The organism is Clostridium sp. AM46-21 (genome assembly GCF_003480025.1).
Taxonomy (GTDB): Bacteria; Bacillota; Clostridia; order Lachnospirales; family Lachnospiraceae; genus Coprococcus; species Coprococcus ammoniilyticus.
In genome coordinates, this window is record NZ_QUIB01000016.1 from 1 (window position 1) to 57,671 (window position 57,671).

Below are 57,671 nucleotides of genomic sequence, written 5' to 3' on the forward strand. Positions count from 1 at the left end.
CGTGGATGGAAGCCATCTGCATGGATATGTCAGAATATCTGTATCACCCGGAGGAGGTTGTTACCATGTTTTCTGAAGCATTACGAAAATTGGATGAAAATACCGTCAACTACATGATCGATGAACTGAAAAAAGAACGGGACGAAGCAGTCACTGCTCTAGCCGAAAGAGATGCTACAGTATCTGAAATGAATGCTACCTTATCTGAAAAAAATGCTGAGATTGCAAAATTAAAGGCGCAACTTGCCGAGCGAAACAAATAAAATCTTATTTTCTAATATAACAACAAGCAGAAAACTCCTGATATTATACTTGTTATGTAGCAAACCTATCCGAGTGCCGGTTCTTAGGCAGCGTCCCTTGCTACCTTACGTACCGTTGCACCGAGGATAGAGTGCAAGCGTTTTGCGTAATAACAATGTATAATATCAGGAGTTTTCGTTCGTCTGCATCACTCAAATTGATGCTCTTTATAGTGATGGGCTTCCTCCAGCATCATATCCTTGACCTTCATGAGCCGCACCTGCGTGCTTCGCTCATTCTCATCAAGCTTCATACTGATATATCGGATGCCCTCCTTTGTCTCAGGAATGATAACATGCTCCAGCGCATTTACACGTCGTCTGGTCTTTTCGATCTCCGATGCCAAAAGCTGACAGGATTTCTCAATCTCCGCCAGTTTCAGCATATCCGGAAGGATGTCAGCAAGTGACTTTACTGCATCATCCAGATCACCGGAGGTAAATGCAAAACCGTAAGAATAGATATCATTCTCATCCGCACTTTTTGTTGTATATTCAAATACCGGAATATCTACACTCATAACATTTCGATCCTTGCAGGTAAGCTGGACTTCCTGTTTCGGTGCCATCAGTGCTGTATGAAGGATCTGTTCAGACATGCCGGCTTTTGCTATGACAAAATTCGTATTGGCGGCTTTGATACCGGCCTCAACCTTCTCACGAAGTGCCATATTCTCTCTTGCCATATCAAGGAACTGCCGCATCAGCTCATCTCGTTTATCTTTTAACAGCTTATGGCCTCTGGTTGCCGTAACAAGCTTCTTCTTTAAACGGGTCAGTTCCATTCTGGTAGGATTTACCTGTGTAGCTGCCATTTTTGCCTCCTTATAATGTCAACTCGAAGCGCTCGCCTCGTTACTTTCCGTAGTATTGATCTAACCACTTGTCATCGATACGTTTCAGTTCTGCACGAGGCAGGATCGATAACAGCTTCCAGCCGATGTTTAATGTTTCTTCGATACTTCTGTCTGTCTCATACCCCTGAGATACATATTCCTTTTCAAATGCTTCTGCAAACTTTGCATATAAAATATCGATATCCGACAATGCAGATTCACCAAGGATCGTCATAAGTTCCTTTGCATCCTTACCACGGGAATATGCCGCAAATAACTGGTTCATGGTGCTGGAATGATCTCCTCTTGTCTTTCCTTCACCGGTACCCTTATCCTTCAGACGTGACAGAGATGGAAGTACATCGATTGGTGGTGTTACACCCTTTCTGTAAAGCTCACGGCTTAAGATGATCTGTCCCTCTGTGATATATCCTGTTAAGTCAGGGATTGGATGTGTCTTATCATCCTCAGGCATGGTAAGGATTGGGATCATTGTGATACTACCATTCTTGCCACGCTGTCTTCCAGCTCTTTCATATAAAGTTGCAAGGTCTGTATACATGTATCCGGGATATCCACGACGACCCGGAACCTCTTTTCGGGCTGCGGATACTTCTCGTAATGCATCTGCATAGTTTGTGATATCCGTCAGAATAACCAGTACGTGCATGTTCTTTTCAAATGCAAGATATTCCGCAGCGGTCAGTGCCATACGAGGTGTAGCGATACGCTCAACCGCAGGGTCATTTGCAAGGTTGATAAACAGTACGGTTCTGTCGATCGCGCCTGTCTCCTTGAAGCTCTCCGTGAAGAAGTTTGCTTCTTCGAAGGTGATACCCATAGCAGCAAATACTACGGCGAATGGTTCATCTGTTCCACGCACCTTAGCCTGTCTTGCGATCTGGGCTGCTAACTTCGAATGTGGAAGTCCCGATGCTGAGAAGATCGGCAGCTTCTGTCCTCTTACCAGTGTATTTAATCCATCAATAGCAGAGATACCTGTCTGGATAAATTCCGATGGGTAATTTCTTGCTGCCGGATTCATTGGCAGACCGTTGATATCTCTTCTCTCCTCCGGAAGGATATCCGGTCCTTTATCGATCGGTCTTCCCAGTCCGTCAAATACACGACCGAGCATATCTTCTGATACGCCAAGTTCCATACTTCGTCCAAGGAATCTTACTTTGCTGTTTGAAAGGTTGATACCTGTTGAATTCTCAAATAACTGTACCAGTGCATCTTCACCATTGATCTCAAGAACCTTGCATCTTCTGACTTCGCCACTTGCAAGCTCGATTTCACCAAGTTCATCATAGGTAACATTTTCTACACCATGTACCAGCATCAGAGGTCCTGCAACTTCCTGTATGGTTCTATATTCTTTTGGCATATGCTTAGTCCTCCTTTGCTATGGCTGCTTCCAGTTCCTGATGAAGTGCCTTTATGATCTTGTCATATTCTGCTTCCACATCTTCCGGATGTGTATATTTGAAACGTCCGATTTTCTCACGAACCTCCATATTCAGAATATTCTTTATAGTTGCACCACTCTTCAAGGCCTCTGATGATTCCTCATAGAATGCCAGCACAAGTTCCATCATGCGGAACTGCTTATCCAGTGGTGTGTAGGTGTCGATCTCATGGAATGAGTTCTGATGCAGGAAGTCCTCACGGATAGATCTGGCTGCTTCCATCTTCAGACGGTCGCCTGCAGATAAGGCATCCATACCAACCATCTTAACGATCTCATCCAGCTCTGCTTCTTCCTGTAATAATGTCATAAGCTTCTGACGATCTTCCATCCAATGCTCATTGACATTTTCCTCAAACCATTTTCCCATGTTATCTACATACAGCGAATAACTGGTCAGCCAGTTGATCGCCGGGAAATGTCTCTTATAAGCCAGTGCCGAATCCAGTCCCCAGAATACCTTAACGATACGAAGGGTTGCCTGTGATACCGGCTCTGAAATATCACCACCGGGAGGTGATACGGCTCCGATTACGGATAAAGCTCCTGTTCTTCCTTCCGAACCAAGTGTCTTAACCATACCGGCACGCTCATAGAACTGTGCCAGACGGCTTCCAAGATATGCAGGATAACCTTCCTCACCGGGCATCTCCTGTAAACGTCCTGACATTTCTCGAAGTGCTTCTGCCCATCTGGAAGTAGAGTCAGCCATCAGCGCAACAGAATATCCCATATCACGGAAATATTCTGCGATCGTAATACCGGTGTAAATAGAAGCCTCTCTGGCTGCAACCGGCATATCCGATGTATTTGCGATCAGAACGGTTCTCTCCATCAGGGAGTATCCTGTCTTCGGATCCTTCAGTTCAGGGAACTCGTTTAATACATCTGTCATCTCGTTTCCACGTTCACCACATCCGATGTATACAACGATATCGGCTTCTGCCCATTTTGCAAGCTGATGCTGGATAACGGTCTTTCCACTACCGAATGGTCCGGGAACTGCTGCTACACCACCCTTTGCGATCGGGAAGAATGCATCGACAACTCGCTGTCCTGTGATGAGCGGCATAACCGGCGGAATCTTCTCTGCATAAGGACGACCCTTACGAACCGGCCATTTCTGCATCAGTGTCAGTTCCTTATCACCCTTTGCTGTCTCAATTACACATACAGTTTCTTCTACTGTGAAATCTCCGCTCTTGATCTCTTTTACAGTTCCTTCTATACCATATGGAACCATGATCTTCTGAGTTACGACAACTGTCTCCTGTACGGTTCCGATCACATCTCCGGTCTCTACCTTGTCCCCTGCCTTAACGCATGGAACAAATGGCCATTTGATGTCTCTCTTTAATGATGGAACTTCAACGCCTCGCTGCAAATTATTTCCACAGATTTTCATGATATCATCCAGAGGTCTCTGGATACCGTCATAGATACTGCTGATCAGTCCGGGTCCAAGTTCTACGGACAGCGGCATTCCGGTTGACTCTACCGGTGCACCCGGTCCAAGTCCTGATGTCTCTTCGTAAACCTGAACAGATGCCTGATCTCCATGCATCTCTATGATCTCGCCGATCAGTCGGCTCTCACTTACTCTGACAACGTCATACATATTCGCGTCACGCATTCCCTCTGCGATAACGAGAGGTCCTGCAACTTTTTTTATCTTACCTGTTGCCACGTTTTCTGGTCACGCTCCTTCCTAGTTTCCACTGAACAGAATGTCCGAACCGACTGCCTGTTCTACGGATTTCTTTACTCCATTTATACCTGCAGATGTATTACCGGAAACTCCTGGGATCAGGATGATCGCCGGAAGCATCTGCATCTTATATCTCTCTATCTCTTTCTTGATCTGCTCTGCCATGCTCTCTGTTACATAGATAACGGCATATCCACTTTCTGCCAGTCTTCTGAGCTGTGTACTGCCCTGTTCTGCATCGGATACCGGGAAGGTCTCAAGTCCCAGAGTCGCAAAGCCATAGATGCTGTCATATTCACCTAATACTGCAATTCTATACATACATTTCCCTTACCCTTTCCCTGATTGCATCATCCGGCAGATGATTTAACTTTCCAGTCAGGATGATCCTGACTGTCTTGATCTCATTCTGCCTTGCAAGTACATAAGCAACAAGTGGTCCGATCGTAAATGAATTATATTTCTGCGGCCGGATCGCCTCTATGATCCGGTTATCGCACCAGCGTTCAAATGCAGATGAACTGTCTGATAATGCCGCAGCTCCACCGGAATACGGTGTTTCTTCCAGATATTTGATCACATCCGGCATACCGGAAAGTGCTGCCCGCATCAGCCGTTCCACATTGAGCGTCTGACATTCCTCCATCGCACGTCTCATAAAATCCAGTCCTTTTTCTGTCTTTACAGAACGGACTGCGATCTTGATATTTGCAACTGCCACAACTGTCTCTGCATATTCTTTTAATAATGCATCTCCATTCTTCTCCGCTGCCGCAAGCATTGCCCGCATGGCTGCCCGGTCAATGATAACATCACACATCTGACCATCTCCGGTATGCACCAGACACTCATATGCCTCTAATGCGCATTCCCGCATAGATTCCGGCAATGACCGGAAATCTTTATTTTTAATGATCTCGACTAATGCTTCACCCGAAACAGATGCATTGTCATAAAATATATTTGCCTGAACTTCTCCGTCTACAACGGTCTTGACCGCTGCCTTCAGATTATGGAAACTATCCTGGATCAGCAATACGTCAAATACTGTCTGATCGGATACCATCTCCTTGACCAGTATCCATGTTTTTTCCAGTTCCCTGTTCAAAATGGTCTCTGCATCCTGTGCTCCGGCTTCTGTATCACCCCAGCCTTTTTCACCTAAGAACTGAAGGCAGTCCGCATATGTTTCTGGGCAATCAACTGCTCGATCACAGCCTGCGAAAACAGGGACATCTCAAGTGCCCGGATCCTGCAACTGCATATATATATTTGTCTGCCATTTTTCTACCTCCCTTATGTGAATAACAGGGAATTTAATTTGTCTGCCATTTCTTCTTTCTGCGCATGGAACATGGCAGTTAACGAACAATTCTCCTCGATACCTCCATAGATCAGGATAAATCCTCCATCTATATCACTGGCTTTATCTGCGAGCGTCAAATCTCCTCCATGTGCTTTTGCTATCTCTGATACCCGTTTTGCAAATCCTGCCGGAAGCCGCTCCATATCTTTGGCTGAGAAGCTGATCTGTCCGCTCTTTGGCTGTACTGCATTTCCGATCATACGCTCCATCATATGGAAATATCTGTCAACTTCCATATCGATCATTCCGTTATAGGCTTTACCTATCACTTCATTGATGATCTCCTGCTTTGCCTTTAAGACTGTCTGGCGTTTCTTCAGGTCGGCAGAGGATTTTGCTCTTGCCATTCCGTCAGATTTCACATGGCTGACCTTTTCAGCCGAACCCGCCTTGATCTTATCTGCTTCCACCTTTGCATCTTCTATAATCTGATCTGCCTTTTTCTGTGCATCTTCAAGGATCATATCGGATTGAGTGTTTGCTTCTGCCAGAATCTGTTCAACGATCTTCTCTAATCCTGTCATACAAATCCTCCTGTACTACTTGTTCAATCATGATTCAAATCTGTGCCTGTTTTATACCGGTACACCGTTAATTGCAAGAATTGATACGAGCAGAGCAAGGATCGCATATGTCTCTACCATTGCAGGGAAAAGCATTGCTTTACCGAACTGATCCGGCTTCTTTGCTACGATACCAACTGCTGATACAGCGGTTTTGCCCTGATGCATAGCGGATACAAGACCAACTAATGCGATTGGAAGACATGCTGCAAGGATCAGTAATCCGGTCGCTGTTGAAAGTTCTGCAGGAGCACCATTTAAAATACCGATCTTTGATAAAGCGATGAATCCTACCAGCAGTCCATAGATACCCTGTGTACCGGGAAGAAGCTGGATGATAAGAACCTTTGCGAATTTGCTTGGATCTTCACTTACTACACCTGATGCAGCCTGACCTGCGATACCTACACCGTAAGCAGATCCCATACCTGCCAAAATAACTGCTAATGCAGCTCCTGTTAAAGCTAAAACTGTACCCATTGTCATATTGATTATTCCTCCTTAATTTCCGGTTTACAGGTTTTCATGCCTGCATTCCCTATATCTACATATTTTGTATTTTCTTTAAATGGATGGAACGCTTCTCCGCCACCCTCATAAAACTTACCAAAGAATTCTACATACTGAAGTCGGCATGTATGGACATAAGCACCTAACATATTGATCGCAAGGTTAAATGTATGTCCGATGATGAATACCAGAATGAATACGATCGCGCCCAATATTCCATCTCCTACCATACTTCCCATCTGATTGATAACCTGTGCGATAACACCAGTTGCAAGTCCCAGTGCAAGCAGTCTGGAATAAGATAACAGATCAGACAGCCAGCCTGTGATATTGTAAATATCATACAAACCAAGTGCCAGTCGGAGCACCGGATTCTTATGACTTCTGCCGGACATCACAACGATGATCGCTGCACCTAAGATCGTAATGACATAGCTGAAGGTCTTAAGTCCATCTGAAAAATGGAAGCTTACCTGTGCGATTGATGCAAATAAACTGGTTGGCATCAGCATCAGTACCAGACCGATGATGAGCAGATACCAGGATATAACATCTGAGAAGAAGCCTACAAAATCTTTCTTCTTTAAACACATATAACCTTTTAACGCCAGACCGCCGAACAGATGGATCAATCCAAATAATAGGGAGAAGATCAGCATCTTCATCGGGTTGTCAAGCGGTGCAAACCATACCGGTGCGATCGTGATCTCATGATGGAAGAAGGTTCGTGATACGACTGCTACCACATCTCCAAAATATCCTCCAAACAAGATACCCCATATCAATGTCGATATACCGCAATATTCAAATAATGTCAGTGACTTCTTCATGCCATCTCCCATCTTCGGGAACTTCCGAAGCAGGATGAAACATGCAAGGAATATAATAAGTCCATATGCCGCATCCGATAACATCAATCCGAAAAAGAATACATAGAATAAACTCATCGGTGTCGTTGGATCCATCTCGCCTCTGGCAGGAAGTCCATAGGATTCCAGGATTCCTTCTGCCGATGCAAATGGCATCTTATTACTTAACTGTACCGGTGCCGGTTCATCCTCAGGTATCTCGCCGGTCTCCACCATCAGCACGAAATTCTGATTCAGTTCTTCTTTTACCTTTTCCTCATCCCGTTCCAGCACATAACCGGTTATGATAAATGTACTGTTCGACTGAAGCAAGGTTCCAAGCACCTGATATTTCTCAGTTCTGATCTTGTAATAATCGGATAAGGTCTTAAGTGCCTGCCTGTTTTCTGCAAATCCGGCAATCTGTTTTTTCAGATCCTCGATCTCATCCTCATACCCCTCTATCGTGAGTCGGTATTTCTTGATCTTATTCTCCGGTGTCCGTTTTGAAAAATACGACATCCGGGTAAATCCTTCTGCCCTTAAGGCTTCTTCCAGTCTTTCCGTCTCTGTTTTCAAACATACCACAAATATACATGTCTGATCTTTATCAGAAGATATCACCGTAATCTCATGAGCTGATAACTCCGGCTGCCTTTTTGCAACCAGTTCTTCTATCATATTCTCTGTAAGACCGGGTCCTAAGCTTCCCATGATCACATCTGTATGTTCGGTTCCGGTCGTATTGATCGGAACATCCATATTGATCCATGGTTTCAGTCCATCGATCGCAAGCTGACATTTTGCAATCTCTGCTTTGCAGTTTCCAATCTTCTTATCCTTTTCCCGGATCTTCTGCACGATCATATTATAATCATGCCGATTCTCAACAATATCTTTATATACAGAATCGTCTACATCAGCTTTGCCTGCAAGTGCCTGCAGCATCGATGTCTTTTCCGGTGCATATCTGCCAAGGATCTCTAAAGCTTCGTCGGTATTCTGGACTCGTTTTTCATATTTGGAACGCTGACTGGTTGTGTTGATCTTCTTAAATACATCCGTCTCATCCCCACCGGCCCGGATCTCCAAAGCTCCCATGGACTGAAGTTTCTCCAATATGGCTTTTCTGTCTTTCTTCATGGCGCATATGTCAATCTTTTTTATAGCCAATACCGCCATAATGATTACCTCCCTTCTGCATCCTGATATTCAAGCATTTACAATAGCTGCTTGATCACAAGCTCTACGGCTTCACCCTCTCGCTCGGATGCACGTTTTTTTAAGGAAGCAATCTCGTCGGATGCTTCTTTCAAAGCTTTTTCTGCAAGATCAGTTTCCAGTTTCTTCTGGTCGACCGCGATAGCCGCCAGATCTGTTTTAGAACCTGCATTTGCATCTACGATCATCGCATTTGCCTTTTCCTTTGCTTCCGCCTGAATTGCTTCTGCTTTTTTACCGGCTTCTTTTACGATTTCGGCTGCCTTTGCTTCTGCATCTTCTAATGTCTTCATGGCTTCCTGTAGCATAATTTCTCCCTCCGTAATTATTAATCTCGGCATGTAATGCCGCTCTGCTAATATTTTATTATGTTAGTGTGCTCTTTTCAAGCAATATTTATCTTCTTTTATAGATTTTTCATCAAAAGGTCATGAAATTTTACCAGTTTTTGGGGCATTTTTGACAAACATTCTAAACTGTCAAATTTAGTTTAACCATTTTTCACGTCATTTTGCACAATTTTTGTTGTGATTAACAACAGCCATATAATAAGACCGCAGTCAAAGACTATCTGCTGTTTCTATGAACAGCATATCCCTTATCCGCAAATGTTCCAGTGCTAACTCGCCTGTCGGCTCAAACAAGCACTCACATTTGCTGGTATATGCAGTTCATATCGAAATCCTCGATAATCTCTTCTGACTGCGGTCTTATTATATGGTTGTTGTTATTTTACATACATTAAATACCAATGCAAAAAACTGTTACAAAACTATAACTATACATCCCACCCTGATAGATGATGTTTTTCTTACTACTTATAATCTTCTATAAATTACATATCCCCTATTCGCAAATATTCCTGTGCCAACTCGCCTGTCGGCTCAAACAAGCACCCACATTTGCCGGTATATGCAGTTTATAGTATTTTTCTTTACTCTTCAATCATCTTGATTCTTCTGATATGACGTTCGTCATTTGAGAATGGTGTGTCAAGGAAGGTGTCAACGATCTTGAGTGCCAGTCCCGGTCCGGTTACACGGGCACCCATTGCAAGGATATTGGCATCGTTATGCTCTCTTGTCGCCTGTGCACTGAAGCAATCGCCACAAAGTGCTGCACGGATTCCCGGTACTTTATTTGCTGTAATAGAGATTCCGATTCCTGTTCCGCAGATCAGGATTCCTCGCTCACATTCTCCATCTGCTACTGCGTGTGCAACTTTCTTTGCATATACCGGATAATCAACGGATTCCTCGCTGTAGCATCCGTAATTCTTGTATTCCAGTCCTCTTTCTTCCAGATGCTTGATCACATCCTGCATTAATCCGTATCCACCGTGGTCACATCCAAGTGCTATCATATTCTTTGTCCTGCCTTTCTTGTTTTCAAATTTTTTTCGGGCGGTTGTCACCCAACCCGTTTTTTCTTCACTGTCAACTTTTTCCATTATATCGTGAGCATAGCTCACTCAATGCATTCCGCAAAATCAGCATCCCTGCGAGCAAATAATTTTGCGCTCATTACATCACACCGATATGATTCTATGTCCTGCCGCCTTGATCAGCCGGTTCATGATCGCATATCCCATATCACCTTCCCGGAAGGATTCACTGTAAATATAGTCTGCGCCGATATCATCACACAGACGAAGCAGCCGGTACAATGATGAAGATACCGTAATTTCATTCTTTTTGCTTCCTGCATCAAGGACATTTTCACAGGAATATAAATTCATATTTTCTGTATCACACAGAACTGCCGTCTTATATCCCTCTGCCTGCTTACAAGCAACTAGCTCTGCGATCTTTGCGGCAACCTTTTCCCGCTCCCCCTCTACGATCGTGAGTTTTCCCTTCGGTGCATAATGTGTGTATTTCATGCCCGGAGCTTTTGGTCTGACTTTCATATCCACACTTTCCAGTGCCGGATCGATCATGACATCTCCTAAGATATTCTTGATCATATCCGCTGAGATATAACCCGGACGTAAAATTGTCGGACGATCGCCTGTCACATCTACGATCGTGGACTCAATTCCGATTCCAACCGGTCCGCCATCTAAGATCATATCGATCCTGCCGGACAGATCTTCCTCTACATGTGCTGCTGTTGTCGGTGATGGTCTTCCGGACAGATTTGCACTCGGTGCTGCAATATACACGCCTGAATCTTTGATCAGCTTCATAGCTGCCGGATGTGATGGCATACGGATCGCTACCGTTTCCAAACCGCCGGTTGTCTCATGCGGTACAATGTCTTTCTTTTTGAAAATGATCGTCAGCGGCCCCGGCCAGAACGCTTCCATCAGCATCTGTGCCTGTGTGGATACCTCTGCCGCCAACTCCCATACACTTGCCGTATCAGCAATATGTACGATCAACGGATTATCCGATGGTCTTCCCTTGGCACTGTAAATTTTTTCGGATGCCTTTGGATTTAACGCATCTCCACCTAGTCCATATACGGTTTCTGTTGGAAATGCAACCAGTCCACCACTTTTTAATATATCCGAAGCCTTCCGGAATAATTCTTCGTTTTCCAGATCAGCTTTCGCTACTATGGTTTTCATTTTAATTACCAGCCTTACCTGTATAGTCAGGCACATCGCCTGCCAGTCTCATTTTAGCCTTATCCCCTCACAGTGTCAACCTGTGAAAAAGAGCTTCCCGAATCATGGTATAATCTCTATATTCTCACACTTATACCCTCTACTATATGCCACTCTTGGGTATCGCACCTGTTTTTTCGTCTTCATACCAAATTTATTTAGCTTCGTCGGGTATTTTCCCCCAACATTCTTCCTAATACCCGCATCAGACTTGTCCTTGTGGGTATCGTACACTTATTTCCCATTCCATACCCTCATCTAACCAGACACCTCGGGTATCATACTTACTCATCCACTACCATACCCAGAAATCAAGCATCATCAAGCAATAAATCACATATACAAACGCAAATATAGCCTGTCTGGCTGTTGACTAGATCGCTGCACTATGACATTCACGAGGATTTCGTTATGAAATGCATATGCAGCTCATCGAAACCACAGTGAGTCATAGTGCAGTGGTCTAGTCTACAGCCAGACAGGCTATATATATCTTAACTTTATTCAGCAACTGAAGCTTCCGCCGGATACTCCTTGCCAAACCATGTGGCGATCACGCGGTATGGGCACTTCGGTGTTGCAAGGCTGACAACCACCATAATGATCGTGGAGATCAGACAGGCAACGATACAGGAATTGAAACCAAGTGAGATTGGCAGAACGCCCATATCGATCAGGAGATATAAGCCAATACCACTGATGATACCTGCGATCGCGCCATACTCATTTGCCCGCTTCCAGAACAGTCCGAGAAGCAAAGTATGAAGAAATGCTACTGTCATACCACCGGTAGCATAAGTGATCAATGAAGCCAGAAGTTCCGGTGGATCACATGCAAATAAGAATACGACAAGAGCAACAACGATAACACTGATAACATTTAACTTCTTTAATGTCTCCTGCTTTGCATCTTTATTGAACAGGTTCTTGTACAAATCACTGACGATCGTTCCTGCAAGAGATACGATCATTCCACCAACAGATGACTGAACCGCACCACATACACCGGCGAGAACCAGACCTGCTGCCCATGCGGGCATTACACTTACTGCAAGTGTCGGAATACCAAGGTCAGGAGTTGCAAGGCTTCCTTCCGGGAACATATATTTGATCGTGAAGCACAGACCATTTAAGCCAATGAGCCAGATTGCAACTACAACCGCACCAACCTTGATCGCACGATGCAGAGTCTGTGTATCCTTATAAGTAAGCGTTGTCATTGTTACATGAGGCATTGTACAGGTTGTGATACCCCATAAGAATGCAAACGAAAGAACCGTCTTTACACTTGCAGGTACGAACCAGTCCGGATTACTCTTAACTAATGACTGGATCGTTTCTGTATAGCTGAGATCTGTTCCGTTGATGCCCATAATAAATAAGATAATAACGGAAACTGTCATGATAATTCCCTGAAAAACGATCGCAGATGCGATACCTTTAATACCACCTGTGATAGCTGCGATGATAACAAGTACAGTGAAAATAGCAAGTCCAATACGATAATCCTGACCGGTTAAGATCTGGAAAATTCTTCCGCCGCCGGTAATTGTGGATACGGCAAATGCTCCAAGGAAGAACAGGATAACCAGTCCGCAGAGCGCACCAACGATCTTGCTGTTGTTATATCTGTGCATCAGAAGTTCAACAAATGTCTTGGAATCCGTTCTTCTGGCTACGATACCGACCCGCTTACCGATCAGTCCAAGTACCATGAAGTTCGTGCACATGGACCAGAAACAGCAGACCATCCAGGTCGCACCAAATGTATATGTATAACCCGGTACACCCATGAATACTCCGGCACCGGCAACACCGGCTGATACCATCATGGCAGTTACAAGCACACCACCGCTTCTACCGCCGGTATAGAATTTGCTCAGGTAATCACCTTTTCCATTTGCCATTGCTTTTCTGGTAACAAGACTGTATACCAACTGGAAAATCGTATATGCGGCAAATACAGTAATGATTATAATTCTCTGATTTGTAGATAAGTTCATCTCTATTTGCCCTCCTTATGTTTTCTTTCTTTTAATTTTCCGTTTGGAGTAACATCCATGTCACGATATACAAATGTTACAACCAGAATAACCGCTACTACCATTGCGATCAAAATAATGATCTCATTAAAAATCCACTGTGGAAATCCAAGAATGTATTTGTACTTTGATACATCCTTACCGCCCACCAGATACAGGTTGGCGGTCATCAGCACCATAAATACCAGATAGGTTCCAAGCGTGATCCAGAATTCCTTTGTTGTCTGGGTGAAACGCTCATCCGGCTCTATTGATTTCAAATCATAATCCCTGCTGTCAGGATCAATGTTGTTATTTATCTGACTCATCTTATGTGTCTCCTCTCAACGTAAGTTTTTGATTAATTATGAAACGAAAAAATCATTCACCGAGTAAAATAATCACTGTTATTTACGCTTATAAAATCTTCAATCGTTTTATCATAGTTTGTTCTTCTCCGGAAATGGATCGTCCAGCATTCTTGTCGCATGGAACTGACCCTTTTCTGCAGAAGCAAGCTGCAGCAATACAGCTCCGATACCTGCTGCACCATCGAATAAACCGATCGGTGTACTTAATACATCCGGTGCGACACGGTCAAGTGCAAATCTCCATGTGCACTCTCTTCCTTCCGTACCGTCTGTGACCGTTGCTCCGTCTGTGATGACCTTACCGCATCTCTTTGCCTGTTCCAGATAAGTCTCATCACCAAATGCTGCCCACAGACCCAGATACATATTTAACAGACCTGCAGTTCCGCAGCAGATATTGTAGGTATTCCAGTAGCCTTCTGTCCGAACCTCAGGTGCTCCTGTGTCAATTACACCCTGTGTCAGCATATCGATATACCGCTTATACCGGTCTTCTCCTGTCATCTCATATAATTTATAGAAGAAACGATTTGTTCCCGCCGGACCATGACAATAGCCAAGATAGAACAGATCCTTACGATCCGGCAAACCATGTGGGATCAGGCTTCCTGCCTTCATCTTAACCGCCTGTGCGATCATGAAATCCGCGATTCCCTTTGTCGCATCTAAGAACCTCTGATCACCGGATGCTTCGTACAGATTCAGCAGTACAAATCCGATTCCTCCGGTTCCCATCGGGAAGTTCGGATCGATATAATCTTCTTTTGCTCCAAAGTAAACAGGATCTACACCCGGATACCAACAGGTTCCGTTTCCAGCATCATGACGCTGCCCGAGGAAATTCTCTCCTGCTTTTGCAGCAAATGCTGTCCAGTCCTCTCTGCCAAATGTTTTTGCTGCATATAAGAAGAACAGAACCGTTCCGGCATCTCCTACGATACCCGGAAATGAAGTCCAGCTATAACCTCTGCCATTTTTTCCGGGCTTTGCATCTGCCTTTGCAGACTCAATAATATCTGCCACAAATGTTTTATATTTCTCATTTCCGGTTATCTTATAGAGCTGTATCATGGCAAAGCCTGCTCCGCTCCAGCCACTGGAAAATGCGTATTTTGAAAAGTTTCTTTTCAGATCCCGGTCATGATCAAAACGATAACGGATATATGCGGCTGCTTCTTCTGCCTCCTGCAGATAGCTCACATCATTCGTCGCCTGATATAATCCCAGAAGAAATACAATGATTCCGGACGCCCCGGCATACATACAGATTTCATCATAATAAATGGATCTTCCTTCTGCCGCATCCTGCAAAGACCAGTAGATACCTTCCGGTCCCTGTTTCTTCCGGCTGTTTATGAAATTCATGGTTTCTTTCGCATATGTAAGATAGTCTGCCATGTTGTCTCCTTCCTGTTCTATGTTTTATATGACATACGATATTCCTTTATTCCTCCACATACATCTTGGTTGACAGATATTTGAATGCGTTGTCAGCCATGATGATTGCAATATTCTTTCCTGATGCTTCCGGACGCTCAGCTATGATTGTTGCTGCCTTTAATGCTGCTGCCGCTGACTGTCCGAGGAATACGCCATCACTCTTTACCAGTCTTCTTCCTGTCTCATATGCATCTTCTGCTACAATATCCAGACATTCATCATATGGGACCTGCTCCGGATTGAAGAATACCGGAACACTCTGTGCCGGAACATCGTTAAATGCAAGTACGCCGTCGATCGTATTTGCTTCCGGATGATTGACATTCTTTCTGGACTGTACTGCCGGCTGTGCGCCGATGATCTTGATACCAGGATTTTTCTCTTTGAAATATCTGGACAGACCAGCCAGTGTTCCACCGGTTCCGACCAGTGCTACCACATAATCAACATTTCCGTCTGTATCCTCCCAGATCTCAGGACCCGTTGTACGGTAATGCGCTTCCGGGTTATCAGGATTTGTTCCTTGATCAATATAGAAGTAACCATGCTCATCTGCATATTTGTTCATGATAACTGTAAGCTTTGCCATGCTTAAACCACCGTTCTGCAGCATCTCCATGAAGCCCGGTACATCGGCTGCCTGAAGCAGTTCTACGCCATATGCCTTTAAGATCAATGTACGTTCTACTGATACTCCCGGCTGAATGACTACTACATATTTATACCCTCTGGAATTTGCAAATGCTGCTGTTGCAATTCCTGTATTTCCACTTGTAAAATCAAGGATCGTTCCGCCCGGCTTCAGTTTACCTGATTTCTCTGCCTCTAAGATCATGTTAAGAGCTGCACGGTCCTTTACGCTTCCTGATGGATTGAAATACTCCAGCTTACCAAGGAGGTGGGCGTTCAGCCCTAACTCTTTTTCATAATTTACGAATTCTACCAATGGGGTATGTCCTACAAGTTCTGTAATTGATGAATGAATATTTGCCATTTTTCTATTTCTCCATTTTCCTATCTGGTTAGTATGTTTTATTGCCGTTATAAACCCGGAAGCATCAACCTCCGGGTAAATGTCTGTTTGCAAGTCACCATCCAACTCTGGATAAATGATTTTCTCATCCGGCACATCTTATAGCGTTTCTTTATCATAGTATTAAAGTAGGTTTTATATGTTATGCGCCTATTATAGTGACAGTTCCATAATTTGTCAACCAGTCAAAATATTTTAACTGGCTATAACCACAGCTTATAACCAGATCAGTCGATCACTGCCTTTAACCGATCCAGAGCCTCCTTGATCGTTGCTCTCGGACATGCCACATTGATACGTTCAAAGCCTTCGCCTACCTGCCCAAAGATCGCACCGCTGTCAAGCCACAGCTTTGCCTGATTCACGATCAGGTTCTCCCGTTCCTTCTCTGTCATTCCGAGTGCCCTGAAATCCAGCCACAGCAGATAAGTTCCTTCCGGCTCGATCAGCTTGATCTGTGGAAGTTCCTTTTTCAGGTAATCACGCACAAATGCGATATTACTCTCTACATATCTCATCATTGCCTGATACCATGTCTCGCCATGAGTATACGCTGCTTCACAGGCGGTAAGTCCCATTGCATTTAACTGGCTGTAGCCCGCCGCATCCACCTGCTTACGAAATACTGCGCGCAGAGTTCCATTTGGAATAAAGATATTCGACACCTGAAGTCCTGCCAGATTGAAGGTCTTTGCAGGAGAAGTACAGGTAACGGAGTTCTGTTCGAATTTTTTCTTGATCGTCGCAAATACCGTGTGCTGGTGGTCTCCGAAAACAAAATCCTCATGTATCTCATCACTTACAACCGTAACGCCATGCTTGATACAGATATCACCCATCTTCGTAAGCTCCTCTGCCGTCCATACACGACTGACCGGATTATGCGGACTGCACAACAGGAACAGCACAACATGATTGTCAACGATCTGTTTCTCAAAATCATCAAAATCGATGTGATATTTTCCATCATCCCCAAGTACCAGATCATTGCTCACAAGCTTCCGGTTATTGTCACGGATCACTTCTGAAAACGGATAATAGACCGGCTGCTGGATCAGAACGGCATCCCCTGCCTTGGAATATGCTTTGACCGCCATCGCCAGTGCAAATACAACACCCGGTGTCTTTGTCAGCCAGCTTCGTTCCACCTTCCAGTCATGGTGAGCTTCCATCCATTTGCTGACCGCCTCGAAATAACTCTCTCTGCTCTCCGTGTAGCCAAAAATTCCATGCTGTACACGCTCTGTCAACGCATCCAGGACCAGACTCGAGGTCTTAAAATCCATATCTGCAACCCAGAGAGGAAGTACATCCGCAGGCTTTCCTCTCCGCTCTGCAAAGTCAAATTTCAAACAGTCTGTATTTCTTCTATCTATTACTTCATCAAAATTCAGGTTTTTTTCTTCCATAATTATCCTCCCGTTATGTCTCAGATCCTATGCTGTAAATATATTTCCATATCAAAATATTTTTCAGGCAAATTACTTTTTCATCATTATTCATATATTACACTGTTTTATTCCCGAAAAGAATCAATTGCCTGTTTCAGATCCGCGATCAGATCCTTCTTATCTTCGATTCCTGCCGACAGACGCAGAACACTGTCTGTAATACCATTCTTTATACGGATTTCCTCCGGTACATCCGCATGAGTCTGTGTCGTCGGATATGTGATCAAGGTCTCTACGCCGCCGAGACTTTCTGCAAATGGGATCAGCTTTAGGGATTCCAGTATATGGAGTGCCAGCTCCTTGCTCTCCACTTCAAATGTCAACATGCTTCCAAATCCACTCGCCTGGCTCTTACAGACCTCATAATTATTTGTTCCCGGTATTCCCGGATAATAGACATTCTTTACTTTCTTCTCCTGCAACAGGAATTCCACGATCGCCTGTGCATTTTCCTGTGCCTTCTCCATACGGATTGGCAGTGTCTTGATGCCACGAAGCACCAGCCAGCTGTCAAATGGCGCAAGTCCCGCACCTGTCGTCTTTATAATATATCGTAATTTCTCCGAAAGCTCCGGTGTATTTACCACGATGAATCCGGCCAGCGTATCGTTATGTCCGCTTAAGAACTTTGTTCCGCTGTGCAGGATGATATCGGCTCCCAGTTCAAATGGCCGCTGGAAATACGGTGACAGAAATGTATTATCCACGATCAGCAGCAGATTATGTTTCTTTGCAAGTTCCGCCGTCTTGCGGATATCAATAACATTCATCATTGGATTAGTCGGTGTCTCGATATAGATTGCTTTTGTATTTTCTTTGATGTAGTTTTCCGGATCTTCCTCTGCAAAATTGATCCGGCTGAACTCAATACCATTTTTCTGATTAATATGATCAAATAAACGGATACTTCCGCCATACAGATCTGCTTCCGAAATGATATGGTCGCCCGGTTTGAAGATCTCCATCAATGTTGTAATAGCTGCCATGCCGGAAGAAAAAGCGAGAGCATCCAGTCCTCCTTCTAATGATGCAACGATCTTCTCCAACTGTTCTCTGGTTGGATTCTGGAGTCTGCTGTAATCATACCCCGTACTCTGTCCAACTGCCGGATGTGCATACGTTGCTGTCTGATAGATAGGAAAGCTGATCGCTCCCGTTCTGTCGCCTTCAAATTTTTCGTGATTTCCATATATACATTTTGTAGCAATTCCTGTATCCATAATAACCGTCATCCTTTCCTGCTGCCTGCGTTTTTGACTTATGGTTTGTTCTGACAGGCTATTACTGACATTACCAATCAGGGAACGCTTCCGCTCGTTGAGCCCTGCAGCGGTACTAAGATGCTGCTTTCGCACCATCAAGTACCGGCGGTCTCAAATGCCCCTGTATTGGCAAGTCATAATAGCCTGTCAGAACAAACCATAAGTTCATGCATTATTTATACCATAGTATATCAGTAGGAATAAGATTTCGGTAGTATGTATTTCTGTGAGCTGGTTATAAGTATCATTTATAGCCAGCTTGTTACTTAATTGTCATTTGCCCCACTCCTTGCAGGCTCAGACCTCACAACAAAGAAAACGGCTGAGCATTTACTCAGCCGTCTTCTTTACATTTTCTTGTGTTCCGTATTGGGTCAGTATCTCGATATAGCGTCTGCCAAGGGTACTCAGCCGCATGCCTTTTCGTTTGATATAGCCAATCGTCATTTTCTCCTCCGTGTCAAGCGGAATTGCGCGGTAAGCACTGCCGTTTAATTCTTCACAGATAATACCGGAGCACAAGGTATATCCGTTCATACCAACCATCAGATTCAGCATTGTTGCACGGTCATCTGCTTTGATGATCTGCTTGTATTCCAGAGTGCTGAATACTTCTTCTGCATAATAAAACGAATTTCGTTCGCCCTGTTCAAAGGAAAGACAAGGATAATCTTTTAATTCTTCAAATGCGATCTTCTCTTTTCCTGCCAGTGGATGCTCGTTGCTCAGATACACGAATACATCACAGTCAAATAATTCCGTAAATTCCAGTCCGTTTTCTGAGAAGATCTTCTGCAAAGCCTTTCGGTTGAACTCATTTAAATATAAGATTCCAAGCTCACTCCGGTAGTCTCTTACAAACTCGATCACTTCATTTGTCCGTGTCTCATGCACAGCCAGTTCGAAATCATCCAGCCTGATCTCCTTTGCAAGCTCGATAAAGGCTTCTACCGCAAATGAATAGTGCTGCATGGATACACTGAATTTATTCTTTTTCTTTTCGTTATTTATATATCGATCTTCGATCATCTGATTCAGTTCTACCATCTGTCTTGCATAGCTTAAAAACTCGTCTCCCTCCGCCGTGATCACGATACCACGATTGGTTCGGATAAATAATTCGATATTCAATTCTTCTTCCAGATCCCGTATCGTACTGGAAAGTGCCGGCTGGGATACATACAATTCTGCTGCCGCCTTATTCATGGATTTGGTATCTGCTATCTTTACAGCATAGACAAGCTGTTGTAATGTCATATCTGTGCCTCCCGGTTGCTTCCTTATATGTTTTCTTTTTATACAGGTACTTTATGCTTTAATATACTGCAAGACCTGTGTCCAAACAATTACGCTCATTGTACCACACCTCTTTTTTATTTTCGATATTTTCTGATCGTTTTTATAAGATTCTGTCAAAGCATAGTTCTTCAAATCGAATTTTCCGGTAAAAAAATGGTTAAAACTTTCTAAAAACGGTTGACTAAGCTTTTCATACATGATAAAAATATATCATTCAAAAAGGGAGTAGTTTCATGCTGTGCATGTGCCGATTCTCGTCAGTACGCCTTAAAAGGCCGGGGATCGGATAACCGATATATACGTTAAAACGAGACTTTTTGTGCATATTTTTTGTGCACAAAAAGTCTCGTTTTTTTATTATCATTTGCAAAATACAGCATGTACCAACCAAAGTTTTTCCCAAATACAAGCAGTATGTTTGAAAAAAAACTACTGTTCATTATCTGCCTCAGGAAAAAAGCAAAAGAAAGGACATGGGCTTATGAAAGAAATCTATCAGCTGAACAAAGAAGAATTATTCCGAACCTGCGGTAATCCGGAAGGACTTACCACTACAGATGCTAAAGAGCGACTACAAACCTATGGGGAAAATGCTCTGGTCGAGCAAAAGAAACAAAGCGTCGCTTCTGTCTTTTTTCACCAGTTTGCCGATCTGCTCGTTATCATCCTGATCGCTGCCGCAATCGTCTCTATGGCATCCGGCAACATCGAAAGTACGATTGTTATATTTGCGGTTATTATCATGAATGCGATCCTTGGTACGATCCAATATGTAAAGGCAGAAAAATCTCTTGATTCCTTAAAAGAATTATCTGCCCCAAAAGCGAAAGTATTACGGGACGGAATCAAACAGGAGATCGCATCAAAAGGCATCGTACCGGGAGACATCCTGCTCTTGGAAGCCGGTGATATGATCGTCGCTGATGGCCGTATCATCGAAAATTTCTCTTTACAGGTAAATGAAAGTTCTCTGACCGGAGAGTCTACAAATGTGGATAAAGACGACTCTGATATCACCGAGGATGTTGCTCTCGGTGACCGCATCAATATGGTATTCTCCGGCAGTCTTGTTACCTATGGTCGTGCAAATGTTCTCGTTACAGCAACCGGAATGCATACAGAAATGGGTAAGATAGCCACCCTTATGAATAATACAAAATCCAAAGCGACCCCACTTCAGATCAGTCTTGATAATTTCAGTAAAAAACTGGCAACGATCATTATGGTGATCAGCCTGATCGTATTCGGTCTCCGCCTGATGCAGGGCGAGAAAATACTGGATTCTCTGATGTTCGCAGTTGCCCTTGCTGTCGCTGCCATTCCGGAAGCTCTCGGTTCGATCGTTACGATCGTTCAGGCAATGGGTACCAGAAAGATGGCTGCCGACCAGGCGATTATCAAAGATCTGAAGGCAGTCGAAAGTCTGGGCTGTGTCTCTGTTATCTGTTCTGACAAGACAGGCACACTGACACAGAACAAAATGACAGTTCAGCAGCTTTATACCTGTGATACTCTGTTAAATGCCGACCAACTGGATCTCCATATTCCGGCACATCGTTATTTCCTGTACAACTGTATCTTAAACAACGACAGCAGTATCCGGGATGGCAAGGATATCGGGGATCCGACTGAAACCTGTCTCCTTACGATGGCAAGGAAAACGAAACTATTTGATGTCGGTGTAACAGAAGAAGTTTTGCGTGATCTGATGCCACGTCTGGAAGAGATTCCATTTGACTCCGAACGGAAGCTGATGAGCAGCAAATACCTATTGCACGGCGTACCTACACTTCTGACAAAAGGTGCAGTCGATGTTCTTCTTACCCGCATGGATTCAATCATCACAGAGGATGGTATCCGTCCGATTACAGAGAACGACCGCGACAGAATTCTGGAACAAAACATGCAATTTTCCAGACAAGGTTTACGGGTTCTGGCACTTGCCTATAAAGAATGTTCCGATTCGGAAGTTCTGACCGCAGCCTCCGAATATGGTTATACTTTTATCGGACTTGTATCCATGATCGATCCGCCAAGAGAAGAATCCATGGCTGCAGTTTCGGATGCTATCTCCGCCGGAATCAAACCGATCATGATAACCGGAGATCATAAAGTAACGGCAACCGCTATTGCCAGACAGATTGGTATCTTCCACGATGGTGATATGGCCGTAACCGGTCAGGAAGTCGACCGTATGACCGATGACGAACTTACAGATGTTCTTCCAAAGATCTCCGTCTATGCCAGAGTTTCACCGGAAAACAAGATCCGTATCGTTGATGCATGGCAGAAGAAAGGTCACATTGTCGCCATGACCGGTGATGGTGTAAATGATGCTCCAGCATTGAAAAAAGCAGATATCGGTGTCGCTATGGGAATCACCGGAACCGAGGTATCAAAGGATGCCTCAGCTATGATCCTTGCAGATGATAATTTTGCAACGATCATAAAAGCTGTCCTGACAGGAAGAAATGTTTACCGTAATATCATGAATGCCATCCTGTTCCTTTTGTCCGGAAACCTCGCAGCCATTCTGGTAGTTCTCTACTGCTCCATCATGGCGCTTGATACCCCATTCCAGCCGGTTCATCTGCTCTTTATCAATCTGCTGACCGATTCACTTCCAGCACTTGCCATCGGTATGGAACCATCCGATAAGAAATTACTTCGTAACAAACCGCGAGATCCAAAAGCAGGAATCTTCAATAAATCCTTCTCGCTCCAGCTTATTTGCTACGGTGTTCTGATCGGTATTGTTACAACCGTCGCCTTTTATCTGGGTGATTCCGTAAATGCCCTGACTGCCAGCACAATGGCATTTGCCACACTGACGCTTGCAAGATTATTCCACGGATTTACATGCCGCAGCGAATCCTCTATTATAAAGATCGGTATCCGCTCCAACCTCTGGAGTGTCGCCGCTTTCTTCGCCGGTGTCCTGCTGCTTGGCTTTGTCCTGCTCGCACCATTTATGCATGGCTTATTCATGATTGCCGACCTGACAGTTAAAAATGTATTGAGCATTTTAGGGCTTGCATTTATCCCAACCTTTATTATCCAGATCACACGAATAATAAAAGAAGCTGTTCGTAAATAACTGCAGCGTCAAGACTTATGAAATGGTTGTGTTGTGCCTGTAAAAGTCATGACTTATACAGAGTCGAATGCCGGCTGGCGTTTTCTTTTAATAAAACTCCAGTCGGTGTTCCACCAGCTCATCTCCTTCATAGACCAGCCGCAGAGTGAAGAAACGTTGTTCATCTTCTAATAAAAGTTTTAAAAATATGGCATCTCCTGTCCAGGTCGGAAGAGATGGCACGATGCTTTTATCTACCCATTTCAGTTCTCCTTCATTGCAGGCGGTTAAGCTTCCGGTAAAGCCATCTGCTGTAAACAGACACATCAGCTCCGGCTCACAGACATCACTGATAAATGTGATCAGGCCACGGAACTGATAAGATGTCAGTGTCAGTCCTGTTTCTTCTTTTACTTCCCGAAGCAGGCAGTCTTCCGGTCCTTCTGTTCCTTCCGCATGTCCGCCGACTCCGATCCATTTATTCTTATTAATATCTTTCTCCTTCTTTGTACGATGAAGCATCAGATATTTTCCGTCTTTCTCTATATAACATAATGTTGTCATTTTCATAGTAAGTGACATAGTCTTTCATCTCCTGTTATTTGTCATATTTACCCATATGCGCTCATTATACCTTCCCCCCGGACAAATGCAACCGATAATTCAAATACAGTTGCCATATTGAAATTATCGCTTTTCCGGTGCTATAATAAGGAGCGACAGGTTGTAAACCTGTCCGATCACAATATGTGAAGCAATTACAAAACATCGACAGTTTTGCAATTACCTATATATAACTTTATACGGAGGTATGAATATAATGAGTAAAATTGATGAAGTCAGAAGCGAAATGATGGCCGCTATGAAGGCACATGATAAAGAGAGAAAGGACGCATTATCCGCACTCCTTACAGCCCTGAAAAATAAATTTATAGACAAACGTGCTGATCTGACAGAGGAAGAAGAAAACGAAGTTGTATTAAGAGAAATCAAGCTCGCAAAGGAAACAATCGATACAACACCTGCTGATCGTACCGATATCATAGATGAATGCAAGGCAAGAATCACCGTATTCGAAGAATTCGCACCAAAGATGATGGATGAAGCAGAGATCACTGCTACGATCAAAGAAGTTCTTGCAGGTCTTGGTATCGATGCTCCAACAGCCAAAGACAAGGGTAAGATCATGAAAGAGTTGATGCCTAAGGTTAAAGGCAAAGCTGACGGAAAACTGGTCAACCAGATCCTTACATCTATGATGGCATAAGCATACAAAGCCACCACACGATAACAGAAAAACTCCATGCCCGGTGTCTATATCTTTATTTCGCAGACACTTTCGTTCGATCCGGAACGTAACGGTACTAAACTCATCACCTGTTGGTAATTCGTTAAGAACCGACGTTCCGAACAGGTCTGCTTCATAAAATATATAGACGTCCGGCATGGAGTTTTTAGTTTATATCTCAGCTTTCATGTCCTGACCCTTTGATCCACGACATAAGTTCATCAAGTTTAATCGGCTTGCTGTAGAGATAGCCCTGGAATGCATCACAGCCAAGTTTTTTCAGTTCATCTCTCTGAGCTTCATTCTCTACATATTCAGCAATAATCTTGAATTTCAAAGATCTGCCCAGATAGACGATTGATGCAATGATATCACGATTCGTTTCATTATGAATAACGTCTCTCGTCAGAGATCCATCCAGCTTTACAATGTTAAAATACTTCGTCTGCAAATAAACCAGCGACGTATGTCCCATACCAAAATCATCGATCAGGAATCTGTGACCTTTCGCCTTCAATGCTTCAATCTTTTTCGTTATATCAATGGACGAAGAAAGTGCATCCTGCTCCGTGATCTCAAGTCCGAACTGTACATTTGGAAACTGGTATTTCTGTACAACATTTTCGATACATGCTTCAATGCCATCCCATTCCAGAGATTCATTTGTAAGATTGACCGACATCTTGAAATCATCCGGTACGATATCCCTTACCTGTGCCAGTGCCGCACCTGCCGTATCAAAGATAAATTTCTCTAACGTACTAAGTACCTTCTTTTCCTTGGCAAGCTGTATGATCAACGGAGGATAGATAAATCCAAATTCCGGATGCTCCCAACGGATCAACGCTTCTGCACCAATGCACATGCCATCACGGTTCACCTGTGGCTGATACACTAAGAACAATTCTTTCCGTCTGATTGCTTCAACAAGTTCATCTGCCAGGATACGGGCCATATGTCCGATCTCATCTTCACGCTTTGTATATGGTGAGATGGAATTGTTCTGCTCCTCGCGCTGCATCTCCTCCACCAGTCTTTTGACATCACGTTTCAGACGCAGTTCCCGCTGTTCTTCATACATACGAATAAATGGTTTATAAATACACACACCAATTGCCAGACACAGGATCTGCAAAACTGCTCCTGCCCAGGAACCGGTAGCCTGATACCCACTCAGAATAACAGGCGTCGTCCAATCAACTTCACGTATCACATGCGGAACAAGTCCAAAGAACATTGCCGCATAAGTGACCAGATAATTCACCATCGGTACAAGCATAAATGGGATCAGTAGAATAGGATTCAAAATCACAGGAACTCCAAATAAGACAATTTCACTGATATTGAAGACCAAACTCGGTGCTGCCATATATGCAAGATTCCGAACACCCTTCTTTTTCGCAAACAACAGGATCGCAATCACCAGACACAAAACGGCTCCCACTCCTCCCAGAAGTACAAATACATCCTGCATTGTCTTGCTGAAAATTCCGGCTGTTATATCAGAAAAATTCTGCTTGATCACTGTGTCTAACATATTGTGTCCATGAATTCCAAAGAACCATAACGCATGTGTCAGAAAAATAATGACCACTCCTGCTCCCAGTCCATTCTGTAATGGCTTTAACAGGTAATCAAAAAAGCGTTCAACCAATTCCTGAAAACCGCTTACTCCAAATAATACCTGTAACAAAATTCGAAAAAACGCAAAAAATCCAATAATGACAACCGCCGGAGCAATTCCCTCGATTGCTTCAATATAGATACCGTCCGTATTCGTACGCTGATTTTTCACCTTGAAGAAACGACTGCTCTTCATTGTGTAATAGATCTTACCGGAAATAAGCGCAACAAACAGTGCCGTAAATGCATGCATATTGCTTAACGAATGAATGGAAAAATCATCGTACTGGATTCCGAAATACCCTACCAGAGCAGCCAGTGTGATAATTACTAAAATGATAATATTTCCTGTACCTTCATAGATTTCCTGCTTTCTCCGTTTCATAATGGCATAACTGGCCGTTGTTGTTACTGCCAGAAAAACAGCAAAGAACTCATTAACACTGGCATATACAAAATTCAGAATTTCCAGTACATGTCCACCACACAATTTCGCTATAAACGTCTGATATGCAGGAATCGGTAGATTGATCAACATCGCCGCCAGGTACCCGACTACAAGAAGCGGGATCATCATGATCATACCCTGTCGGATCGCACCCAGCGCGCAGCTGCTGTCAAGCCGGTCTGCCATACGCATGATCATTTTTTTAAATTTGCTCATCTTTTGTTTTAGTGCAATAATCTGGGAGTTAATTATCACACGTTCCTTTCTCTACTCTCTCACCAGATGTAGTTTTTCTGCAAGCTTCAGGATCAGGGTTCCCTTTGGCATAGCAAGGATTTCTTCCTTCGTATATCCACCGACTGCCAGAATAGCTGCTGCATAGAAAATAACTGCAAGCAGGATTGCCAGAACAACACTGACTGAATTCATATGGATCAGGTGGTAGAAGATCTGATAACTACCCCATGCAACGATTCCCATAAATATCGATGCAACAGCAGGAGCAAGATAAATCTTCTTCACATTAAGCTTTGTAGACATATATTTGGATACAGATATATGGTTAAAGATACATGCCAGTAATGAATACAGGATCGTAGCCGCTACCAGACCGAACAGCTTCGCATCTGTAAATTTCAAAATAGCAGCAAGAAATACTAAATGGATCAACAATGCAAGTGTCGCATTCTTCACCGGCTCCATAACCTTTCCGATTCCCTGCAAGATACTGTTTGTAAGTGTTGATAATGAATAAAATACCACAGATATGCAGCCGGCAGTCAATGCCTTAAATACCAGCGGATCCGCGCCACGGAACAACAGTGTGATGATCGGTTCTGATAGCACACCGATTCCGACTGCACATGGTATCGTCACCATCATCGTGATACTCATGGACTGATTGTATACATGATTCGTTTCCGCTTTATCCCCCTTGGTAAATGCTCCCGAAATATTTGGTATCAGGGTTGTTCCAACCGCAGATGCGATCGATACCGGAAGATTGATCAGCACCATATACTGACCGGAAAAAATACCGTACAAATTTGCAGATTCAACACGATCTACATTTTTACTGTTTAAGACATTGTAGAAAATCTTCATATCTACGGTGGTCGTAATATTATACACAAATGCAGCAATAATGATCGGTGTTACGATCATTACGATCTGCCGGAATAACTTTCCATATGATTCTACATTCGACGAAACATCAGACTCTACTGTCTCCATGATTTCTTTTCTTCTTCCTGCATATGCGATCAGAATATAAATAATTCCACAGAGAACACCTGCCCCTGTTCCCATTGCACTGCCTGCTGCACCATATTTTGCATGTTCAGAGGTTCCCGGTACAAATGGTCTGGACATCAGATAAGCAGCCAGAACGCTGACAACTGCATTTGCAATCTGCTCTATAATCTGTGATATGGAGGTCGGAATCATCGTTTTATATGCCTGAAGATAGCCTCTGTAGATAGCAAGAAAGCCCGACAGAAATATTGTCGGTGCGAGGATCTGTAAGCTTAAAATCGCATTTGGCTGTTCCTTCACCAAAGCCGGTGCAAATGCAAATGTCAGGACAGCCGCCACCAATCCGACAGATACTACATAGATAAAAGCACATTTAAATACCCGTCTCGCATTTCTGTATTCTCCCAGGGCCAGCTTCCCTGAAATGATCTTAGAAACCGCTGTTGGAATGCTGTACGTAGCGATCATCAATATCATGGAATATATTGCATACGCTGTACCATAATATCCATTTCCCTCATCTCCGATAATCTGAAATAACGGTGACCGGTATAAGAGACCGATCACTCGGGATAATATACCTGCACCTGCCAGCACTGCCGCCTGAAAAGCAAAATTTGTTCTTATACCGGACGGCTTCTTTATTTTCTTCTTTTCATTATCATTCTGCATGATTGTTTCTCCTGATTATTTTGTAACTGACTACAAGACGATCAGCTACCATTCTATCTGGTTGCACATATTTCCGGCGTCTGCTATACTAACATCGGAAATGACACACGTTTCCAATACCCTATATATATACCAGTTTTTTATACTTATTACAAATAAAATATGTAAAAGATTTTCATAAAAGGAGGTTTTCCACCTATGGCTAATCCAAATATTCCAAAAGATCCTGTTATGCTCCTCAGCTTTATTAATATGAAGCTTCGTGATTTTTATCCAAGTCTGGATGAATTATGTACGGATCTGGATCTGAATGTAAATGATGTTTCCGAAAAACTGGCATCTGCCGGTTTTAACTACGATGGAAAATTAAATCGATTTATCTGATAAAATGCTTCTAATTCAAAGAAAACAACTATTTTATCCTATTGCAAAAGGAACGCCGGCAAATCTCTAACCGGGTATTTACCCCACAGAAATCTGCCGGCTTATTCTATCACATAAAGCTACACTATATGTGCCCTGTCATTTCTGAATATGCCACGTTTCCTACATTTGATCATCTTTGTCGTCATCACTGCTCTGTTTTTCCGCTTCATGCTTCGTTGCAGCCAACTGATCATCTGCTTTCTCTGCATGCATCACTTTCTCAATCTGCTGATAAAGCTTCTTCGCATGCCTCTTTGCTTCGCGCTCTGCCTTTGCGGCTGCTTTTTCCTCCGGAGTTTTTTTATGAAAACGGATATCCTCCTCTTCCTCTGTCAGATAGACTGGCTTTCCGGTTTCTTCATCGATCCGTTTGATCCGCTCAAATTCCGAGGACACCGATACCATATGCTTCTTTTCCAGCTTGTCGGTACATGTCTTATTGATATACATGTAGATACATGCAAATACCGGAACACCCAGTAACATTCCGTAGAATCCGAAGATACCACCGCCTACGATAACCGCGGTCAGAACCCAGAAGCTGGAAAGTCCCGTTACATCACCAAGGATCTTTGGTCCTAAAATATTTCCATCAAACTGCTGAATACACAGGATCATGATAAGCAATATGATACTCTTGATTGGATCTGCGATCAGAACAATAAACACACATGGGATCGCACCGATGATCGGACCAAAAAACGGAATTACATTTGTCACACCAATGATAACACTGATCAGCAATGCATATGGCATATCTACGATCGTTGTCAAAATAAATGTTATAATCCCGATTATGATCGAATCCACGATCTTACCATTGATAAACTGACTGAATATCTTATTTACACTTGCAAGTCCATCCAGAATGATATTCGCGTTTTTCAGTTTAAACAGTGCATAGACGATTTTCTTGCCTCTGGAAGCCAAATATTCCTTATTCGCCATCACATAGATAGATGCTACAATACCGATCAGGAAATTATAAATGAACTTCAATCCGCCCACAACACCGGAGCTGATATTCAATACAATCTTATCCAGATTCGGAACAACATCTGTATTTACCCATTTCTGTAAGCGGTCATATACAGTGTTTACGACATTCATTACCATTTCTTCGGATTCGCCAAGGTTCTTGAATTTATCATAAATGGTATTGATCGCCTTCATGATATTATTATAGTAATTATCCATATTGGATATAAGAAGATTGATACTGTCGATGACCTGTGGCACTACCATCCAGATCAAACCCGTGAGCAGACCAAGGAACAAAATGATCGTTATAATGATTGATATGGCTCTTGATACATGAAACAGTTTTTTCTTGTCTTTGATCACCCGATCCTGTAAGATCGTATGACACAAGCGATCAAAAAAGATAAGCACCGGATTCAACAAAAAAGCGATCACAAAACCAATTATAATCGGTGCTGCCGCCCCGGTTATCGTATCCAGTACCTTCCGAAAGCCTGTCCACTCCTCCAATATCTTATTAAATACAAGCGCTGCTGCAATTACCAGAAATATGATCGTTCCCGCCTTAAACAGCCGTCTTTTTTTTTCATTTCCCAATTTTGTCTGATAACCTTTCCCTTTCCGCATTCAAAACCCAACATCGGATATGTCGTTTCATTCCATTCCTGTAACAACACATCAATGGATTTATTCTTACATATAATTATAAACAACCTGAAAAAATTATATACTGTTTCAAAAAGTCAGGCAATAGCATTTCCTATTTTTAATAGATTTAAAATAGATTTAACCATGACTTTACCAAATCCGGAATCGTTCAAAAAATGAACCTTAAATAACCCTATATTTTTGAAAAAAGCATTGTCGATATTTTAGTTACATAGTAAAATGGTGACATGTTTAAGGGTTCTTAACAAACCACAAAACTTATTTTGCCTAAGACCGGGGAGGCATAAAGGAGGTGTTCTTATGGAAAATGAATTAATCTGTCAATTAATTATCTGGTCCATTATCTTTATGGTCTGTATAATTATCGAAATCATTACTCTCGGACTTACAACCATCTGGTTCGCGGGAGGAGCTTTGGTATCTGCGATCTCTGTATTCTTTGGTACATCACTGATCATCCAGATATTGATCTTTGCAGTTATTTCATTAGTTCTTCTGTTTACTACAAGGCCTGTGGCTTTAAAACATTTCAAATTATCCGATATGGAAAAAACAAATGTCGAAAGTCTGGTCGGCAAACAGGTGATCGTATCTGAAACCATTGATAATCTAAAAGCCACCGGACAGGTAAAAGTAAATGGTCTCGAATGGACCGCACGTGCTGCTGATGAAACTGATATTATTCCCCAGGGAACCGAAGTCACGATCAATGAGGTTTCCGGCGTAAAACTTATTGTCAGCAGAATATAATTTATTTAATTTGACAGATACTATATCTGTCGCCACTTAAAGGAGGTACTTATTATGGATTCACCACTCACATGGCTGGTAATTATCTTAGTATTCATTGCTATCATTATTATCTGCAGCACAATCAAGATCGTCCCACAGGCACATGCTTACGTTATCGAACGTCTGGGAACCTACTGCGGTACATGGTCCGTAGGTCTTCATATGAAGATGCCTGTTATCGACAAGATCGCACGTCGTGTTACCTTAAAGGAACAGGTTGTAGACTTCGCTCCACAGCCGGTTATCACAAAAGACAATGTTACAATGAGAATCGATACTGTCGTTTTCTTCCAGATCACAGATCCAAAGCTTTTCTGCTACGGTGTTGAAAATCCAATCATGGCAATCGAAAACCTGACAGCCACTACTCTCCGTAACATCATCGGTGATCTCGAACTTGACCAGACACTGACATCCAGAGAGACAATCAACACAAAGATGCGTGCTACCCTGGACGAAGCAACGGATCCTTGGGGCATCAAAGTAAACCGTGTTGAGTTAAAGAATATTATCCCACCTGCAGCAATTCAGGATGCCATGGAAAAACAGATGAAGGCAGAACGTGAAAGACGTGAACAAATCCTGAAAGCCGAAGGTGAAAAGAAATCTGCAATCCTTATTGCAGAAGGTAATAAACAGTCTGTTATCCTGGAAGCCGAAGCTGAGAAGCAGTCACAGATCCTTCGTGCAGAAGCTAAGAAGGAAGCAACAATCCGTGAAGCTGAAGGTCAGGCACAGGCTATCCTCGCTGTACAGCAGGCAAATGCAGACAGTATTCGTCTCTTAAATGAATCTGCCCCATCGAATCAGGTTCTTACGATCAAGAGTCTGGAAGCTTTCGCAAAGGCTGCTGACGGCAAGTCAACCAAGATCATCATTCCATCTGATATTCAGGGTGTTGCAGGACTTGCAACTTCATTATCAGAGTTAGTGAAAACAGAGAAATAAGCTTGAACTGATTCATTGCTAATTACAAAAATGCAGTTCATCCGTAATTATAAAAATTATCTGTTAATATTAAAAACAGCCACTGTCAGAATCGAGCCATTATTGGGTAACCATTCTGATAGTGGCAGTTTTTATTTTATCTGTTATCCTTACAATTACTCCATGCTTTCATCCGCCCAGCTCTTTATCATTGCTATCTCTCTTGCATATCCGGCATCATCATTTGGTGTTTCTAAGATAAACGGTCTGCCTGCAAGCAATGGATGCGTTACGATCCGTTTTAATGCTTCTGCTCCGATCTCACCCTCTCCGATCTTCTGATGTCGGTCTTTGTGTGAATCTCTCACATTCATGCTGTCATTTAGATGAACAGCTTTTAAACGGTCAAGTCCGATGATCTGATCAAACGTGTGAAGTACACCATCCAGATCTTCCACAAGATCATAACCACCATCCCATGTATGACAGGTATCAAAGCATACCCCGATCTTATCCTTGCAGTCAACAAGCTCTATGATACGTTCCAGTTCTTTAAAATTTCTTCCGACTTCCGAGCCTTTGCCTGCCATTGTTTCAAGTAATACGACTGTACTCTGAGTCGGTTTGATCGCATGATTTAATGCGTCAGCAATTACCGGTATGGCTTCTTCTGCCCCCTGACCAACATGTGCACCCGGATGGAAATTATAATAATTTCCCGGAAGATACTCCATCCGCTCCATATCATCCTTTAGGATATTCCATGAGAACTCCCGAATATCCGGTTTTGCTGCACAGACATTCATCGTATATGGTGCATGTGCGATCAGTTTTCCAAAATGATGCTCCTCCATCAGGGAACGTAACCGTTCCGCATCTGCCGGATCGATTTCTTTCGCCTTTCCGCCCCGTGGATTTCTTGTAAAAAATGCAAATGTATTTGCACCAAGTTTTAATGCCGCCTTTCCCATCGCCTCAAAGCCTTTGGAGGACGACAGGTGATTTCCTATATATATCATGTTGTTTCTCCTATATTGTACTTAACAAAAAGCGGATCACTCCGGCTTTTTTGTATCTATATCATTTTCTGATTCTTAATTGTTCTTATAGTAGTTGATCAGGCAACCATCCATAATGATCTGTCTCTCATCATCGGTCAGGCTTCCAAGCTTCAGATCTAATTCCTTGAAGTCTTTATTTACAACATATGCCTTGATGATCTCGTCCTTATTCTGAACAGCCTCACGGATACCCGGAATGAATACATAATCATCATTGTCAAATGCGAAATCTTCCTCCATGATGAATGGAAGCATACCCCAGTTGATCAGGTTGGATCTGTAACGCTTTGTTGCATATTCCTTAGCAATATTTGCCCAGCCGCCAAGTACCTTCTGGCAGGAAGCAGCCTGCTCTCTGGCAGAACCGTCACCCGGCTTTACAGCAAAGATCGTACTGCCGTAACCGGTATTGGAACCTGTGACCTCACGATCTGCAAATTTTGCTTTGATTTCTTTCATCATAGGCTTCATGGATTCATCTGCCTTGCAGAAGCATCCAAGTTCTTCTCTCTTCTTCTCAACTGCCTGAATTGCCTTTGCACGGCCTACATATTCAGGATCTTTTCTGGATAAAGTGAACTCAGCAAGTCCCAGCGGATTTGAACGATAGGAAGATGTCTCACCAGATGGAATAAGTTCATCTGTAGTTGTTACAGGATCGTTAATAACAGATGCAACCTTTAATAACAGGTTGTCTGTCAGTGCGATCATCTCCGGCCAGTCTTTGATATTCGGACCAAACTTGATCTCAACAGATGGATCAGCCTTGCCGACACCATTGTAAACTCGTCTGTCATAAATGCTCTTATCGAAGAAATATTTCTGTCCCTTGTATTCAACATCCAGATCTGTAGCTGCTGTAAGGTATCCCTTGTTAGCTGCTGTCGCTGCGATCGATCGTGCATCCATAAGTGCAACGGATGAGATCTGACCATTCTGGATCTTGGAGCCTTCACGGTTCGGGAAGTTTCTGGTTGAATGACGGATTGATAATGCATTATTTGCAGGTGTATCTCCGGCACCAAAGCAAGGACCGCAGAATGCTGTCTTAACGATCGTACCTGTCTCGATCAGGTCAGCCAGTACACCGTTCTTTGCAAGCTCCATATAGATAGGAGTTGATGCAGGGTATACAGATAATGTAAATTCATCTGCACCGATGCTTCTTCCACGGATGATATCCGCTGCCTGACAGATGTTCTCGAATCCACCACCGGCACATCCGGCAATGATTCCCTGTTCTACATATAACTTGCCATCACGGACTTTATCCTTTAATGTGAAGTCAACCTTACCGTCCAGACTAACCAGTGCGCGCTTCTCGCAGTCGTCTAAGATGTCCATCAGGTTTGCATTTAATTCTTCAATTGTATATGTATTGCTTGGATGGAATGGCATAGCGATCATTGGTTTTACCTTTGACAGATCCACATATACAACGCCATCATAGTAAGCAACTGGGCCCGGATTCATTTCCTTGTATGCTTCCGGTCTATAGTGTGTATCATACCACTCCTTGATCTTCTCATCTGTCTTCCAGATAGAGGACAGGCAGGTTGTCTCGGTTGTCATTACATCGATACCGATACGGAAATCAGCAGATAATTTATCAACACCAGGTCCTACGAACTCCATTACCTTATTCTTAACATAACCACACTGGAAGGTTGCACCGATGATCGCAAGAGCAACGTCCTGAGGACCTACTCCCTTTGCAACTTCTCCGTCCAGATAGATTGCTACTACACCGGGCTTAGCTACATCGTAAGTTCTGCATAAGAGCTGCTTTGCAAGCTCTCCGCCGCCTTCGCCGATCGCCATTGTACCGAGCGCACCATAACGGGTATGGCTGTCAGAACCAAGGATCATTGCACCACATTCTGCAAGCATTTCTCTTGCGACTGATGGATAACAGCCTGATGAGGCGGAACATAGACACCACCGAATTTCTTTGCGCAGGAAAGGCCAAACATGTGATCATCCTCATTGATCGTACCACCAACTGCACATAAGGAGTTATGACAGTTTGTAAGGACATAAGGAATCGGGAATTCTTTCAGTCCTGAAGCTCTTGCTGTCTGGATGATACCTACAAATGTTATATCATGAGAGGTCATCTTATCGAATTTAATCTTAAGATTGTCCATATTGTCAGATGTGTTGTGCTTCTCCAGGATACCGTATGCCATAGTATTCTTTGCAGCTTCTTCCTTGGATGGAGCTGTACCTAACTTCTGTGTAAGGATCGCATTTGCATCGGCATTGTCTTCTACAAGCTCTGTGCCATTTAAAAGATAAGCACCATTGTCAAATAATTTAATCATTCTATTTCCTCCTGATTTGTTGGTGATTCTTTTTCTCATTTTGTCAATCGCTGTTTATTTTAACACAAATCGCATAGTTGTGAACAACTATGCCGATGAAAGTTTTCATTATTATATTTTTAATCATCCTGCTTCAACCGGAACCCCGAATGAGCACCACTGCTTTTATTCTGTGAAGCACTTTCAGAAAGATCCGCAGTCTGAGGTTGTTCATGATTCATGATAGTCTCATCTACGTTCTCTGCCATCTGTGTTGTATATGGTGCTGTCTGATAGTCCGTGACCGCATTTTCATTCGCCGGAACGGTCGCTTCATCTGTAAATGCACCTGTAACCACCTGCATTCTCTTATGGAGTTCTTCCATTCTCTGCGCTTCCTCCTGTGCTTCCAGACGGGCTTTCTCTAACTTCTTCCGTTTCATCTTCCGGTCAAGCAGCCAGATATATAATGCAAACCCTGCTGCGATCACTCCGATGATCGACCAGATCATGATCGCATTATAATTCGGGAACATTCTATAATATTCCGCTGCCGTCTTTCCTGTCACATCCATAGAAACTTCTGCATCGGAACCGCCATGATCATGTCCCTGCCAGTCCGCATCAGATTTAAGGAAATAATCATATCCGACATTCTGTCCACCAAGATCATCCCATGTCAGATCGATATTATACCAGTGTCCATCCACCTGAACCCGATTCCACAGATGCTCGGATTCCAGTCCATAACCGTATTCACAGGTAACAGGGACTCCGGCCTTTTTCATAATGATATAAAATGCCAGCGCATATCCGTTACATGCCGAATCTCCTCTGTACAGAGTATTACATGCACCACCGGATGAGCGGTTATATTCATTATGTAAGATAATATAATCATGTACCGCTTTCACTTTCTCGTAATCTGACAGCCCCTTTATCTTCCCCGAAATCTGACCGGAACGGATAAATACAAGAAAGCTTTTTAACCGGCTCATATGACTGATCCTTACCGCTACCTTTTCTCCACCTGAATCCGGCGTATATACATAAGAAAATGCATAGAATTCTCCACCTGCATACATATTCTTTTCCATCAGCTTGTCAAGGACCGACTGATAATCCATATACGGTTCCCCTGTTGTCTTTAGCGTAACCGTATTCTTATACCTTGAAGCGGCTGTTGCTACTGCATCATTGATCTCTTCGTATGTTGACAGTCTTCCTGTCGATACCGGCAGCATCTTTAAAACGACACAGTAAACAATAAACAACAGAATGATTCCCTCAATTACGATCTTTACTTTTTTCCCCTTTGACATTTTTCTCTCCTCTTTTTTTACATTCTTGGTGCGATTCATTATACCTCATTTTTCATTATGACGAAATTCTGTTATCTGCACTTTTCCGTCTTTTATTCGTTCAAATTTCTTCTCTTATTTACAAAAAATTTTTATTTACTTCTTATTTATACATGATATAATAAAAAAGTCTACGTTTTATTAAGAATTTTTTTCAATAAACCTTCTATTTGTCTGAAATAATAGGGGAAATCATTTCTATATTCATTCTGACATATCGATGCGTTTATAGTCACAAGGAGAGATTAAAAAGTGAAAGATACGATTGAGATCAGATGGCATGGCCGGGGCGGCCAGGGTGCCAAAACTGCTGCTCTGCTGCTTGCAGACGTAGCTTTTAAAACAGGAAAATACGTTCAGGGTTTTCCGGAATATGGTCCGGAGCGAATGGGTGCGCCGATCACTGCTTATAACAGAATCAGCAGCGATCCGATCCGCGTTCATTCCAATATCTACACCCCACAGTATGTTGTTGTCGTTGACGAGTCCCTCTTGGAATCCGTGGATGTAACCGCCGGATTAAAAGAAGATGGTGCGATCGTCATTAACACCCCAAAGACACCGGATGAGGTTCGTCCTCATTTAAATGGCTACAAAGGAAAAGTTTATACATTAGATGCCCGGGAGATCTCGATGCAGACACTCGGCAGGAACTTCCCGAATTCTCCTATGCTTGCTGCTATCGTTGCAGTCAGCGGTATCATGGAGCAGGATGATTTCCTTGCAGATATGAGACTTTCCTATCAGCACAAATTTGCAAAGAAGCCTGAGGTTATCGATGGAAATATGAAAGCCCTTGAGCTTGCATTTAAGGAGGTAACCAAGTAATGAGAACAGATATCAGCAGAATACATGAAAAAAGTAAATATACAGAAATCACACCCGGTAACCATGTGTACGGCGGTGGTACTTCCAAAGCATTTAACACAGGTGAATGGAGAACTGCTACTCCCGTCATAGATGAGAGCAAATGTGTACACTGTCTGTTATGTGCACCGGTCTGTCCGGACAGCTGCATCCCGGTCGTAGGCGGCAAACGCCTTGACTTCGATCTGAACCACTGCAAGGGCTGCGGTATCTGTGCTTATCAGTGTAAGTTTGGTGCTATTACGATGAAGGAGGGCAAATAAATGGGTATCAGAGAACGTTTATCAGGAAATGAAGCGGTGTCTTATGCGATCAAGCAGATCAACCCGGATGTCATGCCGGCATTCCCGATCACCCCTTCTACAGAGATTCCACAGTTTGTTTCTACATATATTTCAAACGGTGAGATCGATACAGAGTTTATTCCGGTCGAGAGTGAGCACAGTGCTATGAGTGCTGCGATCGGTGCAAGTGCTGCCGGTTGCCGTGTCTTAACAGCAACCTCTTCCTGCGGTATGGCGCTGATGTGGGAGGAGCTCTATGTTGCAGCTTCCAATCGTCTGCCGATTGCACTGGCTCTTGTAAACAGAGCTTTATCCGGCCCGATCAATATCAACTGCGACCACTCAGACAGTATGGGTGCAAGAGATACCGGATGGATCCAGATCTATGCAGAGAATAATCAGGAAGCTTATGATAATTTCGTACAGGCTTACCGGATCGCAGAACACAAGGATGTCCGTCTTCCGATCATGATCTGTCAGGATGGTTTCATCACCAGCCACGCAGTTGAGAATATCGAACTGTTAGAGGATGACAAGGTAAAAGCATTTGTCGGTGAATACAATCCGGAACAGTACCTGTTGAATCCAAAGATGCCTATGGCAGTCGGTCCATATGCAACTTCTCCATTCTATATGGAATCCAAAATGAATCAGAACGAAGGTATGAAGAATGCCAAGCAGGTGATCCTGGATGTTGCGAATGATTTCGCAAAGATCTCCGGCAGACAGTACGGCTTCTTTGAGGAATATAAATTAGAAGATGCTGATTATGCGATCGTTATGATCGGTTCCGCAGCAGGAACGACAAAAGAAGCAATCGATGCATTGCGCGCACAGGGCAAGAAGGTCGGCTTATTAAAGCTCCGTGTCTTCCGTCCATTCCCCGGTGAAGAAATTGCAAAGGCGCTGACTCATACAAAAGCAGTTGCGATCTTAGACCGTTCCGAAGGCTTCCGTGCAGGCGGCGGTCCTTTATCCGCTGAGATCAAGGAGCACCTGTATGATATCGGAGCTTCTACAAAGGCTGTCAGCTATATCTACGGTCTTGGTGGCAGAGATTATACAACAGTGGAAGCAACCGATGTATTTAACCAGTTAGAGGAAATGATCGAGCAGGGCAAGACCATTCCACAGTATCAGTATATTGGACTTAGAAAGTAAGGAGGTAAGACAAAATGGCATATAATTTTAAAGAAGTAATGAACAAGCCTGAGCGTCTTGCTCCGGGTCATAGAATGTGTGCAGGCTGTGGCGGTACGATCGCAGTTCGTAATGTACTCCGTGCCCTTCATGAGGGTGACAAAGCAGTTATCGGTAACGCTACCGGATGTCTGGAGGTTTCCACCTTCATGTATCCATATACTGCTTATGAAGACAGTTACATTCATAACGCATTTGAAAATGCAGGCGCTACCCTTTCCGGTGTAGAAACTGCTTATCATGTATTAAAGAAAAAGGGTAAATTAGATGAAACATATAAATTCATAACATTTGGCGGTGACGGCGGTACTTACGATATCGGTCTTCAGTCTTTATCCGGTGCTATGGAGCGTGGTCATGACATGGTATATGTCTGCTACGATAACGGTGCTTACATGAATACCGGTATCCAGCGTTCTTCTGCTACTCCGATGTATGCAGATACAACTACCACTCCTGTCGGTTCCCAGTCAAATGGTAAGATGCAGAACCGTAAGGATCTGGCACAGGTTATGGCAGCTCATGATATCCCTTATGTCGGTCAGACTACTCTGCTTGGTAATATGCGTGATATCTATGAGAAATCCGAAAAAGCCATCTACACACCGGGTGCTGCTTTCTTAAATGTTATGGCTCCTTGTCCTCGTGGCTGGCGTTATCCTACCGAACAGATCATGGATATCTGTAAGCTGGCGGTTGAGACCTGCTACTGGCCTTTATTTGAAGTCATCGAAGGCAAATGGATCTTAAGCTATTCTCCTAAGAAGAAGCTTCCGATCGAGGACTTCTTACGGACACAGGGTCGTTTCAAGCATTTGTTCAAGCCTGAAAATGAGCATTTACTCGTTCAGTATCAGGAGGAAGTGGATCGCCGTTGGGAGGATCTGCTGTTCCGCTGTTCGAAGAACTAATCACACATACGAAAATAAATCAGTCCTTGGGGTTATAATATACCCCAAGGGCTGATTTATTTTCTGCCTGTCTCACTATTCCATACCTATGAAAAGTTCGTCGCATATAGCGACTCACTAAGAACCGACGCTCCCAAAGGCTTGCTTTATAAATAGTAAAACACACCATAGCGGGGATTCTGTTTTTTATTAGTCGATAACTTCTTCAGCTCCACAGCTACAAACTCTCTTGTGTAAAGTAATAGTACCAACAACCCACTTTTTCTGCATTTTACAGCTGTATCCGTTCCCGCCTTTTCCAACTGATATAGCCATACATATCATTGATAAAGAAGATACCGAAATTCACAACGACCGGGATATAGGCAGGATTCTTCATGGATGCCAGCACCCATAAAATGATCAGCACGATATCATTTGCCGCATACCATACTGCATAATACGAGGAACGGAGCATCGTAAGTGCTGCTGCCAGAAAACTGGTTATGATCGATATGGTGCTGAATATAATATTCGGGGTATCGAATACAACTAAAATATAATAAAATACTGCCGTTACGATCGCGCCGGATATAATAAGCCCTATGATGTGCTTCCGGTTCAGCTTCTGGATCTTTACGACATTTCCGTTTCCGCCGGAAGGATTCTGGAGCCATGTGATCGTAGACCAGATCGCCATAGGCATTGTCATGCCAAGATATGTAATCATCTCGCCCCAGTAATGGAACCGGTAGGAAATGATCCCATAAAGGATGCTGAATATCACCATCAGGATCTGTGCCCATACATTTCCCTTTGCTGCAAAGATCAGCGAAGTTACACCCACTAATGCAGCTACCAGAGTCAGCAGATCAAAATCTGTTGTCAGCAAGTTCGATACGCATACGATACAAATAGATCCTAACCAGATGATCCATTCCTTCTTTGTTAATTCTTTTATTGGATTGTTCATGTTTTCTTTCTCCTGTGCCGCTATTCTAATATATAATCATAATTTCCGCAAGAATCCGCAAAAAAATACCCCATGGCGATCATCGGTTCTCAAAATTCTGAGTACCGATGATCTGTCATGAGGTATCTTCATTATGTATCAGCTTACAGCTTTGTTACATTTGCAGCCTGAGGTCCTTTTTCTCCCTCAATTACTTCGAACTCAACTTTATCGCCTTCCTCCAATACTTTGAAACCAGACATATTTAAAGCTGAGAAATGTACAAAAATGTCATCACCATTCTCATCGCTGATAAATCCATATCCCTTTTTTGCATTAAACCATTTTACTGTACCTGTTTTCATTTGAATTTCCTCCTAAAACTTAATACCTGGAAAACTAAAGAGGCACAGAGCTTCTCGCTCTGTGCCTCTTTGCACTTCTCCTGTATTATATTGCTTGGATTATCTTTTTGCAAGTGTTTTTTATAAATTTCTTTTTCATTGACCAAATCTTACATCCGGCATATCCTTCTCGTGCTCGCCGATCATCTTCTCCATCCAGATCATATCGTACCATTCACCAAACTTATAGCCGCTGTTATGAAAACGCCCAACCAGCGTAAAGCCCATTTTTTTATGGAATCTGTAACTGTCATCCGTCAGATGTCCGCTCTCTGCTGCCGGACTTGCGATACAGGCATTCATGTTCAGGATTCCCATTTCCTTCAGTAGTTTTTCCAGATTCTCATATAGGGCTTTGCCAAGCCCCAGCTGCCTGCAGTCTTTTCGGATATATATCGTTGTTTCCACTGACCAGTCATATGCCTTTCTGTCTTTGAAACCTGCTGCATATGCATAGCCTGCGATTTTCCCATCCACGACTGCCTTTATGTATGGATACTTTGCTGAGATCTGCTCGATCCTGTTCCTGAATTCATCTACAGACGGTACTTCATATTCAAATGATATTGCTGTTTCTTCTACATAGGGTGCATAGATTGTGAGAAGCTCCTCCGCATCCGCTGTACTTACTTTTTCTATCTTCATGTCTTCTCCTTATGCCTACAAAAAATGCTGAACCGCACAAGTACGATCCAGCATTTTTTATTATTTCTTAGTAGTCTTCTTTGAAACTGCCGCTTTTGTCTGTGCAGGCTTTGTCTTACTTACTGTTTCTTTTGTCTTTGTCGCAGCCGTCTTCTTCTCCGGCTCCTTTTTTACAACTTCCGTCGTCTCTACATCCTTCTTTTCCGTTGCAGTTTTCTTCGCAGCCGCTTTCTTCTCAGCCGCGCGTTTTGCTGCTGCCGCTTTCTTTTCTGCCTCTTTCTTCTTCAGAATATCCTCCGGTGTTACATCGGTGTAATCATATTCCAGAACAACAGTAGAAAGTGGCGGTACTGTTACACTGATCGAATAAGGCATACGTTCTGTCTTCTTATCGATAGCCTTGATCTTACCACTGTTTAATCTTCCTGCTCCGCCAAATTGTACGTCGTCGGAATTCAGGACTTCTTTATATGTTGTGAAGCAAGGTGCTCCAACTTCATAATTATCATATTCAACCGGCACGAAATTGCAGATAAATAACAACTGCTTACTCGGTGTAGAACCTCGACGGATAAATGAAACCACACCCTTATCCGGATGGTCACAGTCGATCCACTCAAAGCCCATCACATCGCTGTCATTTGCATATAACGCATCATTCGCATTGTACAGATTATTTAACGCTTTTACCCAACGCTGTACACCCTGATTCAACGGATTGTCAAGGACAAACCAGTCAAGACTTCTTGCCTCGCTCCACTCGCGCGGCTGTGCAAATTCCTGACCCATGAATAACAGCTTTTTGCCCGGATGGCCATACATATAACCATATGCCAGACGAAGATTTGCAAATTTCTGAGGTTCGCTTCCCGGCATCTTATTGATCATTGAACATTTCAGATGTACGACCTCATCATGTGAAATGACAAGAACATAATTCTCTGCATATGTATAGGATAAGCTGAAGGTCAGCTTGTTATGGTTAAAGCTTCTGAAATATGGATCCATCTTCATATACTCGAGGAAGTCATTCATCCATCCCATATTCCATTTGAACAGGAAGCCAAGTCCGTTCATGGATGCCGGAGCAGTCACACCGGCCCATGCAGTTGATTCCTCTGCGATCAGGAATGCTCCCGGATTCTTTTCTTCCATAACTGCATTAATATTCTGCAGTAGCTTAATTGCATCCAGATTCTCATTGCCGCCATTTTCATTTGGAAGCCACTGTCCATCCTGCTTACCATAGTCCAAATATAACATGGATGCAACAGCATCTACCCGTAACGCATCGATATGGAACTTCTCTACCCAGAAAAGTGCATTTGCGATCAGGAAGTTTGCAACCTCTGCTCTGCCATAATCAAAAATATAAGTACCCCAATCCGGATGCTCGCCCCTTCTTGGATCCGGATGCTCATAGAGCGGCATACCATCAAATCTGCCAAGTCCGTGTGCATCCTTCGGGAAATGTGCAGGTACCCAGTCTAAGATGATACCGATTCCCTTACTATGTAAATAGTCAATAAAATACATGAAATCTTCCGGCGATCCGTATCTGGATGTCGGTGCATAATAATTCGTTACCTGATAGCCCCAGGAACCATCAAACGGATACTCTGCGATACCCATGATCTCCACATGTGTATAGCCCATATCCTTTACATAATCCGCAACCATCGGAGCTAACTCTCTATAACTGAAGAAGCCGCTGTCATCGTCTTCAACTTTCTTTCTCCATGAACCGAGATGCATCTCATAGATGGTCATCGGCATCTTCATGCGATCTGTTCTGCTGTAGGTTTTTCTCTTATTTATCCATGCAATATCCTTCCACTTGTAGGTCGTCAGATCTGCAACAACCGAACCATTGTCCGGACGCATCTGTGCCTGATTTCCGTATGGATCACTCTTATATAAGATCTCATCATAACGGGTCAAAATCTGGTATTTGTATACTGCGCCGGAAAGCACATTTGGAATAAACAGCTCATAGATTCCACCGTTTGGTCGAAGCTGCATCGGATGTAAATTACCATCCCACATATTGAAATCACCGACAACGCTGACTCTCCGCGCGTCCGGAGCCCATACTGCAAAATAGGTTCCCTTTACGCCATCGATCGTCATCGGATGTGCTCCAAATTTATTATAGATCTCGTAGTGCTTGCCTTCTGCAAATAAATAAGAATCAAAATCTGAAATCTGGCTGTCAAATGCATATGGATCTGCTGTCGTAACAGTCGTTCCATCCTCATAAGTTGTCACCAGATTGTATTTTGTTCCGCTAAATTCCTTCTTAGGGAAAAAGATCGCATAAAATCCCTCATCCGTTACCTTCTCCATCGTATGAACTTTTTTACCTGTTCTGGATGTAACCTTCACTTCCACCGCATGTGGACGATAGGCTGTGATGATCTGTCCTTCCCCATATTCATGAATACCCAGCAGATGCTTTGGTGCATTCAGTTTACCTGCGATCAGTTCATCATACAGTACCCAGTTGATCCAATCGTTGATTCTCTTGTTCATATAACCCTCCTGAATATATTAGAATTTGTGTGGCTGTGTCTTTCGCCAGCTTATCAGTCGTACTATGATCGTAATAACAAGTCCGGCAAGTATCACTCCTGTATAGATCAGGAACATCCGAAGTCCCAGATTATCCGGGATCAGCGCGATCAGTCTGTCATCCCCTGAGAAAAATACATCATACCTGCCTTTAAATACCATCTCACGAACGCCATAGAAAATGCCGCTTCCGGATACCGCGAGCAGGATCAGTGATACTATTCCGATCACACTTGCTGCAACGCCGCCCCATACGACACACTCATACATTCGTCTTTTCTTTACTGCCAGAAATCCTATGATAAGCAGGATCACCGACAGGAACATCATTCGTTTCGCCTCATCCTTCACCTTCTTCAACTGTCTAAGCTGCGTCAGGTTATAGTCGCAAAGCTTCACATTTCCCTTATCAAAATCAACATTATTTCCGGTTTCCTTCAGTCCATCCGCAATGATGCTGTACTCCAGCCACGCCTCGAACTCCGTCAGAGCAGTTTCCGAACCATCTGCTCCATCTGTCTCAAATGTTCGTCCGGTCATCTCTGATGTGTACTCTGCCTCACTGATATTCACTCCCTGGAATGAGATAAACACCGCAGACGACACGATCAGCATTACAACTGCGATCGCAAGGATCACCTGAAAAAATCTATATTTAAACATGATTATCTATCCTGATTTCTATTCTAAAGTCTTATTTGACACATCAAATAAATTATATCGTTCTTATTACGCACATTAATTATTTTACCATTTTAATTGACTTGTGTAAAGAAAACATACTGCTTTCTTCATTATATATTTCTGCCACATACTGTCTTAGCTCTTAAATTATATTTTGTTAAACATATTACTTTGATCCGTAAAGACTTGGCAGATAAGATAATTGCAGCATGCTAATATTTTAAATGTTCCGATACAAAACATTTAACTGCATGCTGTAATTATCTAATGTAGCGTTCTCAGGTCAAAGTAATATGGGCAGATGTCCTCATAGTGTCCAGCCTTCATGCGAAAACCACCCGGAATCGTTCCAAGCTGCGTAAATCCAAGCCTCTCATAGAGGTGTCTTGCATGCACATTTGTAGCCACCACCGCATTAAACTGCAGCACCAGATAATCATACGCCTTTGCCTGTACCAGACAGTCAGACACCAACTTCTCTCCGATATGAAATCCTCTTACATCCGCATCTACCGCATAGCTGGCATTGCAGATATGACCGCAGCGTCCGACATTATTTGGATGCAGGATATAAAGTCCGAGCACCTTTCCTGTGTCTGTATCCTCTGCCACCGCAGTATAGGTCTGGCCTGCAAAGAATCCCCTGCCTGTCTCCTCTGTCAGGTCATCCTCCTGTGGAAAAGCAACTCCATCATCTACCACACGGTTCCAGATGCGGTTCATCTCCTGTATGTCTGAATCTTTATATTCTCTGATCTGTATATTCATCTTTCGTCCTTCTTTCTTATTTTATGCATCATTATAAGCCCGTATCAAACAGGCTTCAAGAATATAAATATAGACAATCCACAAAAATCATCTTAAAATGCATATAATGAAAATCTGCTTGACTGGAAACTGCGAAGGAACGAACTTCTCCTCTGTGAAAGCAGTCTGTACGGATGAAAGGAGTACAACCACATATGTTATTTGAACTGATAAAAGATCATTTATTCTTAAGTACATATATCCTGATCAATCTGATCGTATTTTTCCTGTATGGCATCGACAAATGGAAAGCCATCCACCACAAGTGGCGCATCCCGGAAGCCACCTGATCCTTGCCGGTGTATTCGGAATCTTTGGTGCGGTTCTTGGTATGCTATTGTTCCGACATAAAATCAGGAAGCCCAAATTCTACATTGGGCTTCCTGCAATCTTCATTCTTGAACTTATGTGTGTGATCTTATACATAAAATGTCTTTAATTAATGGTGCATCAAAGTTCCGTACATCTCCGGTCTGCGGTCACGGAACACGCCCCATTCTCTACGCATCTGTGCGATCGCATCCAGATCAAATTCATGGACAAGCACAGATTCTGTCTCACGGTCTGCCTCCTCCACGATTGTTCCGGTCTGATCTGCGATAAAGGAAGAACCGTAAAATGTCATCGAAGACTCATCATCTGTCTCTGTTCCGATACGGTTCGATGCGATCACCGGCATGATATTTGCTGCTGCATGTCCCTGCATTGCATGCTGCCAGTGTGACTTGGAATCAATGTTTAATGTAGGCTCGCTTCCGATCGCAGTCGGATAGAACAACAGCTCTGCACCAAGAAGTGCCATGCTTCTGGCAGCCTCCGGGAACCATTGATCCCAGCAGATGCCAACGCCGATATCTGCATATTTTGTCTTCCATACCTTAAATCCGGTATCTCCCGGTGTAAAATAAAACTTCTCCGCATATGGAAGTCCATCCGGGATATGGGTCTTACGATATGTTCCAAGGATCGTTCCATCTGCATCAATGATCGCTATTGTATTAAATGCTGTATTTCCCGCCTTTTCATAAAAGCTGATCGGCAGAACAACCTGAAGCTCTTTTGCAACCTCGGTAAATCGTTTTACTGCCGCATTTTCTGAAAGTGGCTTTGCCAGATCAAAATATTCGAATTTCTGCTTCTGACAGAAATACGGAGTTTCAAACAATTCCTGTAACAAGATAATATTTGCTCCTTCTGCTGCTGCCTTCCGAACCAGCTTCTCCGCCTTGTCTAACACTTCTTCTCTATTCCAGCTACAGCTCATCTGTGTAGCCGCTACCTTTACCTTTCTCATACTCATATCCTCCTGTTATCAGAACATCTTATTTCTTTATCCTATATTTTCTGCCATTGATTTCCGGCTTACCTTCTACTTACATCCGTCAAATCTATCATCTGTCGGTTGTCTGTTTTCAACAGCTTATATTCCACTCGCACCTGCCAGATTATTCAGTCTGTCATATATCGTCTGACCCTCAAATATATTCCATAGCACTTTGGTATCCGGTATCATCTCCGGATCGATCGTAAACAGATTCTGATCCAGCACGATGAGATTTGCACATTTGCCTTCTTCGATCGAACCGGTTCGGTCTTCTGCCTGATAGACGTAAGCAGCTCCGTAGGTATATCCTTTTAAGACTGTCGCCATATCAATGGCCTCCCACGGATTCTGACCGGATATTCTTCCGTCTGCATCCTTTCTGATCACTGCCGCATAGATTGTCTGAAATGGATCTAATCCCACAACCGGGTAATCCGTTCCGACTGCAAATGCCGCTCCTGTATTCGTGATACTTTTCATCGGCCATTCATATCTGCACCGCTTCTTTCCAAGCCGCACGATCTTATCATTATTGGACAGGATCAGATGATATGGCTGCATCGATGCTACGACATCCAATTCCTTGAATCTCCTGATATCATCGGGATGAATATTTTCGATATGCTCGATCGTATTTCTGAGATCCTTTCTTCCGGTTCTTTTTTCCGCTTCCTCGTACATATCAAGCGCCATGCGCACAGAACCATCTGCGATACAATGAAGTCTGACCTGTATGCCTGCCTCATTTGCCGCAGTGATCTCCTCCTGCATCTTCGCTCTCGGCCAGAGCGGAAGTTTCTCCCCACAGGTATCCGGGCGGTCTGTATATGGCTCTAAGAGCAGTCCGGTATAAGTCTCCGTCACCCCATCAATAAACCCCTTTAAACCGGTGATCTGAAAATGTCTGGAATCCAGTTTTTCCTTCATCTCAAAGAACTTTTCAAATGAGGTATAGCCAAATAACTTCGTGTAGACATATACATCTGCATACAGCCCTTCTTCATCATCCAGCTTTTTCAGCAATTCATATTTCTTATAAGTCTCTTCTGTATAATCTTCTGCAAACATCTCACTTAAGCCTGCAACTCCGTTCTCCGCAAGTACCTGTTTGAAATGTCTGTGTATTTCTGTCATTTCTTCATCCGTAAAATCCATGAACTTTTCCATGGCGGGCGCATAGGCTTCCGGTTCGATCAACATTCCGGTAAGCTCTCCATCCGGGTAAGTCTCGATCATGCCATTTGCCAAATCGGGATTCGGTCTGATCCCGGCTTCAGCAAGTGCTGCTGAATTCAGCCACATGCTGTGTGCATCCGCACATTCCAGATATACTGGAGTATTCGGGAAATATGCATCCAGACTTCGTTTGTCCGGCATACGATCCTCCGTCCAGTTCCCGATAAACCATCCAGTTCCGCGGATTCGCTTCTGTCCGGGATGCGCCTTTACATATGCTGCCATCTGCTCCACACATTCCTGTTCCGAATGGCAGGCATCCAACGTGTTGCATACATATTCACTTGCGGCTACCGCTCCGGTAAATATATGGGTATGTGCATCGATAAAGGATGGCATGACAAGCTTGTCACCCATATCGTATATCGGAACATCCGCCGGAACGGCATTTGTCTCATCATATGGCAGGAGCTTCTTTATCCTGTCATCTTTGATCCAGACAGCAAGCGGCTTACAGCTATCCGCCCGACCATCAAATACTGCCCGGCTCTTTATAATATATTCTGCCATATCACATGCCCCCTTTTACTCTAAACTATAAATCCACAGATCAGGAAGCCAACGATTGACAACATAGCTGCGATCATAACATATGGGAGCTGGGATACTGCATGTTCCATATTATCAATGCCTGCACTGTTCGATGACAGAAGCGTTGCATCACAGTAGAAGCATGCATGGCTTCCAAATGCACCACCGGAGATAATTGCTGCCATGATCAGAACCGGGTTTGCGGAGATTGCTGCGCCAAGCGGGAATACGATCGGTGCAACGACTGCACTCATGCCCCAGAAGGATCCGGTTGCAAAACAAAGCGCCGCAACAAGGATAAATGTGATCATCGGGAACAGAGAGCCTGTTAATAATGGCTGTGCAAGATCGATTATATAATCTGTCATGTTAAGCTGTTCTGTTACCTTCTGCAATAAGAACGCAAGTACCAGTAAGGTAAGGGTTGGAAGCATATCCGCAAATCCCTTTACGATCACACCAAAGAATTCATTTACAGCTATAACCTTTCTTGGAAGATACATCAGCATACAACATGCGATCGCAAGAACAACTGCCAGAAGAAGATCACCTGTGATAATGGCGATCGCTACAAGGACTGCCATCGGAATAACGAAATCCCAGATATTTCCGTCTTCTTCATAACCTGCACGGTTTTCATGATTGTACTTTCTGCTGGCATCACTGTAGACCTTGCCGGTCTCCTCTACTCGCTTATATGCTTTCTTCATACCACCAAGCTTTGGCATGATTCCCATACAGAATAAAAATACGATCAATAATATAATGATTGGATAAAAACAAAATGGAATGGCACTTAAGTACGCTTTCATACCGGAGGTGAATCCATATGCCTGTACACTCGGCTGATCAATGAACAGACTTGCATAGAAAACTGCCCATGTTGAAAACGGAAGAAGTACACAGACCGGAGCACCTGTGGAATCCAGCATGAACGCCAGTGTCTCTCTCGGTATCTTACGTTTATCGTAAACACCCTTCATACAGGCACCGATCGATAAAACGTTCAGATAATCATCTACAAAGATCAATATACCAAGTATAAATGTGGTAAGTAATGTCTTTCGCTCTGAATTACATAATTTGGAAACCAGCTTAGAAAAACCATAATTTCCCTTTGCTGTCTGAAGTAAGGCGATCAGGCTGCCGAACAATCCGCATACTACAACGATCCAGACATTTTCCGAAATCGTCTCCTGAAGCATCGTACACCATTGTGTCAGAAATGAACCTTTAAATAAAACTGCCGCGCCGACCAGAGAACCCCCGATCATAAATTCTTCGCAGCGATGTGTCAGTATCGAACCGACAATTACGATCAGCACTATTAACAGTGCCACCAAGCCATGTGTCATAACCATTCTTCCTTTCCGTTTTGTATTTTTCCTTATAAAACAACAAAAAGCGCATCCGCAATGCCTTATAGCATTGCAGATACGCCTTCGTATCAACTGCTTTTAGTTTACAATTTCATTTACTTATTTACAATTATTATATATGATAAGTTTCTACTTAATTTTAATTACGTCTAATCCTTATTAATCACTGATAAACTTCTCACGTACCAGTTCTGCCAGATACTTTGCAGTATTTTCTACACCGAGCAGACTGCTGTTGATCAGGATATCACAATGATTGATGTCTCCCGGCTTATATCCGGCATAATTCATGTGATAGGAATCACGCGCCTCATCAACGGCTACGATCATCTTACGAGCTTCATCGATTTCCAGTCCCATCGAATTCACACAATTCTCAACACGATCCGGGTACGGAGCATAGATGAATATATTCATCACATTGTCCATCTCGCTTAAAATAAAGTCAGAGCAACGTCCAACGATCACGCATGAGCTTTTCTCTGCAAGAAATCGTATGATATTCTGCTGTGCATCGAAAATATCATCCTGGGTACTGTTCGTGCCACCGCCAAGCGGAAGTACCATTCTGGAAAACGGATTCTTGAAGATCTTCTTTGCGCTTTCTTCTTCTTCGTCTACAACAGAAGCGGGAAGCTTCAACTGCTTGGCTGCCTGATCCACGATATCTCTGTCGTAATACTCTATTCCCAGTTGTTCTGCCATCAGTTTTGCGATTGGTCTTCCAAGACTTCCGAACTGTCTCGTAATTGTTATAACATATTTTTTATCCTTCATCCGCAACGCTTCCTTTCTCTGATCTCTTTTTCGTTTTATAGCTTATCTCAATTCCCTACTGTTTTTCAATTATTAATTTGAGGTAAATGCTAATCATTTTCGGTAGTATATACTTGAAAACAAGTATTTTGTAATATATAATTGTATTTATATAACTTTCGACCGGATGGCTTGCTATGCAAATGAAGCAGTCTTGGCATCTGCCTGAAAATCAACATCATTTCACGCGAAGGAGACCCACAATGGAAAAGAACAACTTTCTGATCTATAACGATATCGTATATACGCTGTACCAATGTAAATCCTATGAAGCACTGAGAGATGAATTTCTCCCAAGACTTCGCCTGCTGATCCCATTTACTTATGCGAGCATTATCTCCGTCAATCCGGAAAACCGAACTGAGATCGTACCGACTCCGGTCTGCTTTCCTGATTATTTCTATGAAGCAGAACTGCTCTACATCGATCATATGAGTGAGGATCATCTGCTCTGGATCAACAATGTACGGGAATCCCAGCTTGTAAGAGAAAGCGATCTGGTAAATGATGATGTCCGTCTGAACTCTTCTCTCTATCAGCACTGTTATCAGAAATTCCATGTCTACGATTCCTTACAGTACAGCATGATCTGCAGTGGAGAATTCTCCGGTATCCTGACGCTGTTTCGTACCAAGATCGATGGGGATTTTACAGACGATGATATGTTCTTCTTCCGTTCTCTTGGCAAGCATATCAACGTAACCTATGAACAGATCCTATATCCGGAAAAAGAGAAAGGCCATACCGCTCTTGCAAACCGTATCCCGGCACTTGCAAAAGGCTATGACCTTACTCCACGAGAGACAGAGATCCTGTCTCTGATCTTTTCATTTGCAAATAACGATGAGATTGCAGCCACTCTCGGGATCAGTGAGAACACGATCCAGAAGCACTTACAGAATATTTTCCGAAAGACCGGAACCTCATCAAAATGGGATCTACTCCGTCTTTCTTGATTCTTCCGGATAGACTAAGCCCCAGTTCTTTCGAAGGTCTGTCATGATGTTCATGACATCTCCGGTAAAAGGCATCTGCATCCGGCTTACATCTCCGGACTGTACCGCTTCTTCCATATCCCGCATCTCATATTCAAGCGCACGCTTTGTTTCACCGGCTTCTACCGGTGTAACTGCTCCGCTTGCAGCATCTACGATAATCGCTTTATCAGCTCTTGGATATTCCATGATCTCGATATACCCTTTTTCACAACTGATCATTGCACGCTTTGGCTGCTTTGAATGCATGGACAGCGTAATAGCTGCCATCTGTTGTTCTTTATTCATCAGGATGATGCTTGCCTGCTCATCCGTCCCTGTCGGCGCGAACCGCACCTGACTCATCACCTGATCCGGTGTCTCTGCCATAAAGCTGCGCATCAGACTGAGTGCATATACTCCGATATCAAGCAATGCACCACCGGCAAGATTGATGTTAAAGAAACGATTATTCATATCATATTCTTTATAGCTTCCAAAGTTCAACTGTATCATCTGAACTTTTCCGAGTTCACCGGATGATACGATCTCCCATAATTTCTTATATAATGGCATATGCCAGATCGTCATGGCTTCCGCCAGTATCACATGATGCTTCTCTGCAATCTGCAATGCCTCATTTAATTCATCACTGTTCAACGTGATCGACTTCTCACACAATACATGCTTGCCGTTTGCAAGTGCCTGTCTCAGGAATTCAATGTGGGTATTATGCGGCGTTGTAATATAGATAATGTCGATCTCCGGATCTGTAAACATCTCATGAAAATCATCATATACCTTTGTTACATGATATTTCTCCGCAAATGCAACTGCCTTCTCATGGGTACGGTTTCCTACCGCATATAAGGATTTACCCATCTGTTCCAGCGCCTGTGCCATTTCATTTGCAATTACACCTGTACCAAGTACTGCCCATCTTAATTCTTTTGCCATTTCTTCTTCCTCCTGTACAAAAAAATGTATGATTCCCTGTATGTACCCGTATCCCCTGTGTTCTAGTTCTCTGCTACGATCTTACCGTTGCAGATCGTGTAATGAAGCTTTCCCGGAAGTGTCCAACCAAAAAACGGTGAATTCAAGGCTTTGGAATGGAAATGTTCAACGGTCCATTCTTCATTTTCTCCAAATATCACAATATCAGCCGGCGCTCCCGCCTGGATACTGCCCGGTGTCATCCGGTAGAACTCCATCGGGTTCTTACTCATCAGCTCCATAAGCTTCATAAGTGTGATGTAGCCCGGCTGTACCAGTGAACGGATTCCCAGTGCCAGTGATGTCTCAAGGCCTGTGATCCCACTCGGTGCCTGTGCCATCGGACGTGCCTTTTCTTCTGCACTGTGCGGTGCATGATCGGTTACGATCATATCGATCGTGCCGTCCTGAATACCTTCAATGATCTTCAACCGGTCCGCTTCTTCTCTGACCGGTGGGTTCATTCTTGCCATTGTTCCATAGGTCAGAACTGCATCCTCTGTCAGTGTAAAATGATGTGGTGTTGCTTCTGCATGAACATCCGCACCAAGCTTCTTTGCCAGCCTTACTAACTCAACGGAATTTCCGGAACTGATATGCTGAATACAGACAGATGCTCCTGTATGAAGGGCAAGGATACAGTCTCTTGCGACCATGACATCCTCTGCTGTTCTGGAAGCCCCACCATAGCCAAGCTGCTCGGATACTGCTCCCATATTCACACCTGCACCTTTTACAAATGCAGGATCTTCTTCATGCAGACTAATCGGCAGATCAAGCGCTTTCGCACGAAGCATTGCCTCCGTTAAGACTTCTTCATCCATGATCGGGATACCATCATCTGTAAATCCGGCAGCACCATGTTCTGCCAGCAGTTCCATATCTACAAGTTCTTTTCCCTTCAGATCCTTTGTAACGGTCGCCGTCTGGATCACATGGATCCCGGTCGTTTCCCCTTTTCTCTGAATATACTCAAGTGTCTCTACATTATCAACTGCCGGCTTCGTATTTGCCATACAGATAACCGTCGTAAATCCGCCATAAGCGGCAGCCTCTGCTCCGGTCTCGATGTCCTCTTTATAAGTAAAGCCCGGATCTCTGAAATGTACATGTGTATCGACCAGCCCCGGTGCAACCACCAGACCTTCCGCATCGATCACGCAAACATCATCTGTACCATACTTTTCCCTGCATGCTTCCGGATCTATCTGCTGTTCCACTTCTGTGATCACCGCACCATCAACCAGCACATCCAGCTTCCGATCTGTATTTGTCACAGGATCAACGACCCTGCCGTTCTTTATTAATAACATGCAATATCCTCCTGATATATACTATCCGCAGGCATGTGCCATATCTCACTTCCATCCTGAGACTCTCTTTATGCTATACCTGGTCCACCTGCCTGCAATGCCAGTTTACCACAACCTGTCTTTTCAACACAACCGCCTTTTTGCTCTTATCTTATATCTGCTGTAACATCTCAATTATATGAACGCAACAAGCATTTCCGGTTCTTACCCCGTAACCGGCATTGCTTCCACATAATCCCCCTTCATGAGACACTCACGAAGTTTTTCGTTATGCGAAACACATTGCCATCGTCTGCGGGTGCTTGTTTGAGCTATAATACTGGGCGAAAAAGAATAATTGCGAACTTCTCAGCTTAAATTATGAATGAGTTCGTTGAATTACCGAGACAGGGGCATTTGAGGTCGCCGGTCCTTAGATGGCGCATATGCGGCATCTTAGTACCGCTGCAGACCGAAACGAGCGAAAGCGTCCCCTGCTTGGTAATATCAAGCGAGCTCATTCACATTAAAACTTATATGTTCGCAATTACTACTCTCTGTTCTTCAGCACTTCAGCAGGCACCATCTTGCGGATTCTGCGGATCAGCAGATGGTTGATGATGAAGTACAGGATCAGGATACCTGCGAAGATGGCAAGGTACATCCAGAATGGGAAGGACTTGTCGATACCGCAGGCAATATTCGGAACAAAGGCAGGCTCATAAGCCACATCCATGATCCATTTGGTCAGTGGAATCGAAATCAATGCTCCTATCGTTATGATATAGAAATTACCATCCAGATACATCTTCTTCACTTCCTTATTCCGGTATCCGAAGATCTTAATCAACGCAATGTTGAAAGAAGACCGATCTATCATAACCTTCATCATCAGATACATAACAACAATGAAGATCAGAACAGATACTCCTCCAATTGTAAGGATCATTCCCTGCATTATATCCGAGAAGATACCGGCAGCCTTCTTCACATCGGTCTTTGTCGTTGTTGCATATAATCTTCCGGTCTCGACATCGAGTGCATGGTCGGAAAATACAACATTGAAATAATCCTCCGGTTCGTCGAATAACTCAAGCGCCTTGTCATATGGCATAAATACCATAAAGGATGGAGCATACTGCGCAACAGATGCGATCTCAAATGCATAGATCTTATCTGCTTCATCATCCTTTAGTGTCAGAGTATCACCAACATCCAGACCGTATTTGTAAGCGATCGAAGAACTGATCGCAACCTTACTGGATGAATCTGACAGATCCACATCAAAGAACGGATTATTCTCTGTCAGTCCCATAACTGTTATGTCAAAGTTGTAACCGTAAATTTTCTTTTTCAGTGTCTTTGCATATGCCTCATATCCACCTTCCGGAACTTCCTCTGTCGGATATTTGTAGGTATACATATACTCATACTTTGTATCATTTACATAATCACGATTTACATTCGCACAGTAAGTATATATCTCCAGTGACATCATCGCCAGCAGAAGACTTACAAACATTCCAAATACTACCGTAAATCCGGTACGGCTCTCACGAAGCATCTGGCGGATCTTGAACAGATTCATGAAGCTCATATTTCCAAGCTTTATATCCTTACCATTACCAACCTTCTGCTCATTCCTGATCATTGTAAGAACCGGCTTCGACAGCCTCTTTCGGATAACCAGTGAATTAACGATTATAGAAATAACCGGTGGAACCACGATTCCATAAATGAACAGATATGGCATATAGATAACATCCAGATCCGGAAGGGAATAATAGTTGTAGCAGTCCTGCATCTGGATTGGCACACCAAGGCTTGAATATCCAAGCAGTGTTCCGATCAGACCTGAAACAAATGTGATCACAGTCGGGAGTGTTACATAATGTGCCATCAGATTCTTTCTCTTTACCCCAAGTGCATATAACGCACCAATAACGGCACTTTCCTGATCGATCGAATGTACAACGAACACTGATAATACATAAGAGATCAGGATCAACAGGATCGCACCTGCGATCGTACCAACGCTCCGGTATAATTCCTGATCACCGGAAGCCGCCTGAATTCTCGCATTATCCCCTGCCTTTACAAAAGTCATAAGGTTCTGTGCATCCTCTGAGAAGATGTCATCGATCATATCATCTGTCTCATCCTTTAACTCCTGAATACCATCCAGCAGTTCATTGGAACCATCTTCAGCTTCTTTTGTTCCGTCTGTATATTCTATAATTCCATCTTCAAATGCCTTAAGCTCCTTTAACTCTTTTGCTCCATCTAACAGCTCCTGAATACCATCTGTCAGATCGTCCTTCTTTCCCATCGTACGATCCCAGTATTCCTGAAAAAACGGATCTTCTACATCTCCGGATGTAAATTCCAGCTTCTCCAAGCGGTCTTTTAATTCATCATCCGTCATAGCACCATTTAACCGGTATGCATAATAATATTCCTCTGACTTTATACTTTTTTCTTCCGCACGAAGTGTATCGTATACATCAGCTGCAACAAATCCCGTACCAAAATGCAGGCAGTCACATCCGGTATCTCCCAGAGATTTTAATACGTTATCATAATCCGGTGTTGTACCGATTCCGGTAACGGTAAATTCCCGTCCGC

General features: G+C 43.4%; 46 protein-coding genes and 4 pseudogenes (1 of these 50 running past the window's edge). 12 read left to right on the plus strand and 38 right to left on the minus strand.

Annotated features, from left to right (window positions below; genetic code table 11):
• Positions 1 to 263, plus strand: a pseudogene (locus DW959_RS11085) (hypothetical protein); the annotation flags it as partial.
• Between the two features lie 188 nt (positions 264 to 451).
• On the opposite strand, the gene DW959_RS11090 reads toward DW959_RS11085, so the two are convergent.
• From DW959_RS11090 to DW959_RS11175, 18 genes and pseudogenes are all read right to left on the minus strand, one after another.
• Positions 452 to 1,117 carry a V-type ATP synthase subunit D gene (locus tag DW959_RS11090; RefSeq protein WP_021944903.1) on the minus strand — a complete coding sequence of 222 codons (666 nt, stop codon included), beginning with the start codon at positions 1,115 to 1,117 and terminating at the stop codon, positions 452 to 454.
• Between the two features lie 40 nt (positions 1,118 to 1,157).
• Positions 1,158 to 2,528: a V-type ATP synthase subunit B gene (locus DW959_RS11095; protein ID WP_117822067.1), complete on the minus strand. Its 1,371-nt coding sequence runs from the start codon at positions 2,526 to 2,528 to the stop codon at positions 1,158 to 1,160.
• Between the two features lie 4 nt (positions 2,529 to 2,532).
• Entirely contained in the window at positions 2,533 to 4,296 is a 1,764-nt protein-coding gene (locus DW959_RS11100) for a V-type ATP synthase subunit A (protein ID WP_117807211.1), read from the minus strand.
• Positions 4,297 to 4,317: 21 nt separating this feature from the next.
• Positions 4,318 to 4,638 (minus strand): V-type ATP synthase subunit F, encoded by a 321-nt coding sequence (locus tag DW959_RS11105; protein WP_117822068.1) that lies wholly within the window; start codon positions 4,636 to 4,638, stop codon positions 4,318 to 4,320.
• Positions 4,631 to 5,600, minus strand: a pseudogene (locus DW959_RS11110) (V-type ATPase subunit). The gene DW959_RS11105 and the pseudogene DW959_RS11110 overlap by 8 nt, the downstream one beginning before the upstream one ends.
• A 13-nt stretch (positions 5,601 to 5,613) precedes the next feature.
• Positions 5,614 to 6,207, minus strand: coding sequence for a V-type ATP synthase subunit E family protein (locus DW959_RS11115; protein ID WP_117822070.1), 594 nt, complete (start codon positions 6,205 to 6,207; stop codon positions 5,614 to 5,616).
• 51 nt (positions 6,208 to 6,258) lie between these two features.
• Complete coding sequence (locus DW959_RS11120) at positions 6,259 to 6,732, minus strand: V-type ATP synthase subunit K (protein ID WP_008402619.1); 474 nt, start codon at positions 6,730 to 6,732, stop codon at positions 6,259 to 6,261.
• A 5-nt stretch (positions 6,733 to 6,737) separates the two neighbouring features.
• Entirely contained in the window at positions 6,738 to 8,786 is a 2,049-nt protein-coding gene (locus DW959_RS11125; protein WP_117822071.1) for a V-type ATP synthase subunit I, read from the minus strand.
• 38 nt (positions 8,787 to 8,824) lie between these two features.
• Positions 8,825 to 9,133, minus strand: a complete 309-nt coding sequence (locus DW959_RS11130) for a hypothetical protein (RefSeq protein WP_044946062.1) — start codon at positions 9,131 to 9,133, stop codon at positions 8,825 to 8,827.
• A gap of 626 nt (positions 9,134 to 9,759) precedes the next feature.
• Positions 9,760 to 10,188 carry a ribose 5-phosphate isomerase B gene (gene rpiB, locus DW959_RS11135; RefSeq protein ID WP_021944910.1) on the minus strand — a complete coding sequence of 143 codons (429 nt, stop codon included), beginning with the start codon at positions 10,186 to 10,188 and terminating at the stop codon, positions 9,760 to 9,762.
• 165 nt (positions 10,189 to 10,353) lie between these two features.
• Positions 10,354 to 11,397, minus strand: coding sequence for an L-threonylcarbamoyladenylate synthase (locus DW959_RS11140; protein ID WP_117822320.1), 1,044 nt, complete (start codon positions 11,395 to 11,397; stop codon positions 10,354 to 10,356).
• Between the two features lie 539 nt (positions 11,398 to 11,936).
• Positions 11,937 to 13,439, minus strand: a complete 1,503-nt coding sequence (locus DW959_RS11145) for a hypothetical protein (protein WP_117785700.1) — start codon at positions 13,437 to 13,439, stop codon at positions 11,937 to 11,939.
• Between the two features lie 2 nt (positions 13,440 to 13,441).
• Positions 13,442 to 13,786 carry a YhdT family protein gene (locus tag DW959_RS11150; RefSeq protein ID WP_117822073.1) on the minus strand — a complete coding sequence of 115 codons (345 nt, stop codon included), beginning with the start codon at positions 13,784 to 13,786 and terminating at the stop codon, positions 13,442 to 13,444.
• A 111-nt stretch (positions 13,787 to 13,897) separates the two neighbouring features.
• A complete protein-coding gene (locus tag DW959_RS11155; protein ID WP_117822074.1) occupies positions 13,898 to 15,226 on the minus strand; it encodes a lanthionine synthetase LanC family protein in 1,329 nt (442 codons plus the stop codon).
• A gap of 46 nt (positions 15,227 to 15,272) precedes the next feature.
• Positions 15,273 to 16,262 (minus strand): PLP-dependent cysteine synthase family protein, encoded by a 990-nt coding sequence (locus DW959_RS11160; protein WP_118616205.1) that lies wholly within the window; start codon positions 16,260 to 16,262, stop codon positions 15,273 to 15,275.
• Between the two features lie 266 nt (positions 16,263 to 16,528).
• Positions 16,529 to 17,710, minus strand: coding sequence for a MalY/PatB family protein (locus tag DW959_RS11165; RefSeq protein WP_117822076.1), 1,182 nt, complete (start codon positions 17,708 to 17,710; stop codon positions 16,529 to 16,531).
• A 107-nt stretch (positions 17,711 to 17,817) separates the two neighbouring features.
• The gene (locus DW959_RS11170; RefSeq protein WP_117822321.1) at positions 17,818 to 18,972 is read right to left on the minus strand and encodes a PLP-dependent aspartate aminotransferase family protein; all 1,155 of its coding nucleotides are present in this window, start codon (positions 18,970 to 18,972) and stop codon (positions 17,818 to 17,820) included.
• A gap of 372 nt (positions 18,973 to 19,344) precedes the next feature.
• Complete coding sequence (locus DW959_RS11175; protein WP_008402635.1) at positions 19,345 to 20,271, minus strand: LysR family transcriptional regulator; 927 nt, start codon at positions 20,269 to 20,271, stop codon at positions 19,345 to 19,347.
• A gap of 523 nt (positions 20,272 to 20,794) precedes the next feature.
• Between DW959_RS11175 and DW959_RS11185 the strand changes: the two genes are divergently transcribed.
• Positions 20,795 to 23,410: a cation-translocating P-type ATPase gene (locus DW959_RS11185; protein ID WP_117822322.1), complete on the plus strand. Its 2,616-nt coding sequence runs from the start codon at positions 20,795 to 20,797 to the stop codon at positions 23,408 to 23,410.
• A gap of 87 nt (positions 23,411 to 23,497) precedes the next feature.
• Here DW959_RS11185 and DW959_RS11190 read toward each other — a convergent pair whose 3' ends face one another.
• The gene (locus tag DW959_RS11190) at positions 23,498 to 23,959 is read right to left on the minus strand and encodes an 8-oxo-dGTP diphosphatase (RefSeq protein ID WP_117785708.1); all 462 of its coding nucleotides are present in this window, start codon (positions 23,957 to 23,959) and stop codon (positions 23,498 to 23,500) included.
• Positions 23,960 to 24,209: 250 nt separating this feature from the next.
• On the opposite strand from DW959_RS11190, the gene DW959_RS11195 reads away from it, so the two are divergent.
• Entirely contained in the window at positions 24,210 to 24,656 is a 447-nt protein-coding gene (locus tag DW959_RS11195) for a GatB/YqeY domain-containing protein (protein ID WP_021944919.1), read from the plus strand.
• A gap of 199 nt (positions 24,657 to 24,855) precedes the next feature.
• Here the strand turns inward: DW959_RS11195 and DW959_RS11200 are convergent, their stop codons facing one another.
• Together DW959_RS11200 and DW959_RS11205 are read right to left on the minus strand one after the other, a co-directional pair.
• Complete coding sequence (locus DW959_RS11200) at positions 24,856 to 26,964, minus strand: EAL domain-containing protein (protein ID WP_147340232.1); 2,109 nt, start codon at positions 26,962 to 26,964, stop codon at positions 24,856 to 24,858.
• 51 nt (positions 26,965 to 27,015) lie between these two features.
• The gene (locus DW959_RS11205) at positions 27,016 to 28,674 is read right to left on the minus strand and encodes a polysaccharide biosynthesis protein (protein WP_117822078.1); all 1,659 of its coding nucleotides are present in this window, start codon (positions 28,672 to 28,674) and stop codon (positions 27,016 to 27,018) included.
• Positions 28,675 to 28,872: 198 nt separating this feature from the next.
• Between DW959_RS11205 and DW959_RS11210 the strand changes: the two genes are divergently transcribed.
• Positions 28,873 to 29,058 (plus strand): DUF4250 domain-containing protein, encoded by a 186-nt coding sequence (locus DW959_RS11210; protein WP_021944922.1) that lies wholly within the window; start codon positions 28,873 to 28,875, stop codon positions 29,056 to 29,058.
• A gap of 162 nt (positions 29,059 to 29,220) precedes the next feature.
• On the opposite strand, the gene DW959_RS11215 is transcribed toward DW959_RS11210, so the two are convergent.
• A complete protein-coding gene (locus tag DW959_RS11215) occupies positions 29,221 to 30,678 on the minus strand; it encodes an AI-2E family transporter (protein WP_242997290.1) in 1,458 nt (485 codons plus the stop codon).
• A gap of 372 nt (positions 30,679 to 31,050) precedes the next feature.
• On the opposite strand from DW959_RS11215, the gene DW959_RS11220 reads away from it, so the two are divergent.
• Positions 31,051 to 31,500: an NfeD family protein gene (locus DW959_RS11220; RefSeq protein WP_117822080.1), complete on the plus strand. Its 450-nt coding sequence runs from the start codon at positions 31,051 to 31,053 to the stop codon at positions 31,498 to 31,500.
• A 54-nt stretch (positions 31,501 to 31,554) separates the two neighbouring features.
• A complete protein-coding gene (locus DW959_RS11225) occupies positions 31,555 to 32,490 on the plus strand; it encodes a stomatin-like protein (RefSeq protein ID WP_117822081.1) in 936 nt (311 codons plus the stop codon).
• A 155-nt stretch (positions 32,491 to 32,645) separates the two neighbouring features.
• Here DW959_RS11225 and DW959_RS11230 read toward each other — a convergent pair whose 3' ends face one another.
• From DW959_RS11230 to DW959_RS11240, 3 genes and pseudogenes are all read right to left on the minus strand, one after another.
• Complete coding sequence (locus tag DW959_RS11230) at positions 32,646 to 33,488, minus strand: deoxyribonuclease IV (RefSeq protein ID WP_117822082.1); 843 nt, start codon at positions 33,486 to 33,488, stop codon at positions 32,646 to 32,648.
• A 75-nt stretch (positions 33,489 to 33,563) separates the two neighbouring features.
• Positions 33,564 to 35,854 (minus strand): annotated as a pseudogene (locus DW959_RS11235) (hydratase).
• A 119-nt stretch (positions 35,855 to 35,973) separates the two neighbouring features.
• Positions 35,974 to 37,155, minus strand: coding sequence for a transglutaminase domain-containing protein (locus DW959_RS11240; RefSeq protein WP_181983869.1), 1,182 nt, complete (start codon positions 37,153 to 37,155; stop codon positions 35,974 to 35,976).
• A gap of 291 nt (positions 37,156 to 37,446) precedes the next feature.
• Between DW959_RS11240 and DW959_RS11245 the strand changes: the two genes are divergently transcribed.
• From DW959_RS11245 to DW959_RS11260, 4 genes are read left to right on the plus strand one after another with little or no spacing between them, the layout of a single operon-like run.
• Complete coding sequence (locus tag DW959_RS11245) at positions 37,447 to 38,022, plus strand: 2-oxoacid:acceptor oxidoreductase family protein (protein WP_008402650.1); 576 nt, start codon at positions 37,447 to 37,449, stop codon at positions 38,020 to 38,022.
• Positions 38,022 to 38,324 carry a 4Fe-4S binding protein gene (locus tag DW959_RS11250; RefSeq protein ID WP_008402652.1) on the plus strand — a complete coding sequence of 101 codons (303 nt, stop codon included), beginning with the start codon at positions 38,022 to 38,024 and terminating at the stop codon, positions 38,322 to 38,324. The genes DW959_RS11245 and DW959_RS11250 overlap by 1 nt, the downstream gene beginning before the upstream one ends.
• Entirely contained in the window at positions 38,325 to 39,506 is a 1,182-nt protein-coding gene (gene porA, locus DW959_RS11255; RefSeq protein WP_117822085.1) for a pyruvate ferredoxin oxidoreductase, read from the plus strand.
• A gap of 14 nt (positions 39,507 to 39,520) precedes the next feature.
• Positions 39,521 to 40,456: a thiamine pyrophosphate-dependent enzyme gene (locus DW959_RS11260; RefSeq protein WP_008402654.1), complete on the plus strand. Its 936-nt coding sequence runs from the start codon at positions 39,521 to 39,523 to the stop codon at positions 40,454 to 40,456.
• A gap of 271 nt (positions 40,457 to 40,727) precedes the next feature.
• Here DW959_RS11260 and pnuC read toward each other — a convergent pair whose 3' ends face one another.
• The 6 genes from pnuC to DW959_RS11290 all read right to left on the minus strand — a co-directional run bounded on the left by pnuC (position 40,728) and on the right by DW959_RS11290 (position 46,459).
• Positions 40,728 to 41,408 (minus strand): nicotinamide riboside transporter PnuC, encoded by a 681-nt coding sequence (gene pnuC, locus DW959_RS11265; RefSeq protein ID WP_021944930.1) that lies wholly within the window; start codon positions 41,406 to 41,408, stop codon positions 40,728 to 40,730.
• 143 nt (positions 41,409 to 41,551) lie between these two features.
• A complete protein-coding gene (locus DW959_RS11270; protein WP_008402657.1) occupies positions 41,552 to 41,752 on the minus strand; it encodes a cold-shock protein in 201 nt (66 codons plus the stop codon).
• 135 nt (positions 41,753 to 41,887) lie between these two features.
• The gene (locus DW959_RS11275; protein ID WP_117822086.1) at positions 41,888 to 42,436 is read right to left on the minus strand and encodes a GNAT family N-acetyltransferase; all 549 of its coding nucleotides are present in this window, start codon (positions 42,434 to 42,436) and stop codon (positions 41,888 to 41,890) included.
• A gap of 60 nt (positions 42,437 to 42,496) precedes the next feature.
• Positions 42,497 to 44,968, minus strand: a complete 2,472-nt coding sequence (gene glgB, locus DW959_RS11280) for a 1,4-alpha-glucan branching protein GlgB (protein WP_117822087.1) — start codon at positions 44,966 to 44,968, stop codon at positions 42,497 to 42,499.
• An 18-nt stretch (positions 44,969 to 44,986) separates the two neighbouring features.
• The gene (locus DW959_RS11285; RefSeq protein ID WP_021944933.1) at positions 44,987 to 45,670 is read right to left on the minus strand and encodes a hypothetical protein; all 684 of its coding nucleotides are present in this window, start codon (positions 45,668 to 45,670) and stop codon (positions 44,987 to 44,989) included.
• A 285-nt stretch (positions 45,671 to 45,955) separates the two neighbouring features.
• Positions 45,956 to 46,459 carry a GNAT family N-acetyltransferase gene (locus DW959_RS11290; protein WP_117822088.1) on the minus strand — a complete coding sequence of 168 codons (504 nt, stop codon included), beginning with the start codon at positions 46,457 to 46,459 and terminating at the stop codon, positions 45,956 to 45,958.
• A 194-nt stretch (positions 46,460 to 46,653) separates the two neighbouring features.
• Here DW959_RS11290 and DW959_RS11295 point away from each other — a divergent pair.
• Positions 46,654 to 46,937 (plus strand): annotated as a pseudogene (locus tag DW959_RS11295) (DUF1294 domain-containing protein).
• Here the strand turns inward: DW959_RS11295 and aguB are convergent.
• The 4 genes from aguB to DW959_RS11315 form a co-directional block, all read right to left on the minus strand.
• The gene (gene aguB / locus DW959_RS11300; protein ID WP_117822090.1) at positions 46,938 to 47,792 is read right to left on the minus strand and encodes an N-carbamoylputrescine amidase; all 855 of its coding nucleotides are present in this window, start codon (positions 47,790 to 47,792) and stop codon (positions 46,938 to 46,940) included.
• Between the two features lie 126 nt (positions 47,793 to 47,918).
• Positions 47,919 to 49,568: an amidohydrolase gene (locus tag DW959_RS11305; protein ID WP_117822091.1), complete on the minus strand. Its 1,650-nt coding sequence runs from the start codon at positions 49,566 to 49,568 to the stop codon at positions 47,919 to 47,921.
• Positions 49,569 to 49,588: 20 nt separating this feature from the next.
• Complete coding sequence (locus tag DW959_RS11310; protein WP_117785683.1) at positions 49,589 to 50,944, minus strand: Na+/H+ antiporter NhaC family protein; 1,356 nt, start codon at positions 50,942 to 50,944, stop codon at positions 49,589 to 49,591.
• Between the two features lie 183 nt (positions 50,945 to 51,127).
• Complete coding sequence (locus tag DW959_RS11315) at positions 51,128 to 51,745, minus strand: cytidylate kinase-like family protein (RefSeq protein ID WP_021944939.1); 618 nt, start codon at positions 51,743 to 51,745, stop codon at positions 51,128 to 51,130.
• 242 nt (positions 51,746 to 51,987) lie between these two features.
• On the opposite strand from DW959_RS11315, the gene DW959_RS11320 reads away from it, so the two are divergent.
• Positions 51,988 to 52,740 (plus strand): helix-turn-helix transcriptional regulator, encoded by a 753-nt coding sequence (locus DW959_RS11320; protein WP_161117541.1) that lies wholly within the window; start codon positions 51,988 to 51,990, stop codon positions 52,738 to 52,740.
• Here the strand turns inward: DW959_RS11320 and DW959_RS11325 are convergent.
• The 3 genes from DW959_RS11325 to DW959_RS11335 form a co-directional block, all read right to left on the minus strand.
• The gene (locus DW959_RS11325) at positions 52,723 to 53,715 is read right to left on the minus strand and encodes a Gfo/Idh/MocA family oxidoreductase (protein WP_117822093.1); all 993 of its coding nucleotides are present in this window, start codon (positions 53,713 to 53,715) and stop codon (positions 52,723 to 52,725) included. The genes DW959_RS11320 and DW959_RS11325 overlap by 18 nt on opposite strands.
• A 62-nt stretch (positions 53,716 to 53,777) precedes the next feature.
• Entirely contained in the window at positions 53,778 to 55,067 is a 1,290-nt protein-coding gene (locus DW959_RS11330) for a dihydroorotase (RefSeq protein WP_117822094.1), read from the minus strand.
• Between the two features lie 529 nt (positions 55,068 to 55,596).
• Positions 55,597 to 57,671, minus strand: partial view of an ABC transporter permease gene (locus DW959_RS11335; RefSeq protein ID WP_118616195.1) — the 3' portion only. Its footprint extends 436 nt past the window's final position; the window shows 2,075 of its 2,511 coding nt (coding positions 437-2,511); the start codon falls outside the window, past its right edge — the gene reads right to left on this strand; it ends in the stop codon at positions 55,597 to 55,599.

Excerpts from the sequence above, each read along its gene's own strand:
- DW959_RS11090 (WP_021944903.1), bottom strand. The coding sequence starts at position 1,117 with ATGGCAGCTACACAGGTAAATCCTACCAGAATGGAACTGACCCGTTTA.
- DW959_RS11095 (WP_117822067.1), bottom strand. The coding sequence starts at position 2,528 with ATGCCAAAAGAATATAGAACCATACAGGAAGTTGCAGGACCTCTGATG.
- DW959_RS11105 (WP_117822068.1), bottom strand. The coding sequence starts at position 4,638 with ATGTATAGAATTGCAGTATTAGGTGAATATGACAGCATCTATGGCTTT.
- DW959_RS11115 (WP_117822070.1), bottom strand. The coding sequence starts at position 6,207 with ATGACAGGATTAGAGAAGATCGTTGAACAGATTCTGGCAGAAGCAAAC.
- DW959_RS11120 (WP_008402619.1), bottom strand. The coding sequence starts at position 6,732 with ATGACAATGGGTACAGTTTTAGCTTTAACAGGAGCTGCATTAGCAGTT.
- DW959_RS11125 (WP_117822071.1), bottom strand. The coding sequence starts at position 8,786 with ATGGCGGTATTGGCTATAAAAAAGATTGACATATGCGCCATGAAGAAA.
- DW959_RS11130 (WP_044946062.1), bottom strand. The coding sequence starts at position 9,133 with ATGCTACAGGAAGCCATGAAGACATTAGAAGATGCAGAAGCAAAGGCA.
- rpiB (WP_021944910.1), bottom strand. The coding sequence starts at position 10,188 with ATGATAGCACTTGGATGTGACCACGGTGGATACGGATTAATGCAGGAT.
- DW959_RS11140 (WP_117822320.1), bottom strand. The coding sequence starts at position 11,397 with ATGAAAACCATAGTAGCGAAAGCTGATCTGGAAAACGAAGAATTATTC.
- DW959_RS11145 (WP_117785700.1), bottom strand. The coding sequence starts at position 13,439 with ATGAACTTATCTACAAATCAGAGAATTATAATCATTACTGTATTTGCC.
- DW959_RS11150 (WP_117822073.1), bottom strand. The coding sequence starts at position 13,786 with ATGAGTCAGATAAATAACAACATTGATCCTGACAGCAGGGATTATGAT.
- DW959_RS11155 (WP_117822074.1), bottom strand. The coding sequence starts at position 15,226 with ATGGCAGACTATCTTACATATGCGAAAGAAACCATGAATTTCATAAAC.
- DW959_RS11160 (WP_118616205.1), bottom strand. The coding sequence starts at position 16,262 with ATGGCAAATATTCATTCATCAATTACAGAACTTGTAGGACATACCCCA.
- DW959_RS11165 (WP_117822076.1), bottom strand. The coding sequence starts at position 17,710 with ATGGAAGAAAAAAACCTGAATTTTGATGAAGTAATAGATAGAAGAAAT.
- DW959_RS11170 (WP_117822321.1), bottom strand. The coding sequence starts at position 18,972 with ATGGATACAGGAATTGCTACAAAATGTATATATGGAAATCACGAAAAA.
- DW959_RS11175 (WP_008402635.1), bottom strand. The coding sequence starts at position 20,271 with ATGACATTACAACAGCTTGTCTATGCTGTAAAGATAGCAGATACCAAA.
- DW959_RS11185 (WP_117822322.1), top strand. The coding sequence starts at position 20,795 with ATGAAAGAAATCTATCAGCTGAACAAAGAAGAATTATTCCGAACCTGC.
- DW959_RS11190 (WP_117785708.1), bottom strand. The coding sequence starts at position 23,959 with ATGAAAATGACAACATTATGTTATATAGAGAAAGACGGAAAATATCTG.
- DW959_RS11195 (WP_021944919.1), top strand. The coding sequence starts at position 24,210 with ATGAGTAAAATTGATGAAGTCAGAAGCGAAATGATGGCCGCTATGAAG.
- DW959_RS11200 (WP_147340232.1), bottom strand. The coding sequence starts at position 26,964 with ATGAGCAAATTTAAAAAAATGATCATGCGTATGGCAGACCGGCTTGAC.
- DW959_RS11205 (WP_117822078.1), bottom strand. The coding sequence starts at position 28,674 with ATGCAGAATGATAATGAAAAGAAGAAAATAAAGAAGCCGTCCGGTATA.
- DW959_RS11210 (WP_021944922.1), top strand. The coding sequence starts at position 28,873 with ATGGCTAATCCAAATATTCCAAAAGATCCTGTTATGCTCCTCAGCTTT.
- DW959_RS11220 (WP_117822080.1), top strand. The coding sequence starts at position 31,051 with ATGGAAAATGAATTAATCTGTCAATTAATTATCTGGTCCATTATCTTT.
- DW959_RS11225 (WP_117822081.1), top strand. The coding sequence starts at position 31,555 with ATGGATTCACCACTCACATGGCTGGTAATTATCTTAGTATTCATTGCT.
- DW959_RS11230 (WP_117822082.1), bottom strand. The coding sequence starts at position 33,488 with ATGATATATATAGGAAATCACCTGTCGTCCTCCAAAGGCTTTGAGGCG.
- DW959_RS11240 (WP_181983869.1), bottom strand. The coding sequence starts at position 37,155 with ATGTCAAAGGGGAAAAAAGTAAAGATCGTAATTGAGGGAATCATTCTG.
- DW959_RS11250 (WP_008402652.1), top strand. The coding sequence starts at position 38,022 with ATGAGAACAGATATCAGCAGAATACATGAAAAAAGTAAATATACAGAA.
- porA (WP_117822085.1), top strand. The coding sequence starts at position 38,325 with ATGGGTATCAGAGAACGTTTATCAGGAAATGAAGCGGTGTCTTATGCG.
- DW959_RS11260 (WP_008402654.1), top strand. The coding sequence starts at position 39,521 with ATGGCATATAATTTTAAAGAAGTAATGAACAAGCCTGAGCGTCTTGCT.
- pnuC (WP_021944930.1), bottom strand. The coding sequence starts at position 41,408 with ATGAACAATCCAATAAAAGAATTAACAAAGAAGGAATGGATCATCTGG.
- DW959_RS11270 (WP_008402657.1), bottom strand. The coding sequence starts at position 41,752 with ATGAAAACAGGTACAGTAAAATGGTTTAATGCAAAAAAGGGATATGGA.
- DW959_RS11275 (WP_117822086.1), bottom strand. The coding sequence starts at position 42,436 with ATGAAGATAGAAAAAGTAAGTACAGCGGATGCGGAGGAGCTTCTCACA.
- glgB (WP_117822087.1), bottom strand. The coding sequence starts at position 44,968 with ATGAACAAGAGAATCAACGATTGGATCAACTGGGTACTGTATGATGAA.
- DW959_RS11285 (WP_021944933.1), bottom strand. The coding sequence starts at position 45,670 with ATGTTTAAATATAGATTTTTTCAGGTGATCCTTGCGATCGCAGTTGTA.
- DW959_RS11290 (WP_117822088.1), bottom strand. The coding sequence starts at position 46,459 with ATGAATATACAGATCAGAGAATATAAAGATTCAGACATACAGGAGATG.
- aguB (WP_117822090.1), bottom strand. The coding sequence starts at position 47,792 with ATGAGAAAGGTAAAGGTAGCGGCTACACAGATGAGCTGTAGCTGGAAT.
- DW959_RS11305 (WP_117822091.1), bottom strand. The coding sequence starts at position 49,568 with ATGGCAGAATATATTATAAAGAGCCGGGCAGTATTTGATGGTCGGGCG.
- DW959_RS11310 (WP_117785683.1), bottom strand. The coding sequence starts at position 50,944 with ATGACACATGGCTTGGTGGCACTGTTAATAGTGCTGATCGTAATTGTC.
- DW959_RS11315 (WP_021944939.1), bottom strand. The coding sequence starts at position 51,745 with ATGAAGGATAAAAAATATGTTATAACAATTACGAGACAGTTCGGAAGT.
- DW959_RS11320 (WP_161117541.1), top strand. The coding sequence starts at position 51,988 with ATGGAAAAGAACAACTTTCTGATCTATAACGATATCGTATATACGCTG.
- DW959_RS11325 (WP_117822093.1), bottom strand. The coding sequence starts at position 53,715 with ATGGCAAAAGAATTAAGATGGGCAGTACTTGGTACAGGTGTAATTGCA.
- DW959_RS11330 (WP_117822094.1), bottom strand. The coding sequence starts at position 55,067 with ATGTTATTAATAAAGAACGGCAGGGTCGTTGATCCTGTGACAAATACA.